Annotated in this window: 53 protein-coding genes and 1 pseudogene (1 of these 54 only partly in view); 31 read left to right on the forward strand and 23 right to left on the reverse strand. The window is 65.3% G+C overall.

The window, feature by feature from the left end:
• Window positions 1–183 precede the first annotated feature (183 nt).
• The 3 genes from ACXJKC_RS19675 (at window position 184) to ACXJKC_RS19685 (ending at window position 2926) form a co-directional block, all read left to right on the forward strand.
• Window positions 184–609 (forward strand): hypothetical protein, encoded by a 426-nt coding sequence (locus ACXJKC_RS19675; RefSeq protein ID WP_456698446.1) that lies wholly within the window; start codon window positions 184–186, stop codon window positions 607–609.
• Between the two features lie 65 nt (window positions 610–674).
• Entirely contained in the window at window positions 675–2234 is a 1560-nt protein-coding gene (guaA, locus tag ACXJKC_RS19680; RefSeq protein WP_456698447.1) for a glutamine-hydrolyzing GMP synthase, read from the forward strand.
• A gap of 50 nt (window positions 2235–2284) precedes the next feature.
• On the forward strand, window positions 2285–2926 hold the full coding sequence (locus ACXJKC_RS19685; protein WP_456698448.1) for a hypothetical protein: 642 nt from the start codon (window positions 2285–2287) through the stop codon (window positions 2924–2926).
• Here the strand turns inward: ACXJKC_RS19685 and nhaA are convergent.
• Complete coding sequence (nhaA, locus tag ACXJKC_RS19690; RefSeq protein WP_456698449.1) at window positions 2917–4197, reverse strand: Na+/H+ antiporter NhaA; 1281 nt, start codon at window positions 4195–4197, stop codon at window positions 2917–2919. The genes ACXJKC_RS19685 and nhaA overlap by 10 nt on opposite strands.
• A gap of 101 nt (window positions 4198–4298) precedes the next feature.
• Here nhaA and ACXJKC_RS19695 point away from each other — a divergent pair, with 101 nt between their 5' ends.
• Window positions 4299–5798 (forward strand): gamma-glutamyltransferase, encoded by a 1500-nt coding sequence (locus ACXJKC_RS19695; protein ID WP_456698450.1) that lies wholly within the window; start codon window positions 4299–4301, stop codon window positions 5796–5798.
• Complete coding sequence (locus tag ACXJKC_RS19700; protein ID WP_456698451.1) at window positions 5798–6838, forward strand: glycerophosphodiester phosphodiesterase; 1041 nt, start codon at window positions 5798–5800, stop codon at window positions 6836–6838. The genes ACXJKC_RS19695 and ACXJKC_RS19700 overlap by 1 nt, the downstream gene beginning before the upstream one ends.
• On the opposite strand, the gene ACXJKC_RS19705 is transcribed toward ACXJKC_RS19700, so the two are convergent.
• The 3 genes from ACXJKC_RS19705 to ACXJKC_RS19715 are packed head-to-tail and all read right to left on the reverse strand — an operon-like array spanning window position 6771 to window position 8384.
• Window positions 6771–7028 carry a PspC domain-containing protein gene (locus tag ACXJKC_RS19705; RefSeq protein ID WP_456698452.1) on the reverse strand — a complete coding sequence of 86 codons (258 nt, stop codon included), beginning with the start codon at window positions 7026–7028 and terminating at the stop codon, window positions 6771–6773. The two genes, ACXJKC_RS19700 and ACXJKC_RS19705, sit on opposite strands and share 68 nt — an antisense overlap.
• A complete protein-coding gene (locus ACXJKC_RS19710) occupies window positions 7003–7248 on the reverse strand; it encodes a hypothetical protein (RefSeq protein ID WP_456698453.1) in 246 nt (81 codons plus the stop codon). The genes ACXJKC_RS19705 and ACXJKC_RS19710 overlap by 26 nt, the downstream gene beginning before the upstream one ends.
• On the reverse strand, window positions 7245–8384 hold the full coding sequence (locus ACXJKC_RS19715) for a PspC domain-containing protein (RefSeq protein WP_456698454.1): 1140 nt from the start codon (window positions 8382–8384) through the stop codon (window positions 7245–7247). Before ACXJKC_RS19715 ends, ACXJKC_RS19710 begins: the two co-directional genes overlap by 4 nt.
• Before the next feature lie 135 nt (window positions 8385–8519).
• On the opposite strand from ACXJKC_RS19715, the gene ACXJKC_RS19720 reads away from it, so the two are divergent.
• Genes ACXJKC_RS19720 through ACXJKC_RS19735 form a run of 4 tightly spaced genes read left to right on the forward strand, consistent with a single transcriptional unit; the run spans window position 8520 to window position 14345 of the window.
• Complete coding sequence (locus ACXJKC_RS19720) at window positions 8520–9776, forward strand: PspC domain-containing protein (protein ID WP_456698455.1); 1257 nt, start codon at window positions 8520–8522, stop codon at window positions 9774–9776.
• Window positions 9773–10411, forward strand: coding sequence for a response regulator (locus ACXJKC_RS19725; protein ID WP_456698456.1), 639 nt, complete (start codon window positions 9773–9775; stop codon window positions 10409–10411). Before ACXJKC_RS19720 ends, ACXJKC_RS19725 begins: the two co-directional genes overlap by 4 nt.
• Before the next feature lie 32 nt (window positions 10412–10443).
• Window positions 10444–11187, forward strand: coding sequence for a DUF2817 domain-containing protein (locus ACXJKC_RS19730; protein ID WP_456698457.1), 744 nt, complete (start codon window positions 10444–10446; stop codon window positions 11185–11187).
• Window positions 11188–11231: 44 nt separating this feature from the next.
• Window positions 11232–14345, forward strand: coding sequence for a BTAD domain-containing putative transcriptional regulator (locus ACXJKC_RS19735; RefSeq protein ID WP_456698458.1), 3114 nt, complete (start codon window positions 11232–11234; stop codon window positions 14343–14345).
• Here ACXJKC_RS19735 and ACXJKC_RS19740 read toward each other — a convergent pair.
• Together ACXJKC_RS19740 and ACXJKC_RS19745 are read right to left on the reverse strand one after the other, a co-directional pair.
• Window positions 14320–15126: an ABC transporter permease gene (locus ACXJKC_RS19740; protein ID WP_456698459.1), complete on the reverse strand. Its 807-nt coding sequence runs from the start codon at window positions 15124–15126 to the stop codon at window positions 14320–14322. The genes ACXJKC_RS19735 and ACXJKC_RS19740 overlap by 26 nt on opposite strands.
• The gene (locus ACXJKC_RS19745) at window positions 15123–16097 is read right to left on the reverse strand and encodes an ATP-binding cassette domain-containing protein (protein WP_456698460.1); all 975 of its coding nucleotides are present in this window, start codon (window positions 16095–16097) and stop codon (window positions 15123–15125) included. The genes ACXJKC_RS19740 and ACXJKC_RS19745 overlap by 4 nt, the downstream gene beginning before the upstream one ends.
• 116 nt (window positions 16098–16213) lie before the next feature.
• Here ACXJKC_RS19745 and ACXJKC_RS19750 point away from each other — a divergent pair, with 116 nt between their 5' ends.
• The 3 genes from ACXJKC_RS19750 to zwf all read left to right on the forward strand — a co-directional run bounded on the left by ACXJKC_RS19750 (window position 16214) and on the right by zwf (window position 20139).
• On the forward strand, window positions 16214–17917 hold the full coding sequence (locus ACXJKC_RS19750; RefSeq protein WP_456698461.1) for a cation:proton antiporter: 1704 nt from the start codon (window positions 16214–16216) through the stop codon (window positions 17915–17917).
• A gap of 127 nt (window positions 17918–18044) precedes the next feature.
• Window positions 18045–18569, forward strand: a complete 525-nt coding sequence (locus ACXJKC_RS19755) for an OsmC family protein (RefSeq protein ID WP_456698462.1) — start codon at window positions 18045–18047, stop codon at window positions 18567–18569.
• Window positions 18570–18702: 133 nt separating this feature from the next.
• Window positions 18703–20139, forward strand: a complete 1437-nt coding sequence (zwf, locus tag ACXJKC_RS19760; RefSeq protein WP_456698463.1) for a glucose-6-phosphate dehydrogenase — start codon at window positions 18703–18705, stop codon at window positions 20137–20139.
• Window positions 20140–20144: 5 nt separating this feature from the next.
• On the opposite strand, the gene ACXJKC_RS19765 is transcribed toward zwf, so the two are convergent.
• Genes ACXJKC_RS19765 through ACXJKC_RS19785 form a run of 5 tightly spaced genes read right to left on the reverse strand, consistent with a single transcriptional unit; the run spans window position 20145 to window position 22805 of the window.
• Window positions 20145–20942 (reverse strand): ABC transporter permease, encoded by a 798-nt coding sequence (locus ACXJKC_RS19765; protein ID WP_456698464.1) that lies wholly within the window; start codon window positions 20940–20942, stop codon window positions 20145–20147.
• Complete coding sequence (locus ACXJKC_RS19770) at window positions 20939–21841, reverse strand: ATP-binding cassette domain-containing protein (RefSeq protein ID WP_456698465.1); 903 nt, start codon at window positions 21839–21841, stop codon at window positions 20939–20941. The genes ACXJKC_RS19765 and ACXJKC_RS19770 overlap by 4 nt, the downstream gene beginning before the upstream one ends.
• A 4-nt stretch (window positions 21842–21845) precedes the next feature.
• Window positions 21846–22007, reverse strand: coding sequence for a hypothetical protein (locus ACXJKC_RS19775; RefSeq protein WP_456698466.1), 162 nt, complete (start codon window positions 22005–22007; stop codon window positions 21846–21848).
• 19 nt (window positions 22008–22026) lie between these two features.
• The gene (locus ACXJKC_RS19780) at window positions 22027–22380 is read right to left on the reverse strand and encodes a GntR family transcriptional regulator (protein ID WP_456698467.1); all 354 of its coding nucleotides are present in this window, start codon (window positions 22378–22380) and stop codon (window positions 22027–22029) included.
• Window positions 22377–22805 (reverse strand): GNAT family N-acetyltransferase, encoded by a 429-nt coding sequence (locus tag ACXJKC_RS19785; protein WP_456698468.1) that lies wholly within the window; start codon window positions 22803–22805, stop codon window positions 22377–22379. Before ACXJKC_RS19785 ends, ACXJKC_RS19780 begins: the two co-directional genes overlap by 4 nt.
• Before the next feature lie 69 nt (window positions 22806–22874).
• On the opposite strand from ACXJKC_RS19785, the gene pcrA reads away from it, so the two are divergent.
• Complete coding sequence (gene pcrA, locus ACXJKC_RS19790; protein ID WP_456698469.1) at window positions 22875–25235, forward strand: DNA helicase PcrA; 2361 nt, start codon at window positions 22875–22877, stop codon at window positions 25233–25235.
• Window positions 25236–25263: 28 nt separating this feature from the next.
• On the opposite strand, the gene ACXJKC_RS19795 is transcribed toward pcrA, so the two are convergent.
• Window positions 25264–26064 carry a M23 family metallopeptidase gene (locus ACXJKC_RS19795; protein ID WP_456698470.1) on the reverse strand — a complete coding sequence of 267 codons (801 nt, stop codon included), beginning with the start codon at window positions 26062–26064 and terminating at the stop codon, window positions 25264–25266.
• Window positions 26065–26225: 161 nt separating this feature from the next.
• On the opposite strand from ACXJKC_RS19795, the gene ACXJKC_RS19800 reads away from it, so the two are divergent.
• From ACXJKC_RS19800 to sucD, 3 genes are all read left to right on the forward strand, one after another.
• Complete coding sequence (locus tag ACXJKC_RS19800) at window positions 26226–26531, forward strand: hypothetical protein (RefSeq protein WP_456698471.1); 306 nt, start codon at window positions 26226–26228, stop codon at window positions 26529–26531.
• Between the two features lie 78 nt (window positions 26532–26609).
• On the forward strand, window positions 26610–27776 hold the full coding sequence (gene sucC, locus ACXJKC_RS19805; protein ID WP_456698472.1) for an ADP-forming succinate--CoA ligase subunit beta: 1167 nt from the start codon (window positions 26610–26612) through the stop codon (window positions 27774–27776).
• A gap of 9 nt (window positions 27777–27785) precedes the next feature.
• Window positions 27786–28682 carry a succinate--CoA ligase subunit alpha gene (gene sucD / locus ACXJKC_RS19810; protein ID WP_456698473.1) on the forward strand — a complete coding sequence of 299 codons (897 nt, stop codon included), beginning with the start codon at window positions 27786–27788 and terminating at the stop codon, window positions 28680–28682.
• 70 nt (window positions 28683–28752) lie between these two features.
• Here sucD and ACXJKC_RS19815 read toward each other — a convergent pair whose 3' ends face one another.
• The 3 genes from ACXJKC_RS19815 to ACXJKC_RS19825 all read right to left on the reverse strand — a co-directional run bounded on the left by ACXJKC_RS19815 (window position 28753) and on the right by ACXJKC_RS19825 (window position 31789).
• Window positions 28753–29082 (reverse strand): hypothetical protein, encoded by a 330-nt coding sequence (locus ACXJKC_RS19815; RefSeq protein ID WP_456698474.1) that lies wholly within the window; start codon window positions 29080–29082, stop codon window positions 28753–28755.
• Window positions 29083–29149: 67 nt separating this feature from the next.
• Window positions 29150–29581 carry a hypothetical protein gene (locus ACXJKC_RS19820; protein ID WP_456698475.1) on the reverse strand — a complete coding sequence of 144 codons (432 nt, stop codon included), beginning with the start codon at window positions 29579–29581 and terminating at the stop codon, window positions 29150–29152.
• A gap of 390 nt (window positions 29582–29971) precedes the next feature.
• Window positions 29972–31789: an RNA polymerase sigma factor gene (locus ACXJKC_RS19825; protein WP_456698476.1), complete on the reverse strand. Its 1818-nt coding sequence runs from the start codon at window positions 31787–31789 to the stop codon at window positions 29972–29974.
• A gap of 69 nt (window positions 31790–31858) precedes the next feature.
• On the opposite strand from ACXJKC_RS19825, the gene ACXJKC_RS19830 reads away from it, so the two are divergent.
• From ACXJKC_RS19830 to purH, 3 genes are read left to right on the forward strand one after another with little or no spacing between them, the layout of a single operon-like run.
• Window positions 31859–33055, forward strand: a complete 1197-nt coding sequence (locus tag ACXJKC_RS19830; protein ID WP_456698477.1) for a cell division protein PerM — start codon at window positions 31859–31861, stop codon at window positions 33053–33055.
• Window positions 33009–33611, forward strand: coding sequence for a phosphoribosylglycinamide formyltransferase (purN, locus tag ACXJKC_RS19835; RefSeq protein WP_456698478.1), 603 nt, complete (start codon window positions 33009–33011; stop codon window positions 33609–33611). The genes ACXJKC_RS19830 and purN overlap by 47 nt, the downstream gene beginning before the upstream one ends.
• On the forward strand, window positions 33608–35170 hold the full coding sequence (purH, locus tag ACXJKC_RS19840; RefSeq protein WP_456698479.1) for a bifunctional phosphoribosylaminoimidazolecarboxamide formyltransferase/IMP cyclohydrolase: 1563 nt from the start codon (window positions 33608–33610) through the stop codon (window positions 35168–35170). Before purN ends, purH begins: the two co-directional genes overlap by 4 nt.
• A gap of 14 nt (window positions 35171–35184) precedes the next feature.
• On the opposite strand, the gene ACXJKC_RS19845 is transcribed toward purH, so the two are convergent.
• On the reverse strand, window positions 35185–35829 hold the full coding sequence (locus ACXJKC_RS19845; protein ID WP_456698480.1) for a TetR/AcrR family transcriptional regulator: 645 nt from the start codon (window positions 35827–35829) through the stop codon (window positions 35185–35187).
• Window positions 35830–35994: 165 nt separating this feature from the next.
• On the opposite strand from ACXJKC_RS19845, the gene ACXJKC_RS19850 reads away from it, so the two are divergent.
• Together ACXJKC_RS19850 and ACXJKC_RS19855 are read left to right on the forward strand one after the other, a co-directional pair.
• A complete protein-coding gene (locus tag ACXJKC_RS19850) occupies window positions 35995–36846 on the forward strand; it encodes a bifunctional methylenetetrahydrofolate dehydrogenase/methenyltetrahydrofolate cyclohydrolase (RefSeq protein WP_456698481.1) in 852 nt (283 codons plus the stop codon).
• On the forward strand, window positions 36843–37118 hold the full coding sequence (locus tag ACXJKC_RS19855) for a DUF3017 domain-containing protein (RefSeq protein ID WP_456698482.1): 276 nt from the start codon (window positions 36843–36845) through the stop codon (window positions 37116–37118). The genes ACXJKC_RS19850 and ACXJKC_RS19855 overlap by 4 nt, the downstream gene beginning before the upstream one ends.
• A 103-nt stretch (window positions 37119–37221) precedes the next feature.
• Here ACXJKC_RS19855 and ACXJKC_RS19860 read toward each other — a convergent pair whose 3' ends face one another.
• Together ACXJKC_RS19860 and aqpZ are read right to left on the reverse strand one after the other, a co-directional pair.
• Window positions 37222–38211 carry a malate dehydrogenase gene (locus ACXJKC_RS19860; RefSeq protein ID WP_456698483.1) on the reverse strand — a complete coding sequence of 330 codons (990 nt, stop codon included), beginning with the start codon at window positions 38209–38211 and terminating at the stop codon, window positions 37222–37224.
• Between the two features lie 110 nt (window positions 38212–38321).
• A complete protein-coding gene (gene aqpZ / locus ACXJKC_RS19865) occupies window positions 38322–39020 on the reverse strand; it encodes an aquaporin Z (RefSeq protein ID WP_456698484.1) in 699 nt (232 codons plus the stop codon).
• Between the two features lie 144 nt (window positions 39021–39164).
• Between aqpZ and ACXJKC_RS19870 the strand changes: the two genes are divergently transcribed.
• The 3 genes from ACXJKC_RS19870 (at window position 39165) to ACXJKC_RS19880 (ending at window position 44620) form a co-directional block, all read left to right on the forward strand.
• On the forward strand, window positions 39165–41378 hold the full coding sequence (locus ACXJKC_RS19870) for an NADP-dependent isocitrate dehydrogenase (RefSeq protein WP_456698485.1): 2214 nt from the start codon (window positions 39165–39167) through the stop codon (window positions 41376–41378).
• A 63-nt stretch (window positions 41379–41441) separates the two neighbouring features.
• Window positions 41442–43346: a hypothetical protein gene (locus ACXJKC_RS19875; RefSeq protein WP_456698486.1), complete on the forward strand. Its 1905-nt coding sequence runs from the start codon at window positions 41442–41444 to the stop codon at window positions 43344–43346.
• A gap of 77 nt (window positions 43347–43423) precedes the next feature.
• Window positions 43424–44620, forward strand: a complete 1197-nt coding sequence (locus ACXJKC_RS19880) for an MFS transporter (RefSeq protein WP_456698487.1) — start codon at window positions 43424–43426, stop codon at window positions 44618–44620.
• On the opposite strand, the gene ACXJKC_RS19885 is transcribed toward ACXJKC_RS19880, so the two are convergent.
• From ACXJKC_RS19885 to purU, 5 genes and pseudogenes are all read right to left on the reverse strand, one after another.
• A complete protein-coding gene (locus ACXJKC_RS19885; protein ID WP_456698488.1) occupies window positions 44606–45574 on the reverse strand; it encodes a sulfate/molybdate ABC transporter ATP-binding protein in 969 nt (322 codons plus the stop codon). The genes ACXJKC_RS19880 and ACXJKC_RS19885 overlap by 15 nt on opposite strands.
• Complete coding sequence (locus tag ACXJKC_RS19890) at window positions 45564–46382, reverse strand: sulfate ABC transporter permease (protein WP_456698489.1); 819 nt, start codon at window positions 46380–46382, stop codon at window positions 45564–45566. Before ACXJKC_RS19890 ends, ACXJKC_RS19885 begins: the two co-directional genes overlap by 11 nt.
• A 4-nt stretch (window positions 46383–46386) precedes the next feature.
• A complete protein-coding gene (gene cysT / locus ACXJKC_RS19895; RefSeq protein ID WP_456698490.1) occupies window positions 46387–47319 on the reverse strand; it encodes a sulfate ABC transporter permease subunit CysT in 933 nt (310 codons plus the stop codon).
• A pseudogene (locus tag ACXJKC_RS19900) lies at window positions 47282–48208 on the reverse strand (sulfate ABC transporter substrate-binding protein); the annotation flags it as partial. The gene cysT and the pseudogene ACXJKC_RS19900, both read right to left, overlap by 38 nt.
• Window positions 48209–48394: 186 nt before the next feature.
• Window positions 48395–49246 carry a formyltetrahydrofolate deformylase gene (gene purU, locus ACXJKC_RS19905; RefSeq protein WP_456698491.1) on the reverse strand — a complete coding sequence of 284 codons (852 nt, stop codon included), beginning with the start codon at window positions 49244–49246 and terminating at the stop codon, window positions 48395–48397.
• A 245-nt stretch (window positions 49247–49491) separates the two neighbouring features.
• On the opposite strand from purU, the gene ACXJKC_RS19910 reads away from it, so the two are divergent.
• The 7 genes in view from ACXJKC_RS19910 to ACXJKC_RS19940 are tightly spaced (at most 11 nt apart) and all read left to right on the forward strand, a layout consistent with a single transcriptional unit that may run on beyond the window.
• The gene (locus ACXJKC_RS19910) at window positions 49492–50883 is read left to right on the forward strand and encodes a dihydroorotase (protein ID WP_456698492.1); all 1392 of its coding nucleotides are present in this window, start codon (window positions 49492–49494) and stop codon (window positions 50881–50883) included.
• A complete protein-coding gene (locus tag ACXJKC_RS19915) occupies window positions 50873–51508 on the forward strand; it encodes a cysteine hydrolase family protein (protein ID WP_456698493.1) in 636 nt (211 codons plus the stop codon). The genes ACXJKC_RS19910 and ACXJKC_RS19915 overlap by 11 nt, the downstream gene beginning before the upstream one ends.
• Before the next feature lies 1 nt (window position 51509).
• A complete protein-coding gene (locus ACXJKC_RS19920) occupies window positions 51510–51974 on the forward strand; it encodes a (2Fe-2S)-binding protein (protein WP_456698494.1) in 465 nt (154 codons plus the stop codon).
• The gene (locus tag ACXJKC_RS19925; RefSeq protein ID WP_456698495.1) at window positions 51971–55333 is read left to right on the forward strand and encodes a molybdopterin cofactor-binding domain-containing protein; all 3363 of its coding nucleotides are present in this window, start codon (window positions 51971–51973) and stop codon (window positions 55331–55333) included. The genes ACXJKC_RS19920 and ACXJKC_RS19925 overlap by 4 nt, the downstream gene beginning before the upstream one ends.
• Window positions 55326–55862 carry a thiamine pyrophosphate-binding protein gene (locus ACXJKC_RS19930; RefSeq protein ID WP_456698496.1) on the forward strand — a complete coding sequence of 179 codons (537 nt, stop codon included), beginning with the start codon at window positions 55326–55328 and terminating at the stop codon, window positions 55860–55862. Before ACXJKC_RS19925 ends, ACXJKC_RS19930 begins: the two co-directional genes overlap by 8 nt.
• Window positions 55863–55873: 11 nt before the next feature.
• Entirely contained in the window at window positions 55874–56461 is a 588-nt protein-coding gene (locus ACXJKC_RS19935) for a thiamine pyrophosphate-dependent enzyme (RefSeq protein ID WP_456698497.1), read from the forward strand.
• Window positions 56458–56535 carry the 5' end (the start) of an amidohydrolase family protein gene (locus ACXJKC_RS19940; RefSeq protein ID WP_456698498.1) on the forward strand. It continues 1404 nt past the right edge of the window, so 78 of the gene's 1482 nt are visible here — the first part of the coding sequence; it begins with the start codon at window positions 56458–56460; the stop codon falls past the right edge of the window. The genes ACXJKC_RS19935 and ACXJKC_RS19940 overlap by 4 nt, the downstream gene beginning before the upstream one ends.

Raw genomic sequence — 56535 nt, forward strand, 5'->3', positions numbered from 1 at the left:
CCCTTAAGGGGGCGGCCTCGACCCATTTCCATGCCCTTTTGCACCTGCAGTGGCCGCACCTACCACCACTAGGCGAGTGTGGGATGGGATGAATATCCATCAAAGACGTGGTGTGGGCGGGATCGTGGCGTCCGAACGCTCTCAGCGTGACATCCTGACGCGATGAAACGTAGAAGAGGATGGATGCTGCGCATCGTTGCGCCAGCAGGAGTGAGCCTTCTGCTGGCAGCTGCTTTTGTGCTGCTCATGGCATGGACCAGCAGCGTGACGGTCAACACGGCTCCCGGCCCCGGGGGCTATCAGATTTCCACGGGCTGGCCGATGGTCTGGGTGACCCAGACATCGTCGGCTACGCCCCCGCTGCCTGGGGAGATCCACTTCGGTTCGCCTTGGGAGAATCCGACAGACATCGATGCGCTTGCCCTCGCGCTCAATATTCTGGTGCGTTGGATAGCGGTGATGGTCTTGGTCTTCGCGCTGTTCGGACTGCGCAAGCGTCCAGACAGCACAGAACCCGACCGAGAGGGAGATCACCGGCCGGGTTCTGTTGTGCCACGAGGAGCAGCACATGATCTAACGGGAGGGAGTGCTGTTAGATCCACCCTGTAAAACGACCGTCCGGTTCAAGGGTTACGACGTTCATCAAGAAAGTTCTCGACCGGTAGAGTAGCCCGGTGAGCTCCGAACATGATCTTGTCCTTGTCGTCGACTTCGGGGCACAGTATGCCCAGCTGATCGCCCGCCGTGTCCGAGAGGCTCGGATCTACTCCGAGATCGTCCCGCACACGATGCCGGTTGCCGAGATGCTGGCCAAGAAGCCTGCTGCGATCATCCTGTCGGGTGGGCCGTCGTCGGTATATGAAGAGGGCGCTCCCCACCTCGACGTCGCGCTGTTCGACGGACAGACTCCGGTATTCGGGATCTGCTACGGCTTCATGGCCATGGCTCAGGTCTTGGGTGGCACAGTCGCCCACACCGGGCAGCGTGAGTACGGGCGCACCAACGTCAACGTTGTGGAACCTGGCACTTTGTTAGCCGGTTTGCCGACGACCCTGGATTCATGGATGTCGCACGGTGACGAGGTCGTGACCGCTCCCGACGGCTTCTTGGTGAACGCCAGCTCACCCCGTGCGACGGTGGCCGCTTTCGAGGATGCCGATCGGCGCCTGGCCGGCGTCCAGTGGCACCCCGAGGTTTTGCACAGTGAGCACGGCCAGCGGATCCTCGAGAAGTTCCTCGTGGACATCGCAGGCTGCCGTCAGAGCTGGACCAGCAGCAATATCGTCGATGAACAGATCGACCTGATCCGTGAGCAGGTCGGCGACGCGCGAGTCATCTCTGCGCTGTCAGGCGGCGTGGACTCCGCGGTGTCGACGGCGCTCGTGCAGCGCGCGATCGGCGATCAGCTGACAGCGGTGTTCGTGGATCATGGGCTGCTGCGCCAAGGCGAGGCCGAACAGGTCGAGAAGGACTACGTCGAGGCCACGGGCGTCGATCTGAAAGTCGTCGACGCGAAGGACCAGTTCCTGGGCTTCCTGGCCGGGGTCACCGACCCTGAGGAGAAGCGCAAGATTATCGGTCGCGAGTTCATCCGCGTTTTCGAGGCTGCTGAGCGGGAGGTTCTCGCGACGCCGGGCGCCCCGGTGAAGTTCCTGGTGCAGGGCACGTTATATCCCGACGTCGTCGAATCCGGTGGCGGAACCGGCGCCTCCAACATCAAAAGTCACCACAATGTGGGTGGGTTGCCAGAAGATCTGGAATTCAGTCTGATCGAACCGCTGCGCACGTTGTTCAAGGACGAGGTGCGTGACGTCGGTCGCCAGCTCGGCATCCCCGAGGCGATTGTGGGACGCCATCCGTTCCCTGGCCCGGGACTCGCGATCCGGATCGTGGGAGCCGTCGACGAGGAACGCCTCGAAGTGCTGCGCAAAGCCGATGCGATCGTCCGGGAAGAGACGACCGCAGCCGGTCTCGACAACACGATCTGGCAGTTCCCGGTGGTCCTGTTGGCCGATGTGCGGTCGGTGGGCGTACAGGGCGACGGACGGACGTACGGGCATCCCATCGTGTTGCGGCCGGTGTCGAGCGAGGATGCCATGACCGCCGACTGGAGCCGGTTGCCGTACGAGGTGCTGGAGAAGATCTCCACTCGGATCACGAATGAAGTCGACGAGGTCAACCGGGTCGTGCTCGACATCACGAGCAAGCCCCCAGGAACCATCGAGTGGGAGTAGCCGTCTGTGGCACTTGTTAGGGTCGAGGAAGTCAATCGGGAGGCAACACCTTGAGTCAGACCGCTGCCAAGCGGCGCACCCTCGCGGTGGCCGCCGTGGTCGTTCTAGTAATCGCTACGGCACTCGTGCTGTGGAGGATGGGCGACGACGACAGTGAGGCCAAGCCTCTCGCGACACGTACGTCTGAGACCGCTGTGCCGACTGCTACCGCGACTCCGACGCCTTCGGCCACGACGCCGACCCCGAAGCCAGACAAGACCAAGGGGCCATGTGAGGGCCCCACGACGCAGTTCAACGTCGAAGGGGTCAAGCAGGACAGCTTGTTGCCTGATTGCGGTACTGCACCGGTGACGCAGGCCGAGGAGAAGAAGGCCGGTCTGGGGTTGGCATGTGGCGGCTCCTATCCTGTGATCCTCTACAAGACGACAACCAGCGGAGCCAAGACTTCGATCTGTGGGCGAGACGCATCCGGGGTCGACTTCCGGTTCGTCACCCAGGCATCTGGCGGCGAACCTGTCGACGCCAAGGGCGAGTACGACCCGTCGCTTGATGCCTTCGTCGCTGAGAACGATGGCGTGAGCTATGCCGTGCAGGCCTATGACGGCACCTTGTTGGTGACGAAGGACGGTCGGACGACCAAGCAGCCGTCCTCCGATTGGATCTCGCTCGACAACGAGTCGGACTACGACTGATAGACGTCGGGGACCCCGTCACCGTCGTCGTCCCGTCCTTCTGTCTCATGAAGGTCGGCGTAGTGACGATTGCGCAATCGCAGTAGCACTGAGGCGGCGATTGCTGCGGCCAACGAGCCAACCAGCACCCCGACCTTGACGTGCTCGTCAGCCGCGCTGCCGGGACCGTAGGCGAGTTCCCCGATCAGCAGGGACACCGTGAACCCGATGCCGGCAAGCATCGACAGACCGAGCACATCGATCCAGGCGAGGTCGTCGTCGAGCTCGGCCCGGGTGAACCGTGCGACCAGCCACGTCGTGCTGAACACGCCGACGGTTTTGCCCACAAGAAGGCCTGCGATGATACCGATCGTGACCGGATCGGTCAGCGCCGAGCGTAGCCCGGAGAATCCGCCGATCGCGACGCCCGCGGAGAAGAAGGCGAAGACCGGTACCGCGACGCCGGCCGAGATCGGCCGGAAGACGTGCTCGAAGTGTTCGGCCAGACCAGGCCCCTCGTGGCCCTTGCGGGTCAGCACCGGGATGGCGAACCCCATCAGCACACCGGCTACCGTCGCGTGGATCCCGGAAGCATGCACCATGGCCCAGATCGTGACGGCGAGTGGCAGCAGGATCCACCACGCGCGTACGCGTCGCTGAACCAAGATCGTGAACACGGCGAGGGGGATCAGTGCGGCGAGCAACCAGAGGATTTTGAGCTCGCTGGTGTAGAAGACCGCGATCACGATGATGGCCAACAGATCGTCCACGATCGCGAGGGTCAGTAAGAATGTGCGCAGTGCGGTAGGCAGATGGGTGCTGATCACCGCGAGCACCGCCAGCGCGAAGGCGATGTCAGTCGCTGTCGGAATCGCCCAACCGCGCATCGATCCGCCGAGGTTGACCAGGGTGAATATCGCGGCCGGCACGATCATGCCGCCCACTGCGGCGGCGATCGGGATAGCGGCCCGGCGCGGATCACGTAGGTCACCGGCAACGAACTCCCGCTTGAGCTCGACCCCAGCGACGAAGAAGAAGATCGCGAGCAGCCCGTCGGCGGCCCAGGCACCAAGCGACAGATCCAGGTGAAGCGCAGAAGGACCCACAACAGTGTCGCGCAGCTCGGCGTAGCCGTCGCCGACATTCGCCGCGATCAGGGCAGCGATTGCCGCAATGATCAGCAGGATTCCGCCGATGGTCTCCTGGCGCAGGATATCGGCGATCCGTGACGTTTCAGGCCATGAGCCTCGAGCCAGCAGGCCTGACTTCTTCTCGGGCGGGGTGTGCGTCACAAGATCTCCTCGGGGGTCGGCTGTTCCATGCCGACCAGGCTTCCCGGCGCACCGGAGTCCATCATACCCGCAAGCCACAGCGGGAGGAGTAGCCTGCCGAGATGCCTGACATCGCACTCGCCGCACCCAATGAGGCCTCAGCCGACGCAGGTGAGCAGGTGGCCCGCGCCGGCGGCAATGCGATCGATGTGGCACTCGCCGCCGCGCTCGTGACGATGGTCAATGAGGCGGGGATCGTCTCGCTCAGCTCCGGGGGATTCATCACGGTCCAACCGCCAGATGGCAGCGCGCCGCAAACGGTCGACGGCTGGATGGACATGCCCGGTCGGGGACAGGCGCTGGGCGCCGGAACCTGGGACATCGACACCGACTACGGCGGAGGCGTGACGGTGACGGTCGGCCCGGGTTCCGTGGCGGCCCACGGTTCACTCGCGGCATTCGAGGAAGCCCATCGCAGGTGGGGCAGCATCCCGTGGCGAGAGCTGGTGTCGCCCGCCGTCGAGGTGGCTCGGCGGGGTTTCCGGCTCAGCTCGGCATCGCGCTACTACCTCGAATACGTTCACGGCACGATCTTCGGATGGGATGACGAGAGCAGCGCAGCAGTCCACGATGTCCACGGCGATATCGAGACCGGCCTCATCGTGCTGCCAGATCTCGCCGCTTCGCTCGAGCTGATCGCTGCCGACGGTGCCAGTACGCTGCACACCGGTGAGCTGGCCAGGCTCATCAGCGATGACGTCGTGCGCCGGGGCGGGATCCTGAGTGCCGCGGACTTGGCGGCATACCGACCGGTGGTCCGCCCCGCGCTGCTCAGCAGAATCGGTGGATGGACGTTCGGAACGAACCCACCACCATCAGTGGGCGGGGTGTGCGTCGCGGCGATGCTGCGGCTGCTCGACGGACGCCCACACGGCGACTGGTCGCCCGATGACGTCGAGCACCTGGTCCGCGTGCAACGCGCAGTCCTGGGCCACCGTCTCGACGTACTCGACCACAGCGACGATCTGACACGGGACGGCGCTGCCTACCTCGACCTCGTCGACCGCGATCACCTGGCAGTTCTCGAGTCTGGGTCGACGGCACATGTGTCGGCGACCGACAGCGAGGGCGGGGCGTGCTCGGTCACGGTCTCGTCGGGCTACAGCTCGGGCATGATCGCGCAAGGCACTGGGATATGGCTCAACAACTGTCTCGGCGAGCAGGAACTCAACCCGCGTGGCCTGCACGGGCTTGCGCCGGGCACCCGGCTGTTGTCCAACATGGCTCCGACTGTCGGCCACCACGAGGATGGATCTGCGCTGGCGATCGGCTCTCCAGGTGCGGATCGGATCACCACGGCGATCGTCCAGGCTCTGGCCGGCTTCGTCAACGGCGGGCTCGGCCTGCAGCAGGCGATCAATCGGCCGCGGGTCCACGTGCACCGGGCCGGGCGCCGATCCGAGGTGATCAAGACCGAGACCGATCTGACGATGTACTACGGGGGAGTGGCCGCCACCTTGCGCCAGGCCGACGGTCACCTGGTCGCGGCGGCCGATCCGCGCCGTGACGGTGCCGTGCGTCTCGTGCATGGTCCGACACGAGCGGCACCGCATACGGTTTGATGGAACCTGTGTCCACGATCCCCATCGTCATCGGTCACCGCGGAGTTCCCGGTGAACGACTCGAACACACTCGCCCGTCCTATCTGCTCGCGATCGAGCAGGGCTGCGACTACATCGAACCCGATGTCGTCTCGACCAAGGACGGCGTGCTTGTCGTCCGGCACGAGAACGAGATCAGTGGTACGACAGACGTCGCGGCGCGGCCCGAATTCGCCGACCGGAAGACCACCAAAGTCATCGACGGTGTCCCGCACACCGGTTGGTTCACCGAAGACTTCACCCTCGATGAGATCAAGACCTTGCGGGCGCGCGAGCGACTGCCACAACTTCGGCCGCAGAACATCGGCCTGGCCCACACCGAACCGATTCTGACCTTCGATGAAGTGCTCACGATCGCGGAAGAGGTCAGCGTCGGACGGGATGAGCCGATCGGGGTGTACGTCGAGACCAAACATCCGACGTACTTCGCCGGGATCGGCCTGGATCTCAACGACCTGTTGATCGCCGACCTGGAACGTCGTGGGGCCAACCATTCAGCTGCCAAGATCATCATCCAGTCGATGGAGACCGGTAATCTGCGGGCATTGCGACCGCGCACCCCGCTGACGTTGATCCAATTGATGGACCGGCAGGGTGCTCCGTACGATCTGGTCGCAGCGGGCGACTCCAGGACCTACCGCAAGATGCGCAAACCAGCAGAGCTGGCGAAGATCGCCGAATACGCAGATGGGATCGGTCCCAACAAGAGCCAAGTCATCCGACGTGACCTGCGTGCTCGGCTGGCCGGTCCGACCAAGTTGGTGCGCAACGCCCACCGTCTCGGCCTGCTGGTGCACATCTGGACCATGCGCAACGAGAACAACTTCCTCCCGAACGATTTGCGGGTCGGAACCGACAAGGCCGCCCACGGCGATGCCGTGGGCGAGTACCTTGCCTTCTTCGATGCAGGGGTCGATGGGGTGTTCTCCGACTTCACCCAGACGGCTGTCCGGGCTCGGTCGCAGTGGTTGGCACGTCAGTCGCCTGCGCCCACACCGTGACGTTCTCTGGCCGACTCGGCATCAGGATCCATGCGACGGCGTAGGCGCACAGGCCTGTTCCGGCGCTGATCACGGTTCCGATCGCCACGATCAATCTGACGACGATGACGTCGAGACCGGTGTAGTCGGCGATTCCTGCGCAGACGCCACCGATCCACTTCTCGTCACGGTTGCGGGTCAGCTTCTTCATGCGTTACTCCTTCGGGGGATGATGAGGTCGGGGTCTTTCGAGTCGGCCACAGTGTCGCTGCGGTGCCGAGAACACCGATGACGATCAGTGCGCCGGCCGCTGTCAGGCTGAGTTCTCGGGGCGACAAGAGATCGCGCTCCCAGACCGCCCAGTTACCGATGATGGCCAGGAAGAACACGCCGAAGGCGAGATTCTCCCAGCGGAATGAATGTCTGGTCATTTGCGGATCACCTCGATCTGTCCGAGGCGCTGACTGATGTCGAGGGTCAGTGCCGGTTGGCTGGTGGACGGAACGTCCAGGTCGTTGTCGGTGCCGTTGGCGTTGCGGCCGAAGATCGAGATGTCGCCCGCGGACAGGTGGGAGGTGATGTCGACATTGAGCCCGCGGGGCACCAGCACCCGGGTCTGACCGACGCCGAGCCTCAGCTTCACCGTCCGCCCTGTCAGCGCCTCCAGGTCGTCGACCTGAGTGAGGTCGAGCTCCAGGAGGCCGACGCCGTGCTGGTACTTCGGCTCGAGTTCGCTGGCCGTCGTGGGTATCTGACGGTCCTCCCCGAATCCACCTTCGGGGACCAGGGAGCCCACCGCGAGTGTCACTGCCAGGAGGCAGCCGATCGCGATGAGTCCGCCGCCATTGCCGAAGAACGTACCGACCAGGAGACCGATGGCGACGACGCCGAGGGCGACCGCGATGTAGACCGTCCAAGGGATGCCCTTTTGCGTCTCCTCATAGATCCAGGTCGCGGCCAGCGCGATCAGGGTGACCGATGTGGTCAGGCCCAGCAGCGCGTGAGACTTCGAGCGGGGTGCGGCCGATGGAACAAGAATCTGTGTCGCACTGCCCGTTTCCGCCGAATAGTGCAGCGTCTGGGGGGTCTGGGCGGCTTCGCGTGCCTCACGGCGACGGCGTGGACGGATCCACACGAAGTACGCCACGATCGCGAACGGGATCAGCCACCAGGGTGCGCTGCCCCACCAGGACCAGCTGCCGTCGCCGACCGCCGACAAGACAGCCAGCACGACGGCACCGACCATGCCCGCGACGCGCACCTGCTCCTCGTTCTTGTCGAGGTTGAGCCAGTCGGCCGCGACGCTCTTCTCAGCGCCTTCGGACGGCAGCAGGAACCATGCTGCGAGGTAGATGATGGCGCCGGCGAAGCCTGCGAACGTCAGTACGGCGAGTACGACTCGCACGACGACGGGATCGATGTTGAGGTATCTGGCGGCGCCCGCGCAGACACCGGCGATGATGCGGTCGTCCTTCGAACGCCGCATGTCGGTGATGCTGCGCAGCTTGCGTGCGTCGAAGTCGTCGTCCGGCCCCGATGCTGTCGGTGGCTGCTGGGTGTCGTTCATAACCCCATCTTGTCGCGGGCAAGGGGTCCGGCACATCGGGTACGACCCTGAACCTACCCTTGGCCCGCTCAGGGGCGATCCTGATGGCGCACACACGCATGCCCATGTGACGATCATGGTGTGCCAGAAGACGCCATGACCTACCGCCGTGCCTATCGGCCGGCCGATCGCCGACTCATCGGCGGCGTCGCGACGGGGCTGTCCGAACACTTCGGCGTTCCGGTGCTGTACGTCCGGCTGGTGTTCGTCGTCGGCAGTTGGTTCAACGGCATCGGCGTCATCGCCTATCTGTTGCTGTGGCGCCTCCTGCCCCTGCAGGCTCCCGAACTGTCGCCCGGTCTGGAGTCCGCGACACGGCGGGGCCTGCGCACTGGGAGCGTGCCACGTCAGCGCGAGACCGTGCAGTCGGTCGCGCTCGTCGCGATGGGCATTGGCGTCCTTCTGGTGATCCAGGCGAGTGGACGAGGTGTCAACGGCGGCCTGTTCTTGCCGTTGCTGATCGGTGTCGTCGGCATCGCGGTGATCTGGCGTCAGCTCGACAACGCCGCCTGGGCGCGCTGGATGCGAGGCACTCAAGGCTGGGCCTTCGCCTCCAGGATCGCAGCGGGGGCCGTGTTGGTCCTGGTGGCGGCCCTGTACCTGCTCTCGCAGGAAGGCGGCTGGGGTGCGGCACTGGATCTGGCTGCCGCGTTGGTCATCGCTTTGTTGGGAATCGGTCTGCTGCTCGGACCGTGGATCGCCAATCAAGCCAGAGATCTCACCGACGAGCGACGTGAGCGCGTCCGATCGCAGGAGCGAGCTGATGTCGCCGCGCATCTGCACGACTCGGTCTTGCAGACTTTGGCGCTGCTGCAGAAGAATGCGGGTGACGCGGCGACCGTGGCGACACTCGCACGCCGCCAGGAACGCGAACTGCGGTCGTGGCTCTATGGCAGTGACGAGGAGTCCGGTGACTCGCTCGTCGGCGCGCTGAGACTGTCGGCCGCGGAGATCGAGGACGTCCACCATGTTCCGGTCGAGGTTGTCGCGGTCGGTGATTCGGCGCTGGACCCCGATGTCACAGCACTTGCACGGGCGAGCCGTGAGGCGATGGTCAATGCCGCGAAGCATGCGGGAGTGGATCGCATTGACGTGTATGTGGAGTCGGACGGACGGGCCGCCGAAGTCTTCATCCGAGACCGCGGCGTCGGATTCGACCTCGATACGATCGCCGACGATCGGATGGGTGTGCGTGGTTCGATCATCGGTCGGATCGAACGTCATGGTGGCACCGCTACGATCCGAAGTCAGCCAGGAGAAGGCACCGAGGTCGCACTTCGCGTCCCGATCCGGCGGGCCGAGTCTGAGAGCACCCATCCCGAAAACGCTGCAAGTGAAGAGGCCACATCATGACCCTGCGTGTTGCGATCGTCGACGATCACGCGATGTTCCGCACGGGCGTGCGGGCCGAGATCGAAGGTCCTGTCGACGTCGTGGCCGAGGCTGAGGACGTCGAGAGTGCCGTCACAGCCATCGCCGCGACGACACCTGACGTAGTACTGCTCGACGTACACATGCCCGGAGGCGGGGGACTCGAGGTGATCCGGCGGCTCCACGTGCGCCATCCCGACATGAAGTTCCTGGCGCTGTCGGTCAGCGATGCTGCAGAAGACGTCATCGGCATCATCCGGGCCGGCGCACGTGGCTATGTCACCAAGAACATCTCGGGCCCCGAGCTGCTCGACGCGATCAATCGAGTCGCGGCAGGTGATGCCTTCTTCTCGCCACGGCTTGCCGGATTCGTGCTGGACGCCTTCGCCGGGACGATCGAGATCGCCCAGGTCGACGAGGACCTCGATCGGCTGACCGAGCGCGAACGCGAGGTCATGCGATTGATTGCCCGTGGCTACGCCTACAAGGAAGTCGCCAAGGAGCTGTTCATCTCGATCAAAACCGTCGAGACCCATGTGTCGAGTGTCCTGCGCAAACTGCAGTTGTCGAGTCGCCACGAGCTGACCCGCTGGGCCAACGACCGGCGCCTGATCTAGCGTCCTCGCCGTAACCGGGTGATGATGGCCGCATGCGTTTGGTCGGCTTCGCGGGTGTGATGTGTGTCGGATTGCTGGTGCCGTCATTGGCGGTGCCGGCGCAGGCTGCCGAGGAGAAACGTCCGGCGGTGATCGAGAAGCGGGTCATCGGCAAGAGCGTCAAGGGCCGTGACATCGTGGCGTGGCGACTGGGCAATCCCCGTTCGTCCAAGAAGATGGTGCTGCTGGCCGGTATGCACGGCAACGAGAAGGGCGCGATCAAGACGCTGCGCGCCCTGCGTGACGGCCGACCGATCAAAGGCGCCGACATTTGGGTCGTCCCGGTCGTCAACCCTGACGGTGTTGCCAAGAACCGTCGACAGAACGCCCGCAAGGTCGATCTCAATCGCAATTTCTCGACCGGGTGGAAGAAGGGCTCGGGAGCGACCTACGGCGGCAAGCGGGCGTTCTCCGAGCCGGAGAGCCGGGCGGTGCGTGACTTCATCAAGAAGATCAAGCCGCGGTACACGATCAGCTTCCACCAGCCGCTCAACGGCATCGACATCCGCGATACCGGAAACAAGGCATGGGCCAAGCGCCTGGCCAAGTACATCCGGCTGCCCAAGAAGTCCTTCGACTGCTTTTCCAGATGCCATGGGACGTACTCGATGTGGATCAGACGGCATCACAAGAAGAGCGCTGTCATCACGGTGGAGATGGCCAAGAAGCCGTCTACCAAGTACCTCACTCGAACCGCTCCGCGCGCGATCCTGCGCAGTGTCAAAGCGACCCGCTAGCCGGCTTGCCTGATTGGAGGGTGGAGACAGGCACAATGGCGGGTGTGCTGGTATTCGTCCTCGGGCCGCTGCGGGTGTGCGTCGACGACCGAGAGGTCGACCTCGGCGGACCACGCAGTCGCGCGCTCATCGCCCGACTCGCCCTGGCCGGCGGGCGCCCCGTCACAGTGTCGACGCTGATCGACGATCTATGGGGGCAAGACGTTCCGACTGATGCTGTCAACGCACTCCAGTCGGTCGTCTCCCGCACGAGACGCCGACTTCCAGCCGGTGTCCTCGATTCGACGCCTGCGGGTTACGTCCTGCATGCCGACTCCGTCGATGCGCTCCAGTTGGAGACCTTTGCTTCAACCGGGCGGTTCGCCGAAGCGCTCGACCTCTGGCGGGGTGAGGCGCTTGCCGACGTCATGGAGTTTCCGTTCGCTCCCGCAGCAGCCGCCCGCCTCGAAGAGTTTCGTCTGACGGCGATCGAGTCGAGCATCCAGACGAGGGTCCGCACCGATCCGGCTGCCATCGCCGAACTGGCGCAACTGACGAAGGACCATCCCTATCGCGACGGATTCTGGCGGCTCTACCTCACCGGGTTGGCCGCGCAGGGCCGGCCCAATGAAGCGCTGGCTGCCTACGAGCGGTTTCGAACCCTCCTGGCTGAGGATCTCGGCGCGGACCCGTCACCGGAACTGCAGGAGCTACATCTCTCCCTCCTGCGCGGCGAGCACGGCACGCAGCGCAGCCACCCGTCATTGCCGGCCGGACTGACCAGCTTCGTGGGCAGGGAGAGCGCGATCGACGACCTGCAGGCGGCGCTCGTGGACCACCGGCTCGTCACGATCCTGGGTCCAGGCGGTGCCGGCAAGACCCGACTCGCGGTCGAGACCGCCCGAGCCGTCCTCGACAGATTCGAGGACGTGTGGCTGGCCGAGCTCGCCCCCGTCACTGGAGATGACGGCATCATCGGCGTCGTCCTGTCGGCCATGGGCCTGTTGGAGGTCGCGGTGCTGGACCGGCCGGCTGCGACGCACCGGCTCGATGAGCGCGCGCGACTTCTCGAGGCGGTGCGCGACGTCGAAGGGCTCCTGCTGATCGACAACTGCGAGCATCTCGTGGAGGCGGCGGCAACGCTCGCGGAGGACCTCCTGGCGCACGCGCCCAAGCTCCGTATCCTCACCACGAGCCGTGAGCCCCTGCGGATCATCGGCGAATTCGGCTATCAGCTCAACCCGCTCACGATGCCGGCTGCGGACAGCACAGTCGGCGAAGCCATGGCCCACAGCGCGGTCCAACTCTTCGTCTATCGCGCTCAGGCCGTCGACCAGTCGTTCGCCCTCACGGCCGAGACGCTGCCGGCCGTCCGGGAGATCTGCGTTCGCCTCGACGGTCAGCCGCTTGCGATCGAGCTCGCGGCCGCGCGATTGCGGACGTTGACGGCCGGACAGGTTGCCGCGCGGTTGTCGGATCGTTTCCGGCTGCTCACAGGTGGCAGCCGGACGGCCCTGCCTCGTCATCGCACGTTGCGGGCGGTCGTCGAATGGAGTTGGGACCTCCTGGACGAAGCTGAGCGTGACCTCGCCGAGCGGCTCGCGGTGTTCCCGGGCGGCGTGACGGCAGAGAGCGCGAGAGCGGTGTCACTCGCAGGCGATCACACCGAGGAACTCCTCGACTCACTGGCCGACAAGTCCCTGCTGGTGCCGGTCCGAGGTGACGCCCCCAGGTTCCGCATGCTTGAGACGTTGCGCGAGTACGGCGTCGAGCGGCTGATCGACCGGGGGATTGTGGAGACGGTGCGCGAGGCGCACCTGGCCCATTTCCTGACCATCGCCGAGGCCCAGGGCATGCTGCTTCGGGGACGCGGACAAGTCGCTGCGATGAGTGCGATCGACACCGAGCAGGCCAACATCATGGCCGCCCTGCGTTTCGCGGTGGACCGCGGCGACCGGTCCGCGGGAGCTCGCATCGTCGGCGGCCTGGCGTGGTACTGGTCGATTCGCAGCCAGCACGTCGAGGCGTTCACCTGGGCTGACCTGGTCCTTGCTGTCCCGGGTCGGATCGAACCGCACGACGAGATCTGCCTTCAGGCGCTGTCGATCACCGGCATCCTGGCCCGGTCGCACTTCGCCGCCGGGGACGACGCGGCGTGGCGCCCGCAGGTCGACCGAATCCTTGAGTTGTGGGACGCCCACCGGCCCGATCACCCGATCGTGCACGTGGTGTTGGCCGCAATGGAGTTCCTCGGGGTCGTGGGCGACCGCGTGCTTCCCGAGCCGACCGACATCTGGACCCGTGCCTCGACCAACCTGGTCCGTCTGGTTCTGCTCGACAATGCGGGTCGTATCGGTGAGTCGGTCGAGCTGATCGAGCCGACGATCGCGGAATTTCGCGGGATCGGCGATCGATGGGGGACCGCGATGGTCCTGTCGCAGCGCGCCACGCTCGAGTCATTGGACGGCCGATACGACGAGGCGCTCGTCACCTGGGAGGAGGCACTGGCCATGCTGGCCGAGCTGGGAGCTCTGGAGGACATCGACTTCTCCAGCATGAAGGTCACGGGTCTGCGTCTTGCCCTCGTCGGAGAGGACGGCCTGCCGGCTCTACGACGCGATATCGAGGCCGGTGTCGAGATCGCCCAGCGTTCCGGCAACCGTCGAAAGCAACTCGTCGCGCGCATGAATCTCGCGAGTTTGGAACATGTCGAAGGCAATGACGCCGCGAGTGTCGAGCACCTCGAATATGTCTTGGACAATGTCGACACCACCTCCGAATTCGGCAGCGGTCAGATGGAGGCAGCCATCCGGGCCGGCCTTGCCGTGGCGCGCTGCGGCGTGGGCGATTTCGACCTCGCCCAGCAGGAGCTAGTCACGGCCGGCCGGGTCGCGCTGGACACCAGGGACATGCCGATCGTCGCCGAGGTCGCGTCGGCGGCAGCCGTCCTGGCGCACAGTGCCGGCGATGATGAACGGGCCGCGCGGCTGGTCGGGATCGCGGAGTCGATTCGCGGTCGCGCCGACCTGATGAACCGTGATCTTCGCAGGCTCGTCGAGACCTTGCAGGAGAACCTGGGTCTCGCGACGTATGAGGCGCTGCGCGCCGATGGCCTCGCCCTCGAGCGGGGCGAGGCCATCGGCATGGCATTCCCTATGCTTTCGTCCGGTACGCCCTGACAGCAAGAGGTGCGAACACTGCCAGGATCAGACCGCTTGTGCCGAGCGCGATGAAGGCGTCCTGAGCAACCGGCCCACCTGTCAGTAGCCCGCGGATCGCGTCGGTCAGGTGAGTGACGGGATTGATATTGACCCAAGCGCGCAGCCAGCCGGGCATCGTGTCGGCCGAGGCGAACATGCTGGAGCCGAATGTCAGCGGGAACAGTGCCAGGAAGCCGATACCTTGCACCGAGCCTGCCTCGCGCATGATCATGCCGAGCCAGATCGCGATCCAGCACATACACCAGGCGAAGAACAGCACCAGGAGGAGCGCAGTGATGACCTTGACGGGGGAGGTGCCGGTGCGAAATCCCATGACGAGTCCGGCGATCATGGTCACGGCGATCGTGAGGGCGTATCGCAGACACTCCGCGATCGTTGCGCCGACCAGCGGTGCCGAACGGGGGGTCGGCAGCGACCGGAACCGGTCGAACACGCCTTCTTTGATGTCGGTGTTGAGGTTGACGCCGATCGCCACGGTGCTGAACAGCACGGTCTGGATCATGATTCCGGGCAGGACGAATTGCAGGTAATCGTGTGTCGATCCGGCGATCGCGCCCCCCAGGACGTACACGAAGATGATGAGGAACAGTGCAGGCTGCAGCGTCACGTCGAAGAACTGCTCGGGGTGACGCATCATCTTCTTGATCGAACGGCCGGCCAGCGACAGCGAGTGCCGCAGCCAGGGCAGCGACGAGGAGGGGCGCGCGACGGCGACCTCGGGGACGGTCATGGTCGTCATTTGACGAGCTCCTTTTCGGTGCCGGCAGGCGCTACGGAAGCGCCTTGGCCGGTGAGGGTGAAGAAGACCTCGTCGAGGCTCGGCAGACTCAGCGAGATCTCGGTGAGCGCGATGCCGCGGGCCGCGAGATCGGCGACGATCGAGGTGAAATGCTGTTCTGCCTCGATCGGGGTGGTCAGTAGGCCGCGAGCGGGCTCACCTACGGGACGTCCGGTGACCCGGCTGAGGACCGCGCGGATATCGGCGGTGTCGCGCAGGTCGGCGGGACGGATCTGCAGCGACCGTCCTCCCACGATCTGCTTGAGTTCCGACGCCGTGCCGTGTGCGATGACCTTGCCCAGATCGATCACCGTGATCGTGTCGGCGAGGGCATCGGCTTCCTCGAGGTACTGCGTCGTCAGAAGTACCGTGGTGCCCTCCGAGGTCAGCAGCCGCACCATGTTCCAGACGTCATCGCGCTTGCTCGGGTCGAGTCCGGTTGTCGGTTCGTCGAGGAAGATCACGGCAGGACGACCGACGAGGCTCGCGGCCAGGTCGAGGCGGCGCCGCATACCACCCGAGTACGTCCTGGCACGACGATCGCCGGCTTCGTCGAGACCGAATTGACCGAGCAGCTCGGCAGCTCGAGCCCGGGCATCGGGTCGGGTGAAGTCGAGGAGTCGGGCGAACAGTTCGAGGTTCTCTCGGCCGGTCAGCTGTTCGTCGACGGAGGCGTACTGTCCTGTGAGGCCGATCGAACGGCGGACCGCATTGGGATCCTTCATGACATCGTGACCCGCGACGATCGCGGTGCCGGCGTCAGGACGCAGCAGCGTCGCGAGGATGCGCACGGCAGTGGTCTTGCCGGCGCCATTGGGCCCGAGGACTCCGAGCACGGAACCTTCGGGCACGGACAGATCGATGCCGTCGAGTGCTTTCGTCGCGCCGTAGTGCTTCGTGAGCCCTTCGGCGCGGATGGCGTAGTTGGTCATGTCGACCAGCGTGATCGACTGCGCTGGCACCTGGCTGTCAGAGCGCTGACGCCTGGTCGTTGTGCTGACAGTTGATCGTCAGGCTGCACCCAGTTTTCGATGAGAGGATCGACGGCATGGACCTCACGATCTTCGCGGTGCTCGCTTTGACGGTGATCGTCGTCTCGTCGGTAGTCGCCCCGAAAGTGGGGGTCGCCTCGCCGCTGGTTCTGGTCGCGGCGGGCTTCCTGCTCGCCCTGGTGCCGGGCGTTCCGCGCATCGAGCCGGAGCCCGAACTGATTCTTGCCGGTGTGCTGCCGCCTTTGCTCTACGCTGCTTCGGTCAACATGCCGGCGATGGATTTTCGTCGAGACCTGAAATCGATCGGCTGGCTGTCGATCGTCGTCGTGATCTCCTCGGCCCTGGCGATCGGCTGGGTCGTCCAGCTAGTCGTGCCGAGCCTCGGCTTTGCCGAGGGGTTCGCCTTGGGTGCCATCGTCAGTCCGACTGATGCGGTGGCGACGTCGATCGTCAAGAGGACCGGTGTTGCGCCTCGTCTGGTCACTGTCCTCGAGGGCGAGAGCATGATCAACGACGCCTCGGCGTTGGTGTTGTTGCGCGCGGCGGTTGCGGCCACCGGAGTCTCGGTCTCGCTGATCGACGTGTCGGTCGATTTCGTGGCCGCGATCGCGATCGCAGCGGTGATCGGTCTGGTCGTCGGCGCGATCAGTATCGGCGTGCGAGCCCGTCTGTACGACGCGACGATCAACACGGCCATCTCGTTCGCCGTCCCGTTCATCGCCTACGCGCCGGCGGAGCATTTCGGTGCATCCGGGCTGGTCGCCGTGGTCACGACCGGGCTTGTGACGGGGTATTGGGGTCCTTCGGTGCTTCGCGCGCAGGACAGGCTCGCGGAGTCGGTCAATTGGCGCACGATCGCCTTCCTGCTCGAAAGCGGCGTGTTCTTGTTGATGGGACTCGAAGTCGGACCATTGGTCGACAGCTTCCGGGCGGAGGACGGAAGCGTCGGGCAGCTGGTGCTGCTGAGCGCGATCTGTCTTGGCATCTTGCTCGTGGTTCGTGCGGTGTACGTCGTATTGCTGCTGTGGAGTCTGCTCAAGGATCGGCAGAGCATGAAGCGGGCCGAACCGCGGTTGACCCGGATCCGGGACTATCTCGCGAGCGACGAGGGGCAAAGCCTGTCGGAGCGACGTCTGCAGCGCATTCACCAGATGGTGACCAGACGCGAGGCGGATATGCGCTTCTACGAGGAAGAACGGCTCGATCGGCGTTCGGGCATCGTGTTGGTGTGGGCAGGGATGCGCGGAAGCGTGACCCTCGCGGCCGCGCAGACATTGCCGACCGAATTCGAGCAGCGTGAACTGCTCATCCTGGTGGCCTTCACGGTCGCAGTTGCTTCGCTGCTGTTGCAGGGCGGGACCTTGGCCTGGGTCGTGCGGGGCCTGGGGGTCGAGTCCGACCGTCTTGACGTCGAACGTCGGCAGGAGGCCGCGCTGTTCGCGATGCTGACCGATGTCGCGACGTCGAGGTGCGACGAGGCGATCTCGGAGGGGATCGACGGCCGTTCGGTGGAGGACGCGGTGGTGACGCAGGTGCGCGATGACAGTCATGTCGACAGGACGACCCGGTGGGCCGGCGAGGATGGCGAACGAAGCCGACAACGTCTGCGTGACTACGCCGATCTGCGCCGTGCGGTGCTGGCCGACCAACGCGATGCGTTGATCGACGCGCGGGCGTCGGGGCGTTTCGACTCCGAGATCCTCACTCAGATGTTGCGCCGAGTCGATGCGGGCGACATAGCCATCGACCGCATGGAGTGAACCTGCGAGGACTGATTGATATCACGAGTGAATGGCCGCAGTTGCGTCTTCTCGCATCGTGAGAGGGCGACTCGTCCGCTGTTGCACTGGTCGATGATGAGTGTTCGCACTCACCGAAGGACCACGCATGACGATTGAATCAGTGACCCGCCTCAACGACGTCGACCTGGAAGCTGTGGGTGGGCTCGTCCAGACCATCGCGGATGACCCGGCCAAGGCGCAGACGACGTGGGCAGCGCATGTGACCTGGAAGGGCGGCTTCGCCTCTGAGGCGCGGGTGCGCAAATTCGACCCGACCGGCTCGGATGAGCCGACGATATTGGGCGGCGGAGACACGGCGGCCAATCCGGTCGAACAGCTCCTGTCGGCGCTGGGCAACTGCCTTGCCGTCGGTTACGCCGCGAATGCGTCCACAGCGGGTATCGCGATCGATCAGCTGCGGGTCGACCTGAAGGGGAATCTCGATCTGCAGGTGTTTTTGGGGCTCGCCGAAGGTCATGCCGGCTTCGACTCGATCACCGCGAAGGTCTCGCTGACGTCAGACGCTTCGCGCGAGGAGCTCGAGGCGCTGCATGCCAAGGTGCTGGCGTCCTCACCGGTCGGCCACACGCTGCGCAACGCGGTCCCGGTCGAAATCCAGCTGGTGAGCTGACCGGAGCTGACGGGCGAGGGAGACGTCGCTCGGATCGTCGAGCCGGTTGAAGTAGCGGTTGACGTCGCCGGGCTGAGACTCCCTTCCCCTCGCTGAGGTTGCGCATCCGGCGTGGCGGGTAGAGGGTCAGGACATGGACGAGCCTCATCTGATCGTGCTCTTCGGCGCCACCGGCGATCTGGCCCGGCGCAAGCTGTTGCCCGGCATCATGCACCTGCTTCAGTCCGGGCTCGTGCCCGAATCGCGCATCATCGGGGTCTCGCTCGACGAATTCGACGATGACGGTTTCCGCAGGTTCGCCGAGGAGGCATATCGGGAGTTCAGCACGCGCCCGATTGATGACGCGCAGTGGGAAGAGTTCGCACCCAAACTGTCGTACGTCAACGTCAAGGCCGGACCGGAAGCGCTGGCTGCTGCTGCCGCGGCGCTCGAGGCCGAACTGGGCGGCTCCCCGCGGCGGCTGCACTATCTGAGCGTCCCGCCCAAGGCAGCACTCGACGTCGTCCGCACCCTCGACGCGGCTGACCTGGTAGAGCGTTCGCGCATCATCATGGAGAAGCCGTTCGGCACCGACCTGGCCAGCGCCAAGGCGCTGAACGCCCAGATCCACGAGGTGTTCGACGAGTCACAGATATTCCGGATAGATCACTTCCTCGGCAAGGAAGCCGCACTCAATATCCTGGCGTTCCGGTTCGCGAATGGCCTGTTCGAGCCGATCTGGAACCGCAACTTCATCGACCACGTGCAGATCGACGTGCCTGAGACCCTCTCTTTGTCGGGCCGTTCGGGATTCTACGAAGGGACCGGTGCGTTCAAAGACATGGTCGTGACGCACCTGTTCCAGGTGCTGGCGTTCATGGCGATGGAACCGCCGACATCCTTGGACTCCGACTCGATCTCGGAGGAGAAGAACAAGGTGTTCCGTTCGATGCTGCCGCTCGATCCGCACAGTGTCGTACGCGGTCAGTACCAGGGATATCGCGACGAAGAGGGCGTTGCGCCAGACTCCGAGACCGACACGTTCGTCGCGCTCAAGGCCGAGATCGACAACTGGCGCTGGGCCGGCGTCCCGTTCTACCTGCGCACGGGCAAGAAGCTGGCAGAAGGGGCGCGCATCATCTCGATCGCCTTCCGGGAGCCTCCCAAGAGCATGTTTCCGGCCGGCTCGGGAGTAGGGCTGGCCGGACCGGACCACCTGACGTTCGATCTGGCTGACGCCTCACGTCTCTCGCTGTCGTTCTACGGCAAACGTCCTGGGCCCGGTATGCGGCTCGACAAGCTCAGCATGCAGTTCGCGATGCAGGAGACCGAGCGGGCCGGGCAGGTGCTGGAGGCGTACGAGCGGCTGATCTATGACGCGATGCGTGGCGAACGGACGCTGTTCACGACGTCTGCGGGCATCGAGCGGCTGTGGGAGATCTCCGAGCCGCTCCTGGCGGATCTGCCGCCGGTGCGTCCGTACGCGGCCGGAACATGGGGACCCAATGCGATCCATCAGCTCATCGCGCCGCGGGCCTGGCGGTTGCCGTTCGAGCGGAGTTGGCGGCGGCCCAATCCGAGCGCCGAGTGAGCCGGTCAGGTGATGTCGCGTCGCAGCGTCGTCCGCAATCCGATCACCGCGAGAACTGCGACGTACGCCAGCATGACGAGTGCGCCGGGCAGCCGACCGAGTAGTTCGACCGACGATCCTGCGGCGTAGAAGCTCGACCCGGCTATCGATTCGGCAGCAGCGCCGGGCAGGAATCGCGCGATCGCCGCCGTGGCGTCGAATGCCGACAAGCCCAGACGCACGATCGGCTCGACGAACTGGGTGAAAGCCAAGATCGTGATGATCGCAGCGATCTGGTTGGGCAGCACCGATCCGAGCCCGACGCCGATCATGCACCAGATCGAGAGCGCGACGATCGACAATACGATCGCGACCCAGGTGTCTGCATCGCCGAACCGCAGCGGCACGTCCTTGAAAGCCAGCACAGGTGCTCCGGTGGCCAACGTTCCGATCACGCCGGCCACACCGAACAGAAGTCCGATCACGGCGCCGACCACGAGCTTGGCCAGCAAGACGATGTGGCGACGAGGCTCGAACAAGAACGTCGGAGTGGCGGTCTGGTGACGGAACTCGTTCGTCACGATCAGGGCGCCGACCACGAGTGGGAAGACGTAGCCCAGTGCGGTTGCGAGTGTGTAGACCGAACCGGTGACCTCCTCGGGCGACAGAACAGACCCGGACCCCGTCATGTCCTCGCCCGCCGCAAGGGCGAATCCCAGCACGCCGGCGAGGAAAGCCATATAAAGAGCCATGCCGATCAGCAGAATCCACCACAGGCGGGTGCTGAAGAGCTTGCGGAGCTCGGTCCTGATCGCGGCGCTCATGCGGCGGTCCCGGCCTGATCGGTGAGGCGTAGGAACAGGTCCTCGAGGTCCAGCACATCTTGGGAGAGGCCGTGTAATTCGAGTCGTTCGGTGAAGGCCACGGCACCGATCTCTTCAGCTGTCGGGCCGTGGACCACAACGCTGTCGGCGGCGGTGTCGAGGCGCCAGTCGCGGGCCTGCGCGATCTGCTCGAGGAGCGGACGGTCGGGAGTGCGGACGTGGACCCGGCGCTCTCCGAGCGCTGCGAGTTCGTCGAGGGTCGAGGCGTGCACGAGCCGGCCACGGGCGATGATCACGACGTCGTCGACGGTCTGCTGAACCTCGCCCAGGACATGGCTCGACACCAGCACGGTCCGGCCTTCGGAGGCGAGGTGACGTAGGAACAGCCGCAACCAGGAGATGCCATGGGGATCGAGCCCATTGGCCGGTTCATCGAGCACCAGGACCTGGGGATCGCCCAGCAGCGTCGTGGCAAGGCCGAGGCGCTGGCGCATGCCGAGGGAGAAGCCGCCGACCCGGCGGTCGGCGGCATCGGTCAGGCCGACGATCTCCAACACCTCGTCGACCCGGGCATCCGTGGCATCGACCTGGGGCGCGAAGACCCTGAGGTGGCCGCGCGCCGTGCGTCCGGGATGGAAGCTATTGGCTTCCAACGCCGCACCGACCGTCCGTCCGGGGCTGGTGAGTTCGCTGTAGGGGCGTCCACCGATCAAGGCGGAGCCTGCTGTGGGCTCGACCAGCCCGAGCAGCATGCGCAACGTCGTGGTCTTGCCCGAACCGTTGGGACCGAGGAATCCGGTGACCCGTCCGGGAGAGACGTCGAACGAGAGATCGTCGACGGCCCGTACGTCGCCGAACGTCTTGGTCAGGCCGCTGATCGTGATGTCTGACGAAGGCACCGAATCAGCTCTCGTCGCGACGGCGCAGTTCGTCTTGGATGTCGTGACCGGGCAACCGGGGTGGGGGAGCCGCAGATCGATCCCGGCTGCCGACACCGCTGAGAGCTACACCGATGAGGGCGATGCCGCCGACGAAGAGAAGGAACAGAACGACGTTGAAAGGCACCCCGTCACGCTATCTGATGTCACAAGCTCCAATGTTGCTCGACCAGCCTGACGGCCTCGTCCTTCGACAGTCCTTGGCGCCGGGCGAGCTGGGCGTAGGCCTTGGCCGAAGCGTCGGATTCGGGATCATTCATGCGCTGGGACGCGATGAACGTGCCCTGGCGTCCGCGGGTCTCGATGACACCGTCGGTCTCCAGGGCGCGATACGCCTTCGCGACGGTGTTGGTCGCGAGATCGAGTTCGGCAGCGAGCGCGCGGACGGTGGCGAGCTTGTGTCCGGCCGGAAGGGTGCCATCGGCGGCGCCTGCCGCGATCTGGCGACGCAGTTGTTCGAATGGCGGTTCGGAGCCGGAATGATCGATCGTCAGGGTCATCGTTCGAGCTCCACCATGGGATAGGGACGCCCGACGGCGTCGCGTTCGCGCCGGGCGGTCTCGGTGAATCCACGGGAGCGGTAGAACGCGAGCCCCGCCGTGTTGTCGGCGTACACCTCGACGCTCGTGGCACCGACATGCTGGATGAGCCGGGTGCCTATTCCTTGACCGTGGAAATCAGGATCGATGTACAGCAACTCGATGTGGTCATCGCGCGCACCGACGAAGGCGACAGCAGCGCCGTCGATCTCGACGAGCCACACATCCATCGACGGCAGAAATGAGTCGCGGATGAAGGGACGCATCTCGGTGAACTCGTCGTCGGTCATGAAGCCGTGGGTCGATCGGGCGGCCCGCTCCCACACATCGGTCAACGTGTCGAAGTCGGCCTCGCGGGCCACGCGAATGCCGGCCGTGGGGTCCATGACACGGAGTCTACGTCCGACCGCACCCACGACTGCGGTGTCGGCGCCGGCAACTAGGATCGATACACGATGACCTTGCCGTTCCCCGTGCCCTCGATGGGCAGTCCCGCCACGCCCGCGACCAGGCGCCCGCGCTCTGAGATCCTGCTCGACGGGCTCAACGACGCCCAGCGCGCCGCTGTCTCGCACCCTGGCGGTCCGCTGCTTGTCGTCGCGGGTGCCGGCTCGGGCAAGACGCGGGTGCTGACCCGGCGCATCGCCTGGCTCATCGCCGATCGCGGCGCACATCCCGGTTCGATCTTGGCGATCACGTTCACCAACAAGGCGGCCGCCGAGATGCGCGAGCGCGTCGCCGATCTGGTCGGTCCCCGGGCCCGGATGATGTGGGTCTCGACATTCCACTCCGCATGCGTGCGCATCCTGCGTCGTGAATCGAACAAGTTCGGATTCACCTCGTCCTTCACGATCTACGACTCGGCCGACCAGCGTCGGCTCATGACGTTGATCTGCCGCGACATGGACCTGGATCCCAAGCGCATCAACCCGCGGGCCGTCCTGAACTGGATCTCCAATCTCAAGAACGAGCTGGTCGATCACGAGGCGGCGGCCGGGCGGGCGCAGAATCCCACCGAAGAGATCTACGCCGAGGCCTACAAGGCCTATCAAGGGCGGTTGCAGGCCGCCAACGCGATGGACTTCGACGATCTCATCATGAACACGGTGCACCTGTTCCAGGCCTGGCCTGATGTGCGGGAAACCTATCGCAGGCGGTTCCGCCACATCCTGGTCGACGAATACCAAGACACCAACCACGCGCAGTACCAGCTCATCAAAGAGCTGACTGACGAAGAGTCCGATCTGCTGGTCGTGGGTGATTCCGATCAGTCGATCTATGCGTTCCGCGGCGCCAACATCCGCAATATCCTCGAATTCGAGGACGATTTCCCCAATGCCGCAACGATCCTGCTGGAGCAGAACTACCGGTCCACGCAGACGATCTTGTCGGCAGCCAACGCGGTGATCAGTCGCAATGCCGGCCGCAAGGACAAGCAGTTGTGGTCCGCGGAGGGCGATGGCGAGAAGATCGTCGGCTACGTCGGTGATGACGAGCGCGACGAGGCGCAGTTCATCTCCGACGAGATCGACAAGCTCGTCGACACCGGTGACATCGCCGCCAAAGATGTCGCGATCTTCTACCGCACGAATGCTCAGAGCCGGGTGTTCGAAGAAGTCTTCATGCGCGTGGGCCTGCCGTACCGGGTTGTCGGTGGTGTGCGGTTCTACGAGCGCAAGGAGATCAAGGACGCACTCGCCTATGTGCGGACCCTGGTCAATCCGCGCGATGCGGTCTCGCTGCGGCGCATCATCAATGAACCCAAGCGCGGAATCGGCGATCGTGCGGAGGCCTCGATCCAGCGGCTCGCGACCCAGCACGACATCAGTTTCTGGGAGGCGTTGACTCGCGCGGAAGAGGCGCCCGATCTGGCCACCCGCTCGTTGAACGCGATCCAGGGCTTCACGACGTTCATGTCCGAACTGATGGAACTTTCCGACTCAGGTGCGGCTGCCGATGCAGTGCTCGAAGCTGCCCTGACCCGAAGCGGCTATCTGTCGTCGCTGGAGAACAGCACCGACCCGCAGGACGAGACACGGGTTGAGAACCTTGCAGAGCTCGTCGCGGTAGCCCGTGAGTTCGTCGTGGGCGCCAGCACAGTCGACGAGGACGATCTGATGCCCGAGCACTACGTCGAGGAGCCGTCTGAGGCCGTCGACGCCATCTCGGACGAGCCGACGTTGGGCGAGGGGTCACTTGCGGCTTTCCTCGAACAGGTTGCGCTGGTCGCCGACGCCGACCAGATCCCCGACGAGGGCGATGGCGTCGTCACGCTGATGACCCTGCACACCGCCAAGGGGCTGGAGTTCCCGGTCGTGTTCTTGACGGGACTCGAAGACGGCGTCTTCCCGCACATGCGGTCATTGGCCGACGTCAAGGAACTCGAAGAGGAGCGCCGGCTGGCCTATGTGGGTATCACCCGGGCGCGTTCACGTCTCTACATCACGCGTGCCACGACGCGAGCGGCGTGGGGCGCACCGTCATACAACCCGGCCTCACGGTTCCTCGAGGAAGTGCCGGCGACATTGATCGACTGGCGACGACTCGGGTCCTCGCCCTCGCAGTGGACGCCGAGTCAGGCCTCGGCCTCCTCGCAGTCGTCCTTCAGATCGTCTAATGTCGCGGCGCGGTCCAAGAAGGTCAATCGTGAGGTCATCTCACTGTCACCCGGCGACCGGGTCAGCCACGACCAGTTCGGGCTGGGAACCGTCATCGCGGTCGAAGGGCAGGCCGACAAGTCTGTCGCGTCGGTCGACTTCGGCTCTGGCGGAGTCAAGCGACTCCTGCTGCGCTACGCACCGGTCGAGAAGCTTTGACCTAGGAGCGTGGCCTCGTAAGGCAGCGTTACGGTGTGACCCGGTGCCCGACCAGTGCGGCGTAGGGATCGACTGGATCGCCGCCGCCCGGATGTACCTCGAGGTGCAGGTGCGGGCCGGTCACATTGCCGGTCGAGCCGGTGTAACCGATGGTCTGGCCAGCAGAGACGACATCGCCGGGCTTGACCGCCATGCTGCTCTGGTGGCAGTACCAGATCTCGGTGCCGGCATCAGGGCCGCTGGTCAGGGTGACAACCGTGCGATTGCCGTAGGCGCCTTCGTAGCCGGCCGATGTCACAGTGCCTGCGGCAACTGAGACGATCGTGGTTCCGGACGGACCGGCGAAGTCGAGTCCGGTATGGGTCGTCGACCACAGTCCGCTGCTCTGACCGAACCGTGCGGTCAGGTGGTAACCCGTGACCGGGAGAACCCACTGATTGAGCAGGTCCTTCTTGGCTTCCTTGCTCACTGCGCTGGTGAGCTCTTTCTGAGCTGCCTGCACCTGAACTGCCTGGGCCTTGACCTGCTTGTCCAGCGTCGTGCGGTCGAAGCTGCGGCTGACATCGACGTCGCCGCTCACGTCCTTGGCAGAACCGGTGTAGCTCTGCGAAATGGTCTGATACTTGTCGGCTTTGAGCGAGTTGCTGTCGGTCGCGCCACCAACTACCGCAGAACCAAAAGCAGCCAGGATCAGTGCGCAAGCACCGGCCATGGCTGGGGTGGGAACGAGGGTGCGGCGGCGAGTCCTGGTGGCTACGCGTTTACCTGCAACCCGTTGCGGGCTCTCCTGGCGCACGTCGAGCCGGCGTTTGGGCGCAGATGAAGACACGCAGTAAACCTCCGGGAGATGGCGACAGGACTTGACCGACCTTAGCCGACCGCACCTGACGGAGGAAACCGAATCAGCGATTTGAACACTATGTGGACACATCGTGAGGCGAAATTGTCGACATAATGTGAGGGCATTCACTCGCATGGGACGATGGATCCGTGGCCAGAGAACGCATCGTCGTGGGTTCCATCGGCGCAGATGAGGCGGTGCGGACCTATGCACGCCAGCTGCGCGATCAGGGGCGGGAGGTTGTCTTCGTCGGGGGCGGGCAGAGCCCCGAACATCTGCTGAGCACCGCGATCGCGGAAGACGCCGTGCAGATCGTGGTCGACGGCGACGCCGCCGCGCTCGGACGTCTGGGGGAGCTGTGCGCGCGGCTCGGCGCGGATGCGCCGCTCGTGGTCGATTGGCGAGCCGACGGGTGTGACGTAACCAACGCCCCTGAAACGACAGAGCCGGTATAGAGTCGATAAGGCTCAATTTTCGGCGGTTCACCCGCCGCCCTGAGCGCAGCGGAACTCCAACTGAGGACGGACACCACCGTGGATTTGATGGAATATCAGGCGAAGGAACTCTTCGCCAAGCATGGCGTCGCGACGACGCTCGGCGTCGTCGTCCAGACCGCCGAAGAGGCCAAGGCCGCAGCCGAGCAGATGGGTGGCGTCACCGTCATCAAGGCTCAGGTCAAGGCCGGAGGCCGCGGTAAGGCCGGCGGAGTCAAGATCGCCAAGACTCCCGACGAGGCCTTCGAGCACGCGACCAACATCCTGCAGCTGACGATCAAGGATCTGCCGGTCAACCGCGTGCTCGTGACGCCGGCGACTCCGCCGATCGAGGAGTACTACTTCTCGTTCCTGCTGGACCGCTCCAACCGCAGCTACCTGTGCATCGCGAGCGTCGAGGGTGGTGTCGAGATCGAAGAGGTCGCCAAGACCAACCCCGAGGCCGTCCGCCAGATCCCGATCGACGCCGGTATCGGCGTCGACGAGGCCAAGGCTCGTGCGATCGTCGAAGAGGCCAAGTTCCCGGCCGAGCTTGCTGACCAGGCCGTCGCCATGGTCCAGTCGCTGTGGAAGGTCTTCGTCGAAGAAGACGCCACGCTGGTGGAGGTCAACCCGCTGGCTCGCCTCGAAGGCGACAAGCTCGAAGCACTCGACGGCAAGGTCTCGCTCGACGAGAACGCCTCCGAAGTGCGCCACCCCGAGCACGAAGACTTCGTGATTCACGAAGAGGCCGACCCGCTCGAAGCCAAGGCGAAGGCCAAGGGCCTCAATTACGTCAAGCTCGACGGTGAAGTCGGCATCATCGGCAACGGCGCGGGTCTCGTCATGAGCACCCTCGACGTCGTCGCGTACGCCGGTGAGAAGCACGGCGGCGTCAAGCCGGCCAACTTCCTGGACATCGGCGGAGGAGCGTCGGCCGAGGTCATGGCCAACGGCCTTGACGTCATCTTGAACGATCCGCAGGTCAAGAGCGTTTTCGTCAACGTCTTCGGCGGCATCACATCGTGTGACGCGGTCGCCAACGGCATCAAGGGTGCTCTCGAGCTCCTCGGTGCCGAGGCCTCCAAGCCGCTGGTCGTGCGCCTCGACGGAAATAACGTCGAAGAGGGCCGCGCGATCCTCAACGAGCTCAACCACCCGCTCGTCACCCAGGTGGACACGATGGACGGCGCGGCCGACAAGGCCGCCGAACTGGCGAACGGCTAAGGGGCAGACATGTCAATCTTTCTGACCAAGGACTCCAAGGTCATCGTCCAGGGCATCACCGGCGGTGAGGGTTCCAAGCACACCGCGCGCATGCTCGCGGCCGGCACGCAGGTCGTCGGCGGCGTCAACGCACGCAAGGCCGGCACGACCGTCGAGCACGTCGACGCATCGGGCGCCAAGGTCGAGCTTCCCGTGTTCGGCTCGGTCGCTGAAGCTATCGAGAAGACCGGCGCCGACGTCTCGGTCGCCTTCGTGCCGCCGGCGTTCACCAAGGACGCCGTCGTCGAAGCTATCGACGCTGAGATCGGCCTGCTCGTCATCATCACCGAAGGTGTCCCGGTCCAGGACAGCGCCGAGTTCTGGGCCTACGCCCAGGGCAAGAAGACGCGCATCATCGGCCCGAACTGCCCCGGCATCATCACGCCGGGCGAGGCGCTGGCCGGCATCACGCCGGCCAACATCGCCGGCTCGGGTCCGATCGGTCTGGTCTCCAAGTCGGGCACGCTGACCTACCAGATGATGTTCGAGCTGCGCGACTTCGGCTTCTCGACCGCGATCGGTATCGGCGGCGATCCGATCATCGGAACGACGCACATCGACGCCCTCGAGGCGTTCGAGGCTGACCCCGACACCAAGGCGATCGTCATGATCGGTGAAATCGGCGGCGACGCCGAGGAGAAGGCTGCGGCCTACATCAAGGCCAACGTCACCAAGCCGGTCGTCGGCTACGTCGCGGGCTTCACGGCTCCCGAAGGCAAGACGATGGGCCACGCCGGTGCGATCGTCTCCGACGGTGCTGGCACCGCGCAGGGCAAGAAGGAAGCTCTTGAGGCAGCAGGCGTCAAGGTCGGCAAGACGCCGTCCGAGACCGCTGAACTCATGCGGGAGATCCTGAAGAACCTGTAGGACCGAAAAGCAGGAATGCCCCCTCCGTCTTTGATGGGAGGGGGCATTCCTGTGTGGGCCCATGCAGGGTCTATCCGGGTCGGGTCAATTGCTCCACCGCAGGCGTGAGCTCGACTCGGTAGGGCAGAACTCGCAGGTCATCCGCGTTCACGTCCACTCCTTGTGACCTCGCTAATCGTGCCAGGTACTGCCATGGGTGGTCCTCGCCGTCATCGTCGTCGCCCTCGTCGGGCAGGACCACAGTGAGCACCGACTCGATGAGAGATGACCGGCTCTCCCGGAGATCGTCGTCGGCCTCGTAGCCGCGCATGCCGGTAGTAAGGCCGAGGTCATCGCGCAAGATGACTCTCGTGCCGTCTTGAAGGTCCACGAACTCGCTGATATCCAGGCTCGTGGTCATCCCGCCGTCTAGGTATCGGCTTAGTTCGCAACGGGCGCCTAATGCAATGGGTTTCATCAGGTCCCAATCACGATGATGGATAGCAAGCTAGATCTTTGCCCGGGCTGGTTGTCCATCCGGACGGATCGCCGACACCGATGAGGTCGACATCGACCCGCACACGCCAGCCGACCGTCTTGCTCCCGGCACAGTTCTCGCGCACAGCGCTTCGGTTGGCACTGCCGCCTCCGGCGTACACGCTCTTGCTTTTGGTGTCTACTGTCCGCCAGTAGCAGGATCCAAAGGCATCACAGAATACAGCTTGTAGAACGGCATCTACATTGGCTTTGGATGGGCAGGTGCCAGACTCCTTCGTCCACCAGCCATGGGCCGAGGCGGCGAACCCAGTGCCCGAGAAGTGGACGTTGTCGGTTCGTTGCCGGTATTTGCAGGACCCGGCGGTAATTACTCCCGAAACGGCCATCGCGGAGAATTCGGGTTTCTCGTTGAGGTCGGCCAACGAACCGTAATGTCCTTCGGTCGCGGTCCCAGTAGACGGCTCGGTCTCTGCCGCTGCGGGACCGAATGCGAGGGTGAGGGAGGCTATTGTGCCGACGACGGCGGAGAACCACACTGCGCGGCCGGATCTCTTGCCGACAGGACGAATAGTCTGCATGTATCTCTCCGATTGCCTCGAAGGCGGAGTCAGGGGCGTCAAGAATCCGCAGGGTGCGCCGGAGGTTACCGGCTAGTATCTGCATGCAATCGCATATGTGACAGTATGTCAAGGTCCTACTGTCAGTGAGGCGCGACAGAGAATCGAGTGGTGCAAACAGCAGCCCGAGCGGTGCGGTCTGGACAGACACGCCGTCCCAGAAAGACCAAACCGCACCGCTCGCGGGGGAGGGGGCTACCTGAGGTACTTCAGCCGGGTTCCGGCGCGTTCGGCGATCGCGGCGAACTGCTTTTGGGAGATGTCGTATTTGCCGGACGGGGAGAACGTCACCTGGGCAATGTCGGCGCCGCGGCGGACGATCGCGCTGCGGTAGTAGACCCGGCTCTTGGTCTTGTCGTCCAGCTGGAAACTGACTCGGCGGGCCTGACCGCTGAAGGCATCGGTCGACACCTTGACGACCTGGTCGATCTCGGCAGACAGAATCTTCTCATTGCATGCGGCGATGCGCTGATTGACGAGCTTGACGAACGTCTTGGCCTTCTTGACCGAGGAGAACCTGGCCACGGTCTCGGCGACGCCGAACTCCTTGGGCAGATTGGCAGCCTGGTACAGCACGTAGATGCGGGATCCGGCCTTCTCGACCGACTTGCTCGTGAAGCTCGCGTTGTCGCACAGCGTCGCGGCCGGATTGGTGCTGGCCGCGAACGGTGCGGCGGCCCAGACTTTGTCGATATCGGCGACGGGTGGCAGGTCGACGATGCCGAGGAACTCGGGAGCTTTCGACGTCGCCGGTGGATCGGTGCGGACGACCTGGATCTTGTCGGAGCAGTCGCCGCCACTGTCCTCGCAGATCTTGGCGACCGAGTCGTTGAGAGTACGTGCGAAGGCCTGGACACTCGGGCCTTTGGCTCCATCGACCTCGTGGACGAGAGTGCTCGTGACGGTGCCCGAATGGCTGAATCCGACCGTGAAGGTGCGTCCGGGCGAGCGATGCGATCGCAGTTTGAGGATCTGGAAGTCGCCGAACGGGCGCTGCACGGTGTACGCGGCGACGAGCTCGACCCGCGGGTGCGCGCAGTCGGCGTACCACTGCACGAGCCGGTTGTAGGTCTCGGTGGCGATCTCGTCGCTACGTGAGAGCTCGATGGCTTGGGCGACCCGCTCGCTGTCGGCGCCGTTCGAGCTGAACGTGCGCACGAACACTTTGAGCGGGTCGCTGTCGGCGTAGCGCGTCATCGGGCAGGTCGCGTACGGCGTCGTGTTGGTGACGGCGTCGTCGGTGTTGTCGACCTTCCAGGCGCGCCCGGGGTTGAGTTGGGTGACCTGCGGGGCGGACAGCAGGTTGCCGGCATCGATCTTCTCGGCGTCGAGCAGGATGTCCTTGCTCTCGGCACCGAGTTTCTGACGTTGTGGAAGCTGTTCGCTGGTGGCGAGGGCATCCCCGTCGGTGGCGAGCCAGCCGCCACCGAAGATCACGGCCAGCGCGACGGCCACGAGCAGCACGGTGTTGCGTTGACGTCCTCGCCGCGCAGCGGTGCGGACGACGGAGGACCGCGGTGCTTCCAGGGTTTCGGTGACGTTGGCCAGCCCGTGCATGCGTCGTTCGACCGCGTCGATGCTCTCGTCGAGGGCCTTCTCCAGTGCGGCAAGAGCCGTCGTGACGTTCTCGATGCCGACCTCGGCAGGCAGCCCGACCTCGCGGGAGGCTTCTTCGAGGTCTGTGTTGCCGAGCGTCATGAGCGCGATCAGACGGCGGTCGTCAGACGGTAGATCATGCAGCGCGGTCAGTAGCTCGGTGTCGCTGTCTTCCTCGTGGCGCTTGCGCAGGGGATGCGCGCTGCGGCTCAACGCGGTCAGCTTCCAGGCTTCATTGCGGACGTAGGAGATGGGGTGGCGATCGCGGATCTTCGACCAGTCGCGCCACGCTCGGCGGTAGGCATCGACGGTCGCCTCGAAGGCGACCTGACGATCGCCGCAGACCGCGTAGGTGACGTGGACGGCTCCGGCGAAGGTGGAGGAGTAGAAGCTGTTGAACTCGTCGACGCGAGTCATAGTCCAGCCTCCTCGTTCCATCGGCGTGCCTGTGTGCAACGGGGCAACTTTACAGGGGATGATGAAGCAATGGCCCCGCCCGCTGAATCCTCCTACCTTCGTGCGGCCTTCCTCACAGCAGTTGTCGCGGCATCGATCTCATGGCTGGTCGCTGGGCTGTTCGTGTTGATCGCCCAGGCTGGCGGCGATATCTCGCTGGTGTCGACATTCCGGGTCAGCGTGCGGACCTGGCTTGTGGCGATGGGGGCCGGGATCGATGCTGGTCCGGTCGCGTTCGGTCTCGTCCCCTTGGGCGCGGCCTTCGTGTCGATCGCTGTGGTGGCCCGCGCGGCCCGGTGGATCCTGGTCGACCCGATCGATGATCTCGCCGCTTTCGCCGCCTCTTCGGCGGGTGCCTACGGGATCATCGCCGCGACGGCATCGGCGGTCAGCAACTCCGGCGATGTGCAGGTCTCGGCCGTCAGGGCCGCGTGCGCGGGTTTCGTGGTCGGCGGTCTCGGCGCCGCCTGGGGCAGTGTCATGCGCCATGGCGACGGCGAGCGTTGGTGGTTCACGACCCCCGAGGACGTCCGGGCGACGGTGCGCGCGGCGGCGTCAGGCGTCGCGGCGGTGCTGCTGGCCGCGACAGTCATTGTGGCGATCCTCACGATCCGGGGAGTCACCCGAGCCGGTGACCTGTGGGCGGCGCTCGATCCGGGCGCAGGCGGTGGTCTGGTCCTGGGGGTGGGGTCGTTGCTGGCCGTTCCCACGCTCATCATGTGGACCGTCTCGGCGTTGATCGGTCCAGGATTCGCGCTCGGCACAGACACGACAGTCGACCTGACCGGAGCGCAGCTCGGGCAGGTGCCGGGTTTCCCACTGTTCGCGGCTCTGCCGTCGCCGGGTGAGTTCCCCGGCTGGGTCTTCATCCTGGGTCTGCTGCCCCTGTTCGCCGGAATGTTGTGCGGCTGGCGCCTGCGCACGTCCGGTGAGACCGGTGCGGGCCTTCGGGTGCTGCTCGGGACGGCTGCCGGAGCGCTGGCCGGTCTGGTGCTGGGGGTTCTGGTGGCGCTGTCGCACGGCGCGATCGGGCCGGGACGGATGGCAGACGTCGGACCGCCGCTGTTCACGCCGGCGCTGGTCGCCATGGGCGTCATGGCGGTAGGCGGCGCATTCGGTTCGGCGCTCGCCCACTATCGTGGAGGGCGTGCCTCCCGCCCCTCGGACACCAGCGCGACTGGTGGTTCTCGTCTCTGGAAGCGGCACCAATCTCCAAGCACTGATTGATGCTGCCGCCGACGTCGAGTACGGCGTCGAGATCGTGGCGGTCGGGTCGGACCGCACCGGCATCGAAGGACTGGTCCGGGCCGAACGTCACGGCATCCCGACGTTCGTGTTGGCGACCAAGGACTTCGAAGACCGGGCGGCCTGGGATGAGGCGCTCGGCTCGACGGTCGCGACGTATGAGCCAGATCTCGTGGTGCTGGCCGGCTTCATGAAACTCACCGGCCCAGCGTTCTTGTCGCGATTCGGCGGCCGGACCCTCAACACCCACCCCGCCCTGTCACCGGCGTTCCCGGGCATGCACGGTCCACGCGATGCTCTGGCGTACGGCGTCAAGGTCACCGGAGCCACGCTCTTCGTGGTCGACGAAGGCGTCGACACCGGCCCGATCGTCGCCCAGGTCGCCGTACCGGTCCTGGCGGACGACGACGAAAGCTCTCTGCACGAACGAATCAAGACCAGCGAGCGCGCCATGCTGGTCGAATGGGTCGGCACCTTGGCGCGCAATGACTTCCACCTCGACGACCGGGCCGTGCGGCTCGGAGGAGAACAGACATGACAGAGCCCACACTGACAGATTCGCGCCCCCTCAAGCGTGCCCTCATCTCGGTCTATGACAAGACCGGCCTGGAGGATCTCGCCCGCGATCTGCACGCCGCTGGCGTCTCGATCGTGTCGACGGGCTCGACCGCCAAGACGATCGAGGCGGCGGGCGTTCCGGTGACCCCGGTCGAGGCATTGACCGGATTCCCCGAGTGCCTCGACGGCCGGGTCAAGACATTGCATCCGCGCGTCCACGCCGGAATCCTCGCCGATCTGCGGCTCGATTCCCACGTCGAGCAGCTCGCCGAACTCGAAATCGAGCCCTTCGACCTTGTCATCGTCAACCTGTACCCGTTCAAGGCCACGGTCTCCTCGGGTGCCACGCCCGACGAGTGCGTCGAGCAGATCGACATCGGCGGACCGTCGATGGTTCGGGCCGCGGCCAAGAACCACCCGAGCGTTGCGGTCGTCGTGTCGCCGGATGCGTACGACGATGTGCGAGCCGCGCTGGCCGCAGGTGGTTTCTCGCTCGCACAGCGCAAGCGTCTCGCCGCCCAGGCATTCGCGCACACCGCTGCGTACGACGTCACCGTCGCCTCGTGGTTCGCCAGCTCGTACGCCGGAGAAGAGGGCGAGTGGCCCGACTTCACGGGCGAGGCGTGGGTCAAGTCAGCGGTTCTGCGCTATGGCGAGAACCCGCACCAAGAGGCTGCGCTCTACACCGACGGCACGGGCGGACTGGCAGGGGCCGAGCAGTTGCACGGCAAAGAGATGTCATACAACAACTATGTCGACACCGATGCCGCCCGCCGCGCGGCCTATGACTTCGACCAGCCTGCCGTCGCGATCATCAAGCACGCCAATCCCTGCGGAATCGCCGTCGGCACCGACGTCGCCGAGGCACATGCGCGCGCCCACGCATGTGATCCTGTGTCGGCCTTCGGCGGCGTCATCGCGACCAACCGACCCGTCAGCGTCGCGATGGCCCAACAGGTGGCCGAAGTGTTCACCGAAGTCATCGTGGCCCCCGACTACGAGCCGGGCGCCGTCGAGGTGCTGCAGGGCAAGAAGAACATCCGCATCCTGAAGTGCGCCGACGGCGATCAAGCCGCCGAAGAGATCCGACAGATCAGCGGTGGCGTCCTGGTGCAGATGCGCGATCACGTCGATGCCGACGGCGATGCGCCGTCCACCTGGACGCTCGTCGCCGGCGAGCCCGCCGACCAAGCGACCCTCGCCGATCTCGAATTCGCGTGGACGGCATGCCGCGCGGTCAAGTCCAATGCGATCCTGCTGGCCAAGGACGGCGCCTCGGTCGGCGTCGGCATGGGACAGGTCAACCGAGTCGACTCCTGCAAGCTCGCAGTCGAGCGAGCCGGGGAGCGCGCCACGGGTTCAGTCGCCGCCTCAGATGCGTTCTTCCCGTTCGCGGACGGTCTCCAGGTGCTGCTCGACGCCGGAGTCCAGGCGGTTGTGCAGCCGGGCGGCTCGGTGCGCGATGACGAGTCGATCGCTGCTGCGAACGCGGCCGGCGTGACGATGTACGTCACGGGGACCCGGCACTTCTTCCACTGAGGCCGGGTGCGGCCCTAGTCTGCGGAACGTAGGGCCGCGAGAGCCTCGTCGACGCCGTCTGGTCCGATGGCGTGGGCGGCAACCAACTGCCTGATCGCGGTGGTCAGGATGCGCGCCTCATCGGTCTCGTCGTACAACGTCGACTGCCGGCGCAGTGCGGTGCCGGCGATCAGGGCCACGATCGATGCGGCGAGCATCGGGGCCTCGGCAACGCCGACCCGCGACAGGAGCGAGACTGCGAGGGACTCCAGGGCCTGGAGCGCTCGGGATGTGAGGTCGTGCAGGCTCGGCTCGCGGGCGGCGGCCAGGAAGATCGAGAGTTCGAGCGCCGCGACCTCGGGACCCCGGGCGGCGAATACTGTGCCGATGAGGTCTACCGCAGCGTCGAGACTCACGTCGATCTCGAAGTCGACCTGGGTGAATGCTTCGAGTTCAGTCGTCCAGGCCACGAGGTGGGCGCTGAGGGAGGCCCGGATCAGCTCGTCAATCGACTCGAAGTAGTAGGTCGTGGTGGCCGATGGGAGGCCGGCGCGCGCCGCGACAGCGCGGTGGGTGATGGCGCGGGAACCGCCTTCTGCGAACAGCTCGATGGCGGCCTGGAGCAGAGCCTCGCGGCGTACTCGGCTGCGTTCTTGCGACAGCTGTGCGCGTTCGACCATTGACGCCACCTCACCATTTCTATGCGTTCGCACGATTTGTCTCGTGTTCTGGGATTCTGGGGGAAGTCTATGCGCCGTCTCGTCGTGACAATGTCCGCCTTGCTGACGGGGCAGATCACGCTGCCTGTCGTCGATTGACAGGTGGGACGTGAAAGACTCGTCCCCGTGACTGCGCAGATTCTGGACGGCAAGGCGGCTGCGGCCGCGATCAAGGGCGAGCTTCGCGAGCGGGTGACCGTGCTGCGCGACAAGGGCATCGTCCCGGGTCTCGGCACGATCCTGGTCGGTAACGATCCGGGATCTCAGTGGTACGTCGCCGGCAAGCATCGTGATTGCGCGGAGGTCGGTATCGAGTCGATCCGGATCGACCTGCCGGAGACGGCGTCGCAAGCAGATGTCGAGGCTGCGATCGATCAGCTGAACGCCGATCCGGCATGCACGGGGTACATCCTGCAGCTGCCATTGCCCAAGGGGCTCGACGAGAATGCCGCGATCGGCCGGATCGACCCGCTCAAGGATGCCGACGGCTTGCACCCAACTAATCTGGGCTGGTTGGTCCTGGGCAAGGAAGCGCCACTGCCGTGCACCCCCCGCGGGATCATCGAGTTGTTGCGTCGCCACGACGTTCCGATCGCGGGCCAGCACGTCGTCGTGGTGGGCCGCGGAATCACCGTGGGACGGCCGATGGGTCTGCTGATGACTCGCCGCAGCGAGAACGCGACGGTGACCCTGTGTCACACCGGCACGGCCGACTTGGGTGCCGAGGTGCGCCGCGCGGATATCGTGATCGCGGCGGCGGGTGTGCCGGGAATCATCACCGCCGACATGGTCAAGCCGGGTGCGGCACTGCTCGATGTCGGCGTCAGCCGCGACGAGAACGGAATCGTTGGCGATGTCGATCCTGCGGCCCATGAGGTGGCCGGCTGGATCTCGCCGAATCCCGGCGGCGTCGGTCCGATGACCCGGGCCCTGTTGCTGGCCAATGTCGTCGACACCGCGGAGCGACTGAGCCGGTGAAAGGCCCCCGTAGCCGCGGCTCGCAGCTGTATCTGCTGCAGTTGCTGACTGTCGCCGTGGGCATCGCGCTGGTCGTCGCGAACCTGTGGCGGGCGGGGATCATCGCAGTCGGAGTGGCCTTCGCGATCGGTGCGATCGCCCGCTCCGTCGTGCCGCTCGATCACACCGGGATGCTGCGGGTGCGCGGCAGATTATTCGACATCGTCTGGATGACAATGCTGGGCACGGCCTTGATCGTCCTGGCACTGGTCATCCCCTCCCAACCCAAATAACGCTCGCGAGTCACCTAGTTACGTCCGGCGAGTCACTTGTTCACCACGTGGGTGTAACTGAGTGACTCACGGGCGGTAACCCAGTGACTCGCGAGCGTTGGGGTTAGATGAGGCCTAGGTCCTTGACCGCAGCCCTTTCTTCTTCGAGTTCTTGTGCTGTGGCGTCCATCTTCTGGCGGCTGAAGTCGTCGATCTCCAGGCCCTGGACGATTTCCCAGTCACCATTGCTGGTTGTGACGGGGAAGGAGTAGATCAATCCCTCGGGCACGCCGTACGAGCCGTCGGAGCGGACAGCCATGGACGCCCAGTCACCTTCGGGGGTGCCGGTCAGCCAGTCGCGGGCGGCGTCGATGGTCGCCGACGCGGCTGAGGCGGCCGACGAGGAGCCGCGCGCGTCGATGATCGCGGCGCCGCGCTTGGCGACGGTGGGGATGAACGTGTTCTCGATCCAGGCCTGGTCGCCGACCGTCTCCGCGGCGTTCTTGCCTGCGATCTCCGCGTGGAAGATATCGGGGTACTGGGTGGCCGAGTGATTGCCCCAGATCGTCATCTTCTTGATGTCGGTGACAGCTGAGCCGGTCTTGGCCGCGAGCTGTGAGATGGCCCGGTTGTGGTCGAGTCGGGTCAGGGCGCTGAACCGCTCGTCGGGGATGTCGGGCGCATTGGTCATCGCGATCAGGGCGTTGGTGTTGGCCGGATTGCCGGTCACGCCGATACGGACGTCATCGGCTGCCACTTCGTTCAGCGCCTTGCCCTGGGCGGTGAAGATCGCGCCATTGGCCGACAACAGATCGCCACGCTCCATGCCGGGGCCGCGTGGGCGTGCGCCGACGAGCAGTGCGAGGTTGACGCCGTCGAAGATCACATTGGGGTCATCGCCGATCTCGACGCCGGCCAATGTGGGGAACGCGCAGTCATCGAGTTCCATCACGACACCCTCGAGGGCTTTCAGTGCCGGAGTGATCTCGAGCAGCTGCAACTGGATCGGCGTGTCGGGCCCGAGCAGCGAGCCGCTGGCAAGACGGAAAAGAAGGCTGTAGCCGATCTGGCCTGCTGCGCCGGTGACGGCAACCTTGACGGGTGTTGTGCTCACGAGTTGTGCTCCTTGGGAGGTGTCGAGAGATAAGGCCTGCCATCCGAAACTAGCGCAGTCGCCCCCAGCTCAATAGCGGGGGCGACTGCGGATCGTGTACGGATGCGACCTCAGTCGTCGGCTCCCACGATCATTGCGTGGGTCACACCGGCGATCGCGGCGCCGATGACCGGCGCGAGGATGAAGACCCAGAGCTGCTGAATCGCATCGCCGCCGGCGAACAGGGCAGGGCCGATCGAGCGGGCGGGGTTGACCGACGTGCCGTCGACCGGGATCGAGATCAGGTGGATCAGCGTCAGACCAAGACCGATCGACAGACCCGCGAATCCGACCGCTGCCCGCTTCGCTGTTGCGCCGAAGATGATGAAGAGGAAGAAGGCCGTCAGGACGATTTCGGTGACGATCACGGCGACCAGGCTGTAGCCACCGGGCGAGCGGTCGCCGAAGCCGTTCGTACCGAAGCCTGAGGCTTTGGCGTCGAATCCGTCGGTGCCAGAGGCGATGACGTACAGCACGGCGGATGCGACAATCGCGCCGACGAGCTGGGCGCCGAAGTAGCCGGGTACGTCTTTCCAGTCGAAGCGCTTGGCGGTGGCCAGGCCGACTGTCACGGCAGGGTTGAAGTGGCCGCCGGAGATCGGGCCGAAGGCATAGGCCGCGGTCAGCACTGTGAGGCCGAACGCCGCGGCGATGCCGCCGAAGCCGACCTGCTCGCCGGCCAAAACGGCGGTACCGACACCGCCGAGGACCAGCCAGAACGTACCCAGCGCCTCAGCGCCGAGCTTGTGGGCAGTAGTGGGAGTGGACATGGCTCCTCCTGAGAATATGAGTCTTTGGCTGTCAGATTAGGGCGATTCTGGCTGCAAGCGGGGGAGGCTGAAGGTTTCACGGCAGGTGAGATATCTTGATGTCAAACAATCTTTTGGCATCCGACTGGAGGAGTCACCGCACTCATGGCCAAGATCATCTACACCCACACCGACGAGGCGCCCGCGCTGGCGACCTACTCACTGCTCCCCGTGATCGAGGCGTACGCCTCGACCGCCGGCGTCGAGATCGAGACTCGTGACATCTCGCTGTCGGGGCGCATCATCGCCCTGTTCGGCGACCGTCTGACCCCCGAGCAGCAGATCGGCGACGCCCTCGCCGAGCTCGGCGACCTGGCCAAGACGCCAGAAGCCAACATCATCAAGCTGCCCAACATCAGCGCGTCGATCCCGCAGCTCAAGGCAGCGATCGCCGAACTGCAGGAGCAGGGCTACGCCCTCCCGGACTACCCGGACGATCCGCAGACCGACGAGGACAGGGACGTCCGCGCCCGCTACGACAAGGTCAAGGGCAGCGCGGTCAACCCCGTCCTGCGTGAAGGCAACTCCGACCGTCGTGCGCCGTTGTCGGTCAAGAACTATGCACGCAAGCACCCGCACTCGATGGGTGCCTGGAGTAGCGACTCGAAGACCAACGTCGCCACGATGGGCGAGAACGACTTCCGCTCGAACGAGAAGTCGGTCGTGATCGACGCCGACACGACGATCTCGATCCAGCACGTCGCCGCCGACGGCACGACGACCGAGCTGAAGCCTGCGTTCAACGTCCTGGCCGGCGAGATCGTCGACGGAACCGTCATGCGCGCCGCCGCGCTCGACGAGTTCCTCAAGGCTCAGGTCGCCCGCGCCAAGGAAGAAGGTGTGCTGTTCTCGGTGCATCTGAAGGCCACCATGATGAAGGTCTCCGACCCGATCATCTTCGGGCACGTCGTCAAGGCGTTCTTCCCGGCCGTGTTCGAGCAGTACGGCGCCGACCTCGAGGCTGCCGGCCTCAGCGCCAGCAATGGTCTCGGCGGAATCCTCGCGGGTCTGGACAAACTGCCCAACGGCGCAGAGATCAAGGCTGCCTTCGACCAGGGCATCGCCGAGGGTCCGGCCCTCGCGATGGTCGACTCCGACAAGGGCATCACCAACCTGCACGTGCCGAGCGATGTCATCGTCGATGCTTCGATGCCGGCCATGATCCGCACGTCGGGCCACATGTGGGGCCCGGACGGCAACGAGGCCGACACGCTGGCCGTAATCCCCGACAGCTCGTACGCCGGGATCTACCAGACCGTCATCGACGACTGCCGCGCCAATGGTGCGTACGATCCGACCACGATGGGCTCGGTGCCCAACGTCGGTCTCATGGCTCAGGCGGCCGAGGAGTACGGCAGCCACGACAAGACGTTCGAGATCGCTTCCGCAGGTACCGTCCAGGTCGTCGACGCGGCAGGCAATGTGCTGCTCGAGCACGCCGTCGAGCCCGGCGACGTGTGGCGCGCCTGCCAGACCAAGGACGTCCCGATCCGCGACTGGGTCAAGCTCGCCGTGACCCGCGCTCGCGCGTCCAGCACGCCGGCCATCTTCTGGCTCGACGAGACGCGTGCGCACGACCGCAACCTGATCGAGAAGGTCAAGGCGTACCTGCCCGACCACGACACGGACGGCCTGACGATCGAGATCATGGCGCCGGCCGAGGCCACGCAGTACTCGATCGACCGCATCCGCAAGGGTGAGGACACGATCTCGGTCACCGGCAACGTGCTGCGCGACTACAACACCGACCTGTTCCCGATCCTGGAGCTCGGCACGAGCGCCAAGATGCTGTCGATCGTCCCGCTGATCAACGGTGGCGGACTGTTCGAGACCGGCGCCGGTGGCTCGGCGCCCAAGCACGTGCAGCAGCTCGTCAAGGAGAACTACCTGCGCTGGGACAGCCTCGGCGAGTTCCTGGCCCTGGCCTCGAGCTTCGAGCACATGGCCGTCACGACGGGCAACGCCCGCGCGCAGATCCTCGCCGACACGCTCGACCGGGCGACCGGCACGTTCCTCGACGAGAACAAGTCGCCGGGCCGCAAGCTCGGCACGATCGACAACCGTGGCAGCCACTTCTACCTGGCGCTGTACTGGGCCAAGGAGCTCGCGACGCAGACCGAGGACGCCGAGCTGGCAGCGGCGTTCACGGCGGTCGCCGATGCGCTGTCGAGCAATGAGCAGACGATCGTAGACGAGCTCCTGGCCGTCCAGGGCTCGCCGGCCGACATCGGCGGTTACTACCGTCCTGATGAGGAGAAGGTGAAGGGCGTCATGCGTCCGTCGTCGACGTTGCTGGAAGTGCTCGCAACGCTGGTCTGATTCTCGCGTCACGAACTCTCGGTTGGGCACTCTCGTAAGGGAGAGCCCAACCGAGAGGCGTTTATGCGCACCCGTACGACCATCGTCCTTCCCCTGACCGCGGCGCTCGCCTCTATCGCACTGGTGGGTGTCCCGTCCGCGGTCGGCCGCGTCGATGAGACGATCAAGCCGCGCGCGCAGACGATCGCCGCCGGGGCAGCGCACACCGTCCTGATCGACGGCGCAGGCGAGGTATGGGGTGTGGGGTCCAGCTCTGACGGCCAACTCGGGGCTGTCGGGTCGGTCGCCGCGCTACGGAAGATCCCGGGGCTACCCACGACCGTGACGGCTCAGGCCGTCGATGCCGGACCTGACTTCACGCTCGTCCTCGGCTCCAACGGCGTCGTCTACGGAACCGGTGCCAATGGCTTCGGTCAACTCACCGGTACAAGCGGCGCCGACGTCACGACGTTGAAGCCCCTGAGCGGTCTGCCGAGTGGCGTCAAGGCCACGGCGGTCGCCGCTGGGAACAACTTCACCCTTGTAGTCGGTAGTAACGGGACGGTGTACGGCACGGGCCGAAACGATCATTCGCAGCTGACTGGGGCCGCGGGCGCTCGCAGCACGCTGTCAGCGCTCACAGGACTGCCGGCCGGAACCAAGGCGGTGGGAGTCGACGCCGGCGCCGACTTCAGCGTCGTGATCGATACCGACGGGAAGGTCCACGGTGCAGGCAGCAACGCAGCGCACCAGCTGAGTCGGGCTAGTACCTCGGACGTGACGACTCTGACCGGGTTCGACAACTGGCCTACAGGTTCGGCGACTGCCGTCGCGGCCGGAGTCGACTCGACCGCAGTGCTGCAGGGCGGACGGATCGTCTCCGTGGGAGCCGGCAACGCGACCCCGGCCACCAGCGATCTGTCCAGCGCGACAACCTACGCTGTCGCCGTGGCGGCGAACTCGCAAGCTGCGAGCGTTCTCGCGGCAGGCGAAGACGGCAAGGCCTACCGGGCCGCAGCGTCGGCGACGACCTACGTGCCGGTGGCGGAGCCGACTGAGCTCGACAAGGTCGTCGAGGTGGCCGCTGGTGCGAGTCACGTGATCGTCCGCGATGCGGTCGGCATCGTCTACTCGGCACCCGGCGGTTCAGCTGAGCCTTTGACGCAGGTACCCGGCCAGAAGTTCGCGGCGCACGACCGGCCCACGTTCGTGACTGGCGCGACGGTGAGCGAAGGCGACCAGATCACCGCGAACCCCGCGAGCTGGATCCCGTCAGACATCGGCACCTCGACCTTCCAGTGGCTGCGCAATGGTGTGGAGATCCCCCATGCGACCTCCGCGACGTACACGGTCGTGCCCGCGGATCACGGATCCTCCATCAGCGTGCTGGAGACCCGGGAAGCGACTGGATTTGAATCAGGAACGCGCGAGAGCGAATCGGTCGAGGTCGCATTGCCGACGCTCGCGGCCATCGCCCGATCGAGCATCTTGGGTGGAGGGAAGGTCGGTGCGACGCTGACGGCGACCGATGCGGTTTTCGAGCCTCAGCAGGAGGACATCTCCAGGGTCTGGTTGCGCAATGGAGCGCAGATTCCCGACGCGACGGGCCTGTCCTATCGGTTGACGACGGCTGACGCAGGACGCAGTATCTCGGTGCGAACCCGGGGTACCAAGCCCGGCTCGACCGACGGGGTGTCGATCTCCAATGCGATCAAGGTTGCGATCCTCAACACCAAACGACCCACGATCTCGGGCACGGCGAAGGTCGGCAAACGGCTCAAGGTCAGGTCGAAGGGGACGTGGTACGGCGCGGCGAGTTACTCGTACCAGTGGTATCGCGGTTCGTCGAAGATCCGTGGAGCGACCAAGACGACATACAAGCTGACCAAGAAGGATCGCAAGAAGAAGGTGCGCGTGAGGGTGTCCGCCAAGCGTCCCGGTTTCTCGACCGTCACGCTGGCTTCGGCGACGACCAAGAAGGTGAGATAGCCGGCCGGGATGTGATTCGGGGCACGCCACGCGGCGCGGCCGGAATAGCGACCGTCACGGGCCTCTTATCCTGAAACGTGACCGCCGTCGATTCGCCCATCCGCACCCGCCACGTGACCTTGGCGTTGATTGCTCTGGCTCTGGGCGGGTTCGCGATCGGCACCACGGAGTTCATGACGATGGGGCTGCTGGAGGAGATCGCTGACGGGATCGACCGCAGCAATGCCGAGACGGGGCACATCATCACGGCGTACGCGTTCGGAGTCGTCGTCGGTGCGCCGATCATCGTCTCGCTCGGGGCCCGACTGCCCAAGAAGGAACTCGCGATCGGCCTGATCCTGGCGCTGGGCGTCGGCAATGCGATCACGGCCGTCGCCAGTGGATATCTTCCGGTCATGGCGGCGCGGTTCGTCTCCGGACTGCCGCACGGGGCCTACTTCGGGGTCGCATCACTGCTCGCGGCCTCGATGGTGGCTCCGGCCATGCGCGGTCGAGCGGTCAGCTCGGTGATGCTGGGATTGTCGGTCGCCACCGTCGCCGGAGTGCCGGCCAGCACGCTGCTGGGACAGGCCCTCGGCTGGCGCAGCGCCTACTGGGCGGTGCTGGGTATCGCGATCGCGGCTGCGGCGATGATCTTGTTGTTCGTCCCGCATTCGCCGGCGAATCGCGGCGCGTCCGTGCGCGGAGAGCTCTCCGCGCTCAAGCGTCCCCAGGTGCTGTTCGCGGTCTCCGCGGGCATGGTGGGCTTCGGCGGCCTGTTCGCGATGTACAGCTACATCGCACCTATCGTCACCAAGACCATGGACCGGCCGGAATCGTGGATCGCGGTCTTCACCCTGGTCTTCGGTATGGGGTCGGTCGTCGGATCGTGGGGCGCGGGAATCCTCGCGGACTGGAATGTGGAGCGTTCGGTGCTCTGGGGTTTCGTGGCCACCGCGTTGGTACTCGTGGCGTTCTACTTCGCGGTGCTGCAGCTCGTGCCGGCGCTGTTGTTGGTGTTCGCGGTGGGTGCGCTCGGATCGGTTCTCGCGATAACCCTGCAGATCCGCCTCATGGATGCCGCAGGCGAAGCCCAGATGCTCGGCGCGGCACTCAATCACTCCGCGCTCAACGTCGCCAACGGCCTGGGGGCGTTCTTCGGCTCGGTCATCATCACGACCGGTTACGGGTACCGCGCGACGGCGCTCGTCGGAGTCGTCCTGGCAAGCGTCGGCCTGCTGATATTCGCCGCCGGTCTGGTGTATCAGCGCCGCTCTCGGTCAGTGACTGACTGATTCTGCTCCCACGCGAGGACGCAGCCAGACCATATCGCCCTCATGCAACTGAAGTGCCACGGCCTCAGCGCGGGTCACCACGACCTGCACCGGATCGGGATGCAGCTTGTCGTCGGGGGTGACTTCGAGGCGGATCTCGAAGCCGACCCGGGTCCAGCGGGTGATCCGTCCCGATGCCGTGGCAGCGTGTTCGTACCGGGTGATGTCGATGTCATGAGGACGGATCAGCTTGTCACCGAGCTTGGTCACCGGACCGAGGAAGGACAGTACGAAGTCGCTGGCCGGACGGTCGTACAGGTCGTCGGGGGAGCCGATCTGTTCGATCCGTCCCTCGTTGATCACCACGATGCTGTCGGCGACTTCCAGTGCCTCCTCCTGGTCGTGGGTCACGAACACCGTCGTGACATGCACCTCGTCGTGGAGTCGGCGCAGCCAGTCGCGCAGCTCTTTGCGCACCTTGGCGTCGAGCGCGCCGAACGGCTCGTCCAGAAGCAGGACGCTGGGTTCGATCGCGAGCGCGCGGGCCAGGGCCATCCGCTGGCGCTGGCCACCGGAGAGCTGGGACGGCAGCCGGTGGGAGAACTGTTCGAGGTGGACGAGCTTGAGCAGCTCATGCACCTTGTCCTTGATCTCGGCCTTGGGCTTCTTGCGGATCTCCAGACCGAAGGCGACGTTCTTGGCCACCGTCATGTGTTTGAAGGCCGCATAGTGCTGGAACACGAATCCGACATTGCGCTTCTGGGCGGGGACGTTGGTCGCGTCGATTCCCTCGATCTGGACGCTGCCGCTGTCGGACGACTCCAGTCCGGCGATGATGCGCAACAGGGTCGACTTGCCGCCGCCGCTGGGTCCCAGCAGCGCGGTCAGCTGTCCACTGGGGATGCTCAGGTCGATGTCCTGCAAAGCGACGAAGTCGCCGAAGTTCTTGTTGATCCCGCGGATCTCAATCCCCATCAGTGTCGTCCTTGGGTCGAAGGATGGTCACGACGACGAGTGCCGCGACCGCGATCATGGCGAGCAGGAATGAGGTCGCGTAGGCCGACCCCTGCTCGAAGTCCTGGTACTTCTGTTCGACCACGAGGGTCGCTGTCTGGGTCTGCTGGGCGACATTGCCCGACACGATCTTGACCGCGCCGAACTCGCCGAGCGCCCGGGCCAGGCTCAGGACGACGCCGTACACGAGCGCCCATTTGATCGATGGCAGCGTGATTCGCCAGAACGACTGCCAGGCGCCGGCTCCGAGGCTCTTGGCCGCCTGCTCCTGGTCGGTGCCGATCTCGTGCAAGACCGGGACGATCTCGCGGATCACGAGCGGCAGGCTCACGAAGGCCGTCGCCATGACGATGCCCGGGGTCGCGAACGCGACCTGAAGCCCGGCATCTTCGAGCGCGGGCCCGAACGTGCCGTTCGTACCGCCATAGGCCAGCAGGAGGGCGAGTCCGACGACGACGGGCGAGACCGACAGCGGGAGGTCGATCAGCGCCGACAGCACGCCTCGTCCCGGAAAGTCGTAGCGCACGAGCAAGAGCGAGATCCCGACGCCGAAGACCGTGTTGATCGCGACGGCCCACAGCGCGACGATGACCGTCAGCTGGAGCGCATCGGTGACGACGGGATCGGACATCGCCGTCTGGAGGTTGTCGAGCCCGCCTTCGAATGTCTTCTGCACGACCAGCACGACCGGCCAGATGACCAGCAGGAACAGATATCCGATGACCAGGACGCGGCGGACCCAGGTGCCAGGCGTGCGGGGCGGGGCCATATGACTAGCCACGGCGTGCCACCCACTTCGACACGATCTGCAACAGCACGATCGCGGCGAGCGCGACGATCAGCAGAATCGTCGCGACCGATGCGGCCGCGGCCTCATTGCCGTTCTCGATATAGGTCAGGATGCGCACCGACGCGACCTCGGTCTTGAGCGGCAGATTGCCCGACAGGAGGACGAGCGAACCGTACTCGCTGATTCCGCGGGCGAATGAGAGCGCCGCGCCGGCGGTGATGGCAGGAGCCAGGCTCGGCAAGATGATGCGGCGCAGTGTCGTGAATCGGCTCGCGCCAAGCGATGCCGCTGCCTCTTCGACGTCGCGGTCGAGTTCCATCAGCACCGGCTGGACGGTTCGCACGACAAACGGGAGCGTCACGAACAGCAAGGCGAGGAACACCGATCGTTCGGTGTTGGCGACATTGACGCCGAGCGGACTGTCGGGTCCGTAGAGGCTCAGCAGGACCAGGCCGGCCACGATCGTCGGCAGGGCGAACGGGATGTCGATGACAACTTCGAGGATCCGCTTGCCCGGAAAAGTGTCGCGGACCAGTACCCAGGCGATCAGGGTCCCCATGACGATATTGATCGCGGTGACCAGCAAGGCCTGCGTCACGGTGAGACGCAGGGCTGCGGCAGTCTGCGGATTCGTCAGGGTCTCGCGGAACGTCGTCCAGCCGCCGTCGATCGACTGGATCACGACAAGCGACAGGGGGATCAGGACCAGGAGGCTGAACCACGTCAACGCGACCCCCAGGCCGAGACCTGAGGATCGCGTCAGCGAGGTCGTCGATCGGGGGCGACCCTGCCAACAGCTTGGTGATGATGCCGTTGTTCTCGTCGAAGAACTTCTTGTTGAGCGCATCCCAGCCGCCGAGGTCACCATCGATCGTGAACAGCTTCTCGGGTGTCGGGAACGGATTGGCCTCATCATTGGCACCCTTGACCGTGCCGACGTCGACGCCTTCGACACTCTCGAGCGGACGGAAGCCCTTCGCGACGTACTGCTCCTGGCCTTCCTTGGTGAGGACGAAGTCGAGGAACGCCTTGGCCTTCGGATCCGCCTTGGTCGTCACGGCGGCCGGGTTCTCGATCTTCAGGGTGTCGGCAGGCACGACGTAGTCGATCTTCTCGCCGTTCTGACGGGCCAGGATCGCCTCGTTCTCGTACGAGATCAGGACGTCTCCGGTGCCGCCTTGGAATGCGGTCGTGGCGTCTCGCCCGCTGCCGGGAAGTGCTTTGACGTTGGCGAAGACTTTGGTGAGGAAGTCCGATGCCGCCTTCTCATCGCCGCCGGCCGCGATGACGTGCTGCCAGGCCGCGAGGATGTTCCAGCGCGCGGCGCCCGAGGAACCGGGGTTGGGGGTCACGATGCCGACGCCGGGCTTGACCAGGTCGTCCCAGCCGGTGATGTTCTTCGGATTGCCCTTGCGGACGACCAGGACGACGACCGAGTCGGTCACGATGCCTTTGTTGGCGCCCGCGTTCCAGTCCTTCGCGACCAGGCCGGCATCGACCAGGCGGGTCACATCAGGCGTGATGGAGAAGTGGACGTAGTCGGCCTTCAGGCCGTTGGCGACCGCGCGGCTCTGGTCGCCCGACGCGCCGTACGATTCCTTCCACGTCGTGCCCTTGCCGTCGGCGGTCTTGGCGAACGCGACCTGGGCGGCGTTGTTTCCGGCCTTCGGGACGGCGAAGCCGACCAGGGAGAGCTGGGCGCCGTCCGAGTCGCCGCTGGCCCCGCCGCCGCATGCGGTCAACACAGCCGCACCCAATGAGAGTACGAGCGCAGTGGTCACGCGGTTGCGAGTGAAGATCTTCATGTCCAGCCTCTGGGTCCGAGCACGCCACCGTGCGTGCGCCGTGACTCAAACTAGGCGGATTTTCGTGGCCGGATTTCATATCTCAGTATGTAAGACATTCCGCCGCATGCTGAGAACGCGTGTCACGGGGGCCACGGGGGAATCGGGTTTTGGCCCGTGAATCGCGGACAGAACCCGATTCCTGCGTCAGTCGAAGACGACAGTGCGGGGGCCGTTCATCAGCACCCGGGATTCCGCGTGCAGCTGGACCGCGCGCGAAAGGGTCTGGGCCTCGACGTCGCGGCCGACACGGGCGAGATCGGCCGATGTCATCCGGTGGTCGACGCGCAGGACGCCTTGGTCGATGATCGGCCCTTCGTCGAGCTCGGCCGTCACATAGTGAGCCGTCGCACCGATCAGTTTGACGCCGCGGTCGTGCGCCTGGTGGTAGGGCCGGGCGCCCTTGAAACTCGGCAGGAAGCTGTGGTGGATATTGATCGCGCGTCCCTGTAGTGAGCGGCACAGATCGTCCGACAGGATCTGCATGTAGCGCGCGAGTACGACGAGGTCGACGTTCAGTTCCTCCACCAAAGCGATCAGCGCGGTCTCGGTGTCGGCCTTCGTCGCGGGAGTCACGGGCATGTGTATGAACGGGATGTCGTACGAGCTGGCGAGTTTCTCCAGGTCTCGGTGATTCGAGACGATCGCCGGGATCTCGACGTGCAATGACCCGCTGCTCTGTCGGTACAAGAGGTCATTGAGGCAGTGGCCTTCTTTCGAGACCATGACGAGTGTGCGCATCGGCCGTTCGGCCGGGACCAGGCGATATGCCATGGCGTATTCGGCACCTACGGCTGCGAACTGTGTGGACAGGGTCTCGGCATCGCGCGCGTCGGGGAAGTCGAAGTGGATCCGTAGGAAGAATTCGCTGTCGGAGGTGTCGGTGAACTGCTGGCTGTCCAAGATGTTGCCGCCGGACTCGGCGACCCATCGGGTGACCGCGAAGATCAGGCCGGGCTGGTCCGGGCAGGAGAGCGTGAGGATAAACGTCGAAGGCACGCGCTCAGCCTAGGTGATGCCAGTTGCACCCTGACCGGCATCGCTCTGAACGATAATGCGAGATGCCATCCCGCATGCTTGACATGGGTCGGGGTGGCCGAATAGAGTCATTCTTGATGTTAGAGGGGTCACACCGGCTCCACGCCTCGCTGACCGAAATGTCGGCTCACCAGCCGGGTAAGCGATGACATCGCGGCGATATCCGTGCCCGTGGCGTGCCGCTGCCGAACAACCCAGGAGAACACATGCGCGTAGACACTCTGGTTACGGGCGGACGGCTCGTCAGTCCCCACGGCGTCGTGGAGACAGACCTCGCGATCAAGGACGGTCGGATCGTCGCGGTCGGCGATGCATCGATCCTGCCTGAAGCCGACGAGGTCATCGACGCCGGCGGCAAGTACGTCTTGCCGGGCATCGTCGATCCCCATGTCCACCTCGGCGGCGGTCGGCCGCTGGAAGAGATCTTCGCCTCGGAGACCGCGTCTGCGGCAGTCGGCGGCGTCACGACGGTCCTGCAGTACCGTCGCTCGCCCTCGACCTTCCTCGACACGTTCCCGGCGGAGCGCGAGCTGGCTCGCACCAAAATGCTGGTCGACACGCAGTTCCACTTCATCATCTCCACGATGGAGCAGGTCGAGGAGATCCCGCGTTACGCCGAGGAGTTCGGCGTCACGAGCTTCAAGTTCTACATGGGCGGCTACGAGCCCGGAAACCCGATCGGCCTGGTCTCGGTCAATGACGCCGTGCTGTACGCCGCGATGGAGAAGATCCGTGAACTCGGGCCCTATGCATGGTGCATGGTGCACTGCGAGGACGACTCGCTGGTGTGCCACCTGACCGCGAAGGTCAAGGCCAAGGGCGGCAACGATCTGGCCGCCTACACCGAATCGCGTCCCGACTTCGTCGAAGAGCAGGACCTGCTGCGCGCGATCTGGCTCGCCGATCTGCAGAAGTGCCCGCTGTACGTCCCGCACACGACAGTCGGCATGGCGGTCGACTCCGCGGCCGACTCGCGCAAGAAGGGCAACACCGTCGTCCTGGAGACCTGCCCCCACTACCTCGTGCTGAGCGCCGACGACGAGCGCCTGACCGGCAGCGGCGTCGGCAAGGTCGCCCCGGCACTGCGCAATGAGGACCACAAGGCAGAACTCTGGCGCGGACTGCGGGAGGGCTGGATCTCCACGATCGGTTCCGACCACGTCCCGATCCCCAAGAAGGGCGGCGACTTCTGGGATGAGGCACCGGGCTTCGCGGGCCTGGCCACGATGCTGCCGGTGGTCCTGACCGAAGGCGTGCACGAAGGCCGGATCACGATCGAGAAGGTCGCCGAGACGATGTCGTTCAACCCGGCGCGGCTGTTCGGGCTCTACCCGACCAAGGGCGCGCTGCAGGTCGGCTGCGATGCCGACCTCGTGATCGTCGACATGGACAACGAGAAAGTCGTCGGTCCGGAGACGACGCAGAGCGAGTTCCCCAGCGCATTCGAGGGCCTGTCGCTGCGCGGCTGGCCCGTCCTGACGATGAGTCGCGGACAGGTCGTGTTCAAGGACGGCGTCGTCACCGGAACCCCTGGCAGCGGCCAGATCGTCACCAAGGCAGAGAACACTGAGAAGAAGAGGAACTGGCATGCCGCTTGACATCAAGCTCGATCGTTCGGACGTCGGAATTCTGGTCGTCGACATGCAGAACGGCTTCTGCCACCCGGAGGGCTCGCGCGGCAAGGCCTTCGGGGCCGACGCCGTGCGGCAGCCGCAGGAGATCATCCCGAACGTCGTGGAGCTGATCGAGATGGGCCACGAGCTGGGTATTCCGGTCTGGTTCACCCAGCAGGTCCACTACGACGATGACGTCACGCGCGGCAAGCGCCGTATCCCGTCGCACCTGCAGCGTCGCGGGGTCGACCTCAAGCTGTGCCGTCGTGGCACCTGGGACGCTGATCTGCTCGACGAGATGAAGGCTGTCCAGACTCCTGAGGACGAAGTTGTCGTCAAGCACCGTTCGAGCGCGTTCTACCAGACGACGCTGGAATGCGAACTGCGCATGAAGGCCGTCCAGGTTCTGGTCGTCGCCGGAACGACGACGAGCTTCTGCGTCGACTCCACGATCCGCGATGCGTATGCCCGTGATCTGGACGTCGTGGTCGCCGCCGAGTGTGTCGCCGACTCCGACGACGATGCGCAAGCATCGACGCTGGCCTCGATCGACCGTTTCCACGGCGTCGTGACCTCATTGCCCGAGCTCCGTAGCTCCCTGGGCGCGTGATGTGACCAGGCGACGTCTGTCGGTCGACGGCCATTCGGTCGACGTCGATGCAGCGCTCGACGAGACTCTCTTGTCGGTGCTGCGCGCCGCGGGCCGCACCGCGCCGAAGCTGGCGTGCGGCCGCGGCGAGTGCGGCGCCTGCACGGTGCAGATAGACGGTCGTCCGGTCATGTCCTGCGCGATTCTGGCCGCGACCGTGACCGGTGAGATCGTGACGGCCGAGGGCGTCGCCGAGACGTCCCCCGACCTGGGTGAGGCCTTCGCCGACAACGTCGCGTTCCAGTGCGGCTTCTGCACACCGGGCCAGATCGTGCGGGCCGATGCCTTGTTGCGTGACAATCCTTGCCCGTCGCGAGCCGACGTCGCGCAGGGGATGATCGGGAATGTGTGCCGTTGCACCGGATATGTCCAGATCGTCGACGCCGTGTGCGCGGTCGCGCGCCAGCGAGAGGTGGCCGGATCATGAAGGTCGTCGGTCAGCAGGTACGTCCTGTCGACTGGGTCGGCAAGACTGCGGGCACCGCGCCGTACGCGAGTGACGCCGCACCTGCCGAAACGCTGGTTTCGAAGGTGCTGCGTTCGCCCTATCCACACGCGAAGATCACCCGACTGGACGTTTCGCGCGCTCGCGCGCTGCCGGGCGTCCATGCCGTCATCACGGCCGCCGACTTCGGCGACGTGATCTACGAGCACAGCGGAGAGACCTACTCCGATCGCCCGCCCATGGCATCCGACAAGGTGCTGTTCGTGGGACAGGAGATCGCCGCCGTGGCGGCAGACTCCGCCGAGATCGCCGCTGAGGCGATACGACTCATCGATGTCCGCTACCGCAGACTTCCGGCTTTGCTCTCGGTCAAGAAGGCCCTGGGCAAACGCGCCCGTCCGCTCCACGAGCGCGAGAGCGGCACCAACGTGGCTCTCGGCGTCGAGGGGGTGTGGGGTGATCTGGCCACGGCCGAGCGCAACGCCGTGACCAGTGCGAGCGGGACGTTTGTGTATCCGCGTGTCGCGCATGCCTGCATGGAGCCCAACAGCACCGTCGCGTGGTGGCACGACAACCGTCTGGAGCTGTGGACGTCGAGCCAGGCGCCGCACTTCGTCGTGCACGAGCTCGCCCGCGTGCTGCATTTGGAGCTGGATCAGGTTGTGTGTCGAGATGTCTCGGTCGGCGGAGGATTCGGTTCCAAGTCCAAGATCTCCGAGCATGAGGCGCTGGCCGCGATGCTGTCGATGCGCTCTGGTCAACCGGTCAGTGTCGTGTACTCCCGCGAGGAGGAAATGGCGGTCACGAAACCGCGTCACGAGTTCACGACTCAATTCGAGGCGCACGTCGATGCCGACGGTCGGATGTGCCTGTTCGAGGCCCACATCGACGTCGACAACGGCGCCTACAACCACTACGGTCCCTCGGTCATGCGCGCGGGCATCAAACAGCTCGGCTCGATGTACCGTCCCGACGCTGTTGTGTGGGCCGGGCAGCTGGTCGACACCCATCTACCGCCCGGTGGACAGTTCCGCGGCTACGGGACGCCGCAGACCGCGTTGGCACTCGAGAGTGTTGTCGATCAACTGGCCGAAGCCACCGGTACGGACCCGATCGACTTCCGGATCGCGAATGCCAGCAAGCCGAACACCGTTGCGCTTGCCGGCGCCAAGATCGGCTCGAACCGGCTGGTCGAATGCCTGCAGAGCGTGCGGGAGCTGATCGGCTGGGACGTCAAGAAGGCCGACCGCACGTACGGCCGCGGGGTCGGAGTCGCGGCCGGAATGCACTCCAGCGGGTCCTACGCCTATCCCGGCGGCAACGTCAGCGCGGCTGGTATCGAGGTCACGAAGGACGGCGATGTCATCGTGCGGTTCGGCGGCGCCGATGCCGGCACGGGGCAGCGTACGGTCTTGGCCCAGATGGCCGCCGAGATACTGGCGGTTCCGATCGACCGGGTCACGGTCATCATGACCGACTGGGACGAGACCCCGCCGGACATGGGTGCCTGGTCGTCGCGAGGCACCCATATGGGCGGTCACGCGACCCGGCAGGCGGCCGAAGCGATGGCCGACAAGCTGCGGGAGACCGCGGCCGACAAGCTGGGCACGGCGGACCTGGAACTGCGTGACGGCGAGTTCGTCTCCGCCGAGGACTCTTTGGGCATCGGCGAGGCTGCCTCGCTGACCGAAGGGTCGATCGACGGCGGTCTGCGGATCGACATGGAGTATCTCGAGAAGCGGATGGAGCCGTACTGGACCGGTATCGCGAGTCCCAATATCTCGGCGAGCTACACGTTCGCGGCGCACGCGGTAGAGGTCGAGGTCGACACCGAGACCGGCGAACTGAGAATCCTCGACTACGTCGCGGCGCACGATATCGGTCGCGCGATCAATCCCGGTATGGCCAAAGGACAGATCATCGGCGGAGCCGTCCAGGGTCTCGGCGCGGTGCTGGGCGAGGAGCTGGTCTACGAAGGCGGCCGGGTCGCCAATGATGCCTACGTCCACTACGCGGTTCCTCGTGCGACGTCGGTTCCCCACATCCGTGCCGAGCTGATCGAGGGACCGGAAGAGGCCGGACCCTTCGATGCCAAGAGCGTCGGAGAGATGTCGATCGTGCCTCCGGGGCCCGCGGTCCTCAATGCGGTCTACGACGCGATCGGCATCCGGTTCCACTCCCTGCCGCTGACGCCGGACGTCATCTTGAACGCCCTGCGCGAGCAAAGCGGTAAACGGCGCAGGTTCGGTCTGTGGCGTCGCCCCGGACGTTGGCAGATCGCTGCCTTCCGACGGCTCTACCCCTTGGGTATGCACTGGATCTTGGAACATGTCGGTAGTCGGTGGGCCCGGAGTCTGACCCCGCGACCGATCGAGTCGATCGCGGCGCCCGGCTCGGTCGACGAGGCGGTCTCCGCGCTGTCCGCGGCCAAGGTCGGCGACGTCGCGCTGCACGGCGGCGGCACCGACATCATCGTCCAGCGCAATCAGACCCTCATGAATCCGACGACGCTGGTGTTGACCAAACTGATCGCCGGTATGGGTGACATCACGGTGCTGGACGACGGCACGACCCGCATCGGCGCGGCCGTCACGCTGCGCGAGGTCGCCCAGTGGGCAACACCTGAGTTCGCGGCATTGACCCGGCTGATCGAGACCATCGCGTCGGCGCAGGTGCGCGAGGTCGCGACGGTCGGCGGCAATCTCGGCCAGGCCAAACGCTGCTGGTTCTACCGCAGCGGCTTCGACTGTTACAAGCGGGCCGGCGCATCCAGTCCGTGCTTCGCGGTGACGGGGGACAATCGATTCCACCACGCCGCGATCGACGCGCACCGCTGTCAGGCCGTGACCCCGTCGGACCTCGCCACGGCTTTCACGGCATTGGGCGCCGAGGTGGTTGTCGCCGGTCCCAAGGGCAACCGTCAGCTGCCGATCTCATCTCTCTACTCCGGTCCGGGTGAGCTCCACCTGGATCCTGCCGAGATGATCGAGGCGATCCTCGTGCCGGCGTCCGCCACGACCAGACGGTTGGCGATCGAGAAGATCCAGATGTCGGGCGGTGACTTCGCGCTGGTGTCGCTGGCCGCCTCCGCCGATGTCGACGAGCACGGTGTGTGGCGTCGACCGCGATTCGTGTTCGGTGCGATCGCCCCCACTCCGTGGACCCCGGAGGCGCTGGAAGCCGATATCGATGGCACCACACCGACGGTCGAGCAGCTCAGCGCCGGTCTGGAGCGCGAATTCAGCAAGCACGCACACCCATTGGCAGGCAATGAATGGAAGCTCGATGCGGCGGTCGGCCTGATGGTGCGCATCGCAAGGGAATGGACACAGCATGACTGATGTATCCGCCGCCGAACAGGCGCGGCAGGACAGAGGGGCGGCGATCCTCGGCCGTCTGCGGGCCGGGGGAGTGACGATCGCGGCCTCGCTGCCCGACAGCTGGCTGACCCCGACGATCGACGCGGTGTCGGCCGAGCCGACCATCGTGCACACGCGGGTGACCCGAGAGGACGATGCCGTGGCGATAGCTGCCGGCGCTGCGCTGATGGGTGCGCGCTCGGCGGTCCTGTGCCAGAACGCCGGAGCCCTGTTGGCGACCAATATGCTCGCGGCTCTGGCCCATCATCATCAGCTTCCCTTCGTGATCCTCGCGGCCGACCGTGGTGGACCCGAGGACGGCTTCTACTACCAGTCGTACAAGGGGGCCGTGACCGCCGATGTCATGGCGGCACTGCGACTGCCGATGCATCGGGTCAGCGGGCCGCAGGACGACTGGTTGATCGAGCGGTCGTGCGAGCAGGCCATGATGCACCGGCGGCCCGTCGTGCTGCTGTGCTCGAAGGCTGCGTTGACGGGAGCTGTGGCATGAGGCGGCAACAGGTGGCTGAAGCTCTGAAGGCAGAGCTCGATCAGCAGGTCGTGATCGCAAGTCTCGGCAGCGCAGGTCGTGCCTGGCGTGAGTTCGGCGGCGACAATGCGACGTTCTACTCCTCCGATCCGATGGGCGCTGCTCCGGGCATCGCGCTCGGCGCGGCCCTGGCCCGACCGGATCTCGAATTCGTCCTGTTGGAGGGCGATGGCGATCTGACCATGAATCTGGGTTCACTGCTCGCGATCGCCGGTTCCGTCGCCACGAACCTGAAGATGGTCGTGTTCGCGAACCACCGCTACGAGACCGGTGGCGGTCAGCCCCTGGCCAATGCCGAACGGCTCGATCTCGCGGGCATCGCAGCTGCCGCAGGGTGGGGCTGGACCAGGACGCTCGACTTCGACACGAGCGATGAGGATCTTCGCGGCTGCATCCGGGAGATGTGCGAAGTCACCGGTCCCGCGGTCATCGTGGCCCGCGTCGTCACCGAAGCATCGCCGTACGGCGGTCCGGGTGACTACTCCGGCGCCGAGGCCCAGTTCGTGTTCCGTGAGCAGATCAGACAGCTCGACCAGAAGAAGAGGGAAGACAACGCATGAGCACATTGATCCTGCGCAACGCCAGGCTGCTCGATCTGGAGCGCGACGGTTCGATCGGCGACATCGTCGCGGTC

It is taken from the genome of Aeromicrobium sp. P5_D10, assembly GCF_054049535.1.

Bases quoted from the DNA above. Each gene is read 5' to 3' on its own strand.
- ACXJKC_RS19675 (WP_456698446.1), top strand. From the start codon at position 184: ATGCTGCGCATCGTTGCGCCAGCAGGAGTGAGCCTTCTGCTGGCAGCT.
- ACXJKC_RS19695 (WP_456698450.1), top strand. From the start codon at position 4,299: ATGCCTGACATCGCACTCGCCGCACCCAATGAGGCCTCAGCCGACGCA.
- ACXJKC_RS19700 (WP_456698451.1), top strand. From the start codon at position 5,798: ATGGAACCTGTGTCCACGATCCCCATCGTCATCGGTCACCGCGGAGTT.
- ACXJKC_RS19705 (WP_456698452.1), bottom strand. From the start codon at position 7,028: ATGAAGAAGCTGACCCGCAACCGTGACGAGAAGTGGATCGGTGGCGTC.
- ACXJKC_RS19710 (WP_456698453.1), bottom strand. From the start codon at position 7,248: ATGACCAGACATTCATTCCGCTGGGAGAATCTCGCCTTCGGCGTGTTC.
- ACXJKC_RS19715 (WP_456698454.1), bottom strand. From the start codon at position 8,384: ATGAACGACACCCAGCAGCCACCGACAGCATCGGGGCCGGACGACGAC.
- ACXJKC_RS19720 (WP_456698455.1), top strand. From the start codon at position 8,520: ATGACCTACCGCCGTGCCTATCGGCCGGCCGATCGCCGACTCATCGGC.
- ACXJKC_RS19725 (WP_456698456.1), top strand. From the start codon at position 9,773: ATGACCCTGCGTGTTGCGATCGTCGACGATCACGCGATGTTCCGCACG.
- ACXJKC_RS19730 (WP_456698457.1), top strand. From the start codon at position 10,444: ATGCGTTTGGTCGGCTTCGCGGGTGTGATGTGTGTCGGATTGCTGGTG.
- ACXJKC_RS19740 (WP_456698459.1), bottom strand. From the start codon at position 15,126: ATGACGACCATGACCGTCCCCGAGGTCGCCGTCGCGCGCCCCTCCTCG.
- ACXJKC_RS19745 (WP_456698460.1), bottom strand. From the start codon at position 16,097: ATGACCAACTACGCCATCCGCGCCGAAGGGCTCACGAAGCACTACGGC.
- ACXJKC_RS19750 (WP_456698461.1), top strand. From the start codon at position 16,214: ATGGACCTCACGATCTTCGCGGTGCTCGCTTTGACGGTGATCGTCGTC.
- ACXJKC_RS19755 (WP_456698462.1), top strand. From the start codon at position 18,045: ATGACGATTGAATCAGTGACCCGCCTCAACGACGTCGACCTGGAAGCT.
- zwf (WP_456698463.1), top strand. From the start codon at position 18,703: ATGGACGAGCCTCATCTGATCGTGCTCTTCGGCGCCACCGGCGATCTG.
- ACXJKC_RS19765 (WP_456698464.1), bottom strand. From the start codon at position 20,942: ATGAGCGCCGCGATCAGGACCGAGCTCCGCAAGCTCTTCAGCACCCGC.
- ACXJKC_RS19780 (WP_456698467.1), bottom strand. From the start codon at position 22,380: ATGACCCTGACGATCGATCATTCCGGCTCCGAACCGCCATTCGAACAA.
- ACXJKC_RS19785 (WP_456698468.1), bottom strand. From the start codon at position 22,805: ATGGACCCCACGGCCGGCATTCGCGTGGCCCGCGAGGCCGACTTCGAC.
- pcrA (WP_456698469.1), top strand. From the start codon at position 22,875: ATGACCTTGCCGTTCCCCGTGCCCTCGATGGGCAGTCCCGCCACGCCC.
- sucD (WP_456698473.1), top strand. From the start codon at position 27,786: ATGTCAATCTTTCTGACCAAGGACTCCAAGGTCATCGTCCAGGGCATC.
- ACXJKC_RS19815 (WP_456698474.1), bottom strand. From the start codon at position 29,082: ATGACCACGAGCCTGGATATCAGCGAGTTCGTGGACCTTCAAGACGGC.
- ACXJKC_RS19825 (WP_456698476.1), bottom strand. From the start codon at position 31,789: ATGACTCGCGTCGACGAGTTCAACAGCTTCTACTCCTCCACCTTCGCC.
- ACXJKC_RS19830 (WP_456698477.1), top strand. From the start codon at position 31,859: ATGGCCCCGCCCGCTGAATCCTCCTACCTTCGTGCGGCCTTCCTCACA.
- purH (WP_456698479.1), top strand. From the start codon at position 33,608: ATGACAGAGCCCACACTGACAGATTCGCGCCCCCTCAAGCGTGCCCTC.
- ACXJKC_RS19845 (WP_456698480.1), bottom strand. From the start codon at position 35,829: ATGGTCGAACGCGCACAGCTGTCGCAAGAACGCAGCCGAGTACGCCGC.
- aqpZ (WP_456698484.1), bottom strand. From the start codon at position 39,020: ATGTCCACTCCCACTACTGCCCACAAGCTCGGCGCTGAGGCGCTGGGT.
- ACXJKC_RS19870 (WP_456698485.1), top strand. From the start codon at position 39,165: ATGGCCAAGATCATCTACACCCACACCGACGAGGCGCCCGCGCTGGCG.
- ACXJKC_RS19875 (WP_456698486.1), top strand. From the start codon at position 41,442: ATGCGCACCCGTACGACCATCGTCCTTCCCCTGACCGCGGCGCTCGCC.
- ACXJKC_RS19885 (WP_456698488.1), bottom strand. From the start codon at position 45,574: ATGGGGATTGAGATCCGCGGGATCAACAAGAACTTCGGCGACTTCGTC.
- ACXJKC_RS19890 (WP_456698489.1), bottom strand. From the start codon at position 46,382: ATGGCCCCGCCCCGCACGCCTGGCACCTGGGTCCGCCGCGTCCTGGTC.
- cysT (WP_456698490.1), bottom strand. From the start codon at position 47,319: ATGATGAGGCCAATCCGTTCCCGACACCCGAGAAGCTGTTCACGATCG.
- ACXJKC_RS19910 (WP_456698492.1), top strand. From the start codon at position 49,492: ATGCGCGTAGACACTCTGGTTACGGGCGGACGGCTCGTCAGTCCCCAC.
- ACXJKC_RS19915 (WP_456698493.1), top strand. From the start codon at position 50,873: ATGCCGCTTGACATCAAGCTCGATCGTTCGGACGTCGGAATTCTGGTC.
- ACXJKC_RS19925 (WP_456698495.1), top strand. From the start codon at position 51,971: ATGAAGGTCGTCGGTCAGCAGGTACGTCCTGTCGACTGGGTCGGCAAG.
- ACXJKC_RS19930 (WP_456698496.1), top strand. From the start codon at position 55,326: ATGACTGATGTATCCGCCGCCGAACAGGCGCGGCAGGACAGAGGGGCG.